Source organism: Vibrio pectenicida (genome assembly GCA_024347015.1).
Lineage (GTDB): Bacteria > Pseudomonadota > Gammaproteobacteria > Enterobacterales > Vibrionaceae > Vibrio > Vibrio pectenicida.
The window spans coordinates 403,700-461,370 of sequence record AP024889.1 but is presented as its reverse complement, the minus strand read 5'-3'; the positions used below and the strand labels follow the sequence as shown (position 1 = coordinate 461,370).

51 protein-coding genes, 9 tRNA genes and 1 pseudogene (2 of these 61 running past the window's edge) are annotated in these 57,671 nt (G+C 41.4%); 36 read left to right on the top strand and 25 right to left on the bottom strand.

Features of this window, described 5'->3' with window-relative positions:
- Positions 1–221 carry the final stretch of a hemagglutinin repeat-containing protein gene (locus OCV27_RS02220; RefSeq protein WP_125323039.1) on the top strand. The gene continues 4,948 nt to the left of window position 1, outside the view, so the window shows 221 of its 5,169 coding nt (coding positions 4,949–5,169); the start codon falls outside the window, past its left edge; it ends in the stop codon at positions 219–221.
- A 60-nt stretch (positions 222–281) separates the two neighbouring features.
- Here the strand turns inward: OCV27_RS02220 and OCV27_RS02215 are convergent, their stop codons facing one another.
- Positions 282–1,706 (bottom strand): flavin monoamine oxidase family protein, encoded by a 1,425-nt coding sequence (locus OCV27_RS02215; RefSeq protein ID WP_125323038.1) that lies wholly within the window; start codon positions 1,704–1,706, stop codon positions 282–284.
- Positions 1,707–1,936: 230 nt separating this feature from the next.
- Here OCV27_RS02215 and OCV27_RS02210 point away from each other — a divergent pair, with 230 nt between their 5' ends.
- Complete coding sequence (locus OCV27_RS02210; RefSeq protein WP_125323037.1) at positions 1,937–2,356, top strand: VOC family protein; 420 nt, start codon at positions 1,937–1,939, stop codon at positions 2,354–2,356.
- A gap of 84 nt (positions 2,357–2,440) precedes the next feature.
- On the opposite strand, the gene OCV27_RS02205 is transcribed toward OCV27_RS02210, so the two are convergent.
- Both OCV27_RS02205 and OCV27_RS02200 read right to left on the bottom strand, forming a co-directional pair.
- The gene (locus tag OCV27_RS02205) at positions 2,441–3,229 is read right to left on the bottom strand and encodes a DUF3658 domain-containing protein (protein WP_125323036.1); all 789 of its coding nucleotides are present in this window, start codon (positions 3,227–3,229) and stop codon (positions 2,441–2,443) included.
- 80 nt (positions 3,230–3,309) lie between these two features.
- A complete protein-coding gene (locus OCV27_RS02200; RefSeq protein WP_125323035.1) occupies positions 3,310–3,924 on the bottom strand; it encodes a hypothetical protein in 615 nt (204 codons plus the stop codon).
- Between the two features lie 487 nt (positions 3,925–4,411).
- Between OCV27_RS02200 and OCV27_RS02195 the strand changes: the two genes are divergently transcribed.
- The 4 genes from OCV27_RS02195 to sigZ all read left to right on the top strand — a co-directional run bounded on the left by OCV27_RS02195 (position 4,412) and on the right by sigZ (position 6,877).
- Positions 4,412–5,122, top strand: coding sequence for a glutathione S-transferase family protein (locus OCV27_RS02195; protein WP_125323034.1), 711 nt, complete (start codon positions 4,412–4,414; stop codon positions 5,120–5,122).
- Positions 5,123–5,285: 163 nt separating this feature from the next.
- On the top strand, positions 5,286–5,606 hold the full coding sequence (locus OCV27_RS02190) for a 2Fe-2S iron-sulfur cluster-binding protein (RefSeq protein ID WP_337969364.1): 321 nt from the start codon (positions 5,286–5,288) through the stop codon (positions 5,604–5,606).
- 106 nt (positions 5,607–5,712) lie between these two features.
- Positions 5,713–6,294 (top strand): GNAT family N-acetyltransferase, encoded by a 582-nt coding sequence (locus OCV27_RS02185; RefSeq protein ID WP_125321752.1) that lies wholly within the window; start codon positions 5,713–5,715, stop codon positions 6,292–6,294.
- A 37-nt stretch (positions 6,295–6,331) separates the two neighbouring features.
- Positions 6,332–6,877, top strand: coding sequence for an RNA polymerase sigma factor SigZ (gene sigZ, locus OCV27_RS02180; RefSeq protein WP_125321750.1), 546 nt, complete (start codon positions 6,332–6,334; stop codon positions 6,875–6,877).
- Between the two features lie 207 nt (positions 6,878–7,084).
- Here sigZ and OCV27_RS02175 read toward each other — a convergent pair.
- A pseudogene (locus OCV27_RS02175) lies at positions 7,085–9,604 on the bottom strand (response regulator); the annotation flags it as partial.
- Between the two features lie 632 nt (positions 9,605–10,236).
- Between OCV27_RS02175 and OCV27_RS02170 the strand changes: the two are divergent.
- Positions 10,237–10,857, top strand: a complete 621-nt coding sequence (locus OCV27_RS02170; protein WP_125321777.1) for a DUF2913 family protein — start codon at positions 10,237–10,239, stop codon at positions 10,855–10,857.
- A 105-nt stretch (positions 10,858–10,962) separates the two neighbouring features.
- Here OCV27_RS02170 and OCV27_RS02165 read toward each other — a convergent pair whose 3' ends face one another.
- The 4 genes from OCV27_RS02165 to OCV27_RS02150 form a co-directional block, all read right to left on the bottom strand.
- Positions 10,963–12,276 carry a DUF3644 domain-containing protein gene (locus tag OCV27_RS02165; RefSeq protein ID WP_125321775.1) on the bottom strand — a complete coding sequence of 438 codons (1,314 nt, stop codon included), beginning with the start codon at positions 12,274–12,276 and terminating at the stop codon, positions 10,963–10,965.
- 96 nt (positions 12,277–12,372) lie between these two features.
- A complete protein-coding gene (locus OCV27_RS02160) occupies positions 12,373–13,038 on the bottom strand; it encodes a RipA family octameric membrane protein (RefSeq protein ID WP_125321773.1) in 666 nt (221 codons plus the stop codon).
- Positions 13,039–13,522: 484 nt separating this feature from the next.
- Positions 13,523–15,352, bottom strand: coding sequence for a glutamine--fructose-6-phosphate transaminase (isomerizing) (gene glmS, locus OCV27_RS02155; RefSeq protein WP_125321771.1), 1,830 nt, complete (start codon positions 15,350–15,352; stop codon positions 13,523–13,525).
- A gap of 105 nt (positions 15,353–15,457) precedes the next feature.
- Complete coding sequence (locus OCV27_RS02150; protein ID WP_125321769.1) at positions 15,458–16,219, bottom strand: DeoR/GlpR family DNA-binding transcription regulator; 762 nt, start codon at positions 16,217–16,219, stop codon at positions 15,458–15,460.
- 432 nt (positions 16,220–16,651) lie between these two features.
- On the opposite strand from OCV27_RS02150, the gene pykF reads away from it, so the two are divergent.
- Positions 16,652–18,064, top strand: coding sequence for a pyruvate kinase PykF (gene pykF / locus OCV27_RS02145; protein ID WP_125321767.1), 1,413 nt, complete (start codon positions 16,652–16,654; stop codon positions 18,062–18,064).
- A gap of 128 nt (positions 18,065–18,192) precedes the next feature.
- On the opposite strand, the gene OCV27_RS02140 is transcribed toward pykF, so the two are convergent.
- The 6 genes from OCV27_RS02140 to tkt all read right to left on the bottom strand — a co-directional run bounded on the left by OCV27_RS02140 (position 18,193) and on the right by tkt (position 26,015).
- A complete protein-coding gene (locus tag OCV27_RS02140) occupies positions 18,193–18,885 on the bottom strand; it encodes an oxidative stress defense protein (protein WP_125321765.1) in 693 nt (230 codons plus the stop codon).
- A 243-nt stretch (positions 18,886–19,128) separates the two neighbouring features.
- Complete coding sequence (gene mscS, locus OCV27_RS02135) at positions 19,129–19,995, bottom strand: small-conductance mechanosensitive channel MscS (protein ID WP_125321763.1); 867 nt, start codon at positions 19,993–19,995, stop codon at positions 19,129–19,131.
- A 293-nt stretch (positions 19,996–20,288) separates the two neighbouring features.
- On the bottom strand, positions 20,289–21,365 hold the full coding sequence (gene fbaA / locus OCV27_RS02130) for a class II fructose-bisphosphate aldolase (RefSeq protein ID WP_125321761.1): 1,077 nt from the start codon (positions 21,363–21,365) through the stop codon (positions 20,289–20,291).
- 145 nt (positions 21,366–21,510) lie between these two features.
- Entirely contained in the window at positions 21,511–22,671 is a 1,161-nt protein-coding gene (locus OCV27_RS02125) for a phosphoglycerate kinase (protein ID WP_125321758.1), read from the bottom strand.
- 147 nt (positions 22,672–22,818) lie between these two features.
- Entirely contained in the window at positions 22,819–23,859 is a 1,041-nt protein-coding gene (gene epd / locus OCV27_RS02120) for an erythrose-4-phosphate dehydrogenase (RefSeq protein ID WP_125321756.1), read from the bottom strand.
- 161 nt (positions 23,860–24,020) lie between these two features.
- Positions 24,021–26,015, bottom strand: coding sequence for a transketolase (gene tkt, locus OCV27_RS02115; protein ID WP_337969362.1), 1,995 nt, complete (start codon positions 26,013–26,015; stop codon positions 24,021–24,023).
- Positions 26,016–26,323: 308 nt separating this feature from the next.
- On the opposite strand from tkt, the gene metK reads away from it, so the two are divergent.
- The 7 genes from metK to ruvX all read left to right on the top strand — a co-directional run bounded on the left by metK (position 26,324) and on the right by ruvX (position 32,016).
- A complete protein-coding gene (gene metK / locus OCV27_RS02110) occupies positions 26,324–27,478 on the top strand; it encodes a methionine adenosyltransferase (protein ID WP_125322937.1) in 1,155 nt (384 codons plus the stop codon).
- Between the two features lie 267 nt (positions 27,479–27,745).
- Positions 27,746–28,543, top strand: coding sequence for a DUF2189 domain-containing protein (locus tag OCV27_RS02105; protein ID WP_125322938.1), 798 nt, complete (start codon positions 27,746–27,748; stop codon positions 28,541–28,543).
- A 64-nt stretch (positions 28,544–28,607) separates the two neighbouring features.
- On the top strand, positions 28,608–29,096 hold the full coding sequence (locus OCV27_RS02100; protein ID WP_125322939.1) for a SprT family zinc-dependent metalloprotease: 489 nt from the start codon (positions 28,608–28,610) through the stop codon (positions 29,094–29,096).
- 165 nt (positions 29,097–29,261) lie between these two features.
- Positions 29,262–29,993 carry a 16S rRNA (uracil(1498)-N(3))-methyltransferase gene (gene rsmE / locus OCV27_RS02095; protein ID WP_125322940.1) on the top strand — a complete coding sequence of 244 codons (732 nt, stop codon included), beginning with the start codon at positions 29,262–29,264 and terminating at the stop codon, positions 29,991–29,993.
- Positions 29,994–30,005: 12 nt separating this feature from the next.
- Entirely contained in the window at positions 30,006–30,956 is a 951-nt protein-coding gene (gene gshB / locus OCV27_RS02090; RefSeq protein WP_125322941.1) for a glutathione synthase, read from the top strand.
- Between the two features lie 56 nt (positions 30,957–31,012).
- Positions 31,013–31,576 carry a YqgE/AlgH family protein gene (locus OCV27_RS02085; protein WP_125322942.1) on the top strand — a complete coding sequence of 188 codons (564 nt, stop codon included), beginning with the start codon at positions 31,013–31,015 and terminating at the stop codon, positions 31,574–31,576.
- Between the two features lie 17 nt (positions 31,577–31,593).
- A complete protein-coding gene (gene ruvX, locus OCV27_RS02080; RefSeq protein WP_125322943.1) occupies positions 31,594–32,016 on the top strand; it encodes a Holliday junction resolvase RuvX in 423 nt (140 codons plus the stop codon).
- 19 nt (positions 32,017–32,035) lie between these two features.
- Here the strand turns inward: ruvX and OCV27_RS02075 are convergent, their stop codons facing one another.
- Complete coding sequence (locus OCV27_RS02075; RefSeq protein ID WP_125322944.1) at positions 32,036–33,142, bottom strand: PilT/PilU family type 4a pilus ATPase; 1,107 nt, start codon at positions 33,140–33,142, stop codon at positions 32,036–32,038.
- 11 nt (positions 33,143–33,153) lie between these two features.
- Positions 33,154–34,191: a type IV pilus twitching motility protein PilT gene (locus tag OCV27_RS02070; protein WP_125322945.1), complete on the bottom strand. Its 1,038-nt coding sequence runs from the start codon at positions 34,189–34,191 to the stop codon at positions 33,154–33,156.
- 24 nt (positions 34,192–34,215) lie between these two features.
- Between OCV27_RS02070 and OCV27_RS02065 the strand changes: the two genes are divergently transcribed.
- The 9 genes from OCV27_RS02065 (at position 34,216) to OCV27_RS02025 (ending at position 42,858) form a co-directional block, all read left to right on the top strand.
- Complete coding sequence (locus OCV27_RS02065; protein ID WP_125322946.1) at positions 34,216–34,935, top strand: YggS family pyridoxal phosphate-dependent enzyme; 720 nt, start codon at positions 34,216–34,218, stop codon at positions 34,933–34,935.
- 24 nt (positions 34,936–34,959) lie between these two features.
- Positions 34,960–35,778, top strand: a complete 819-nt coding sequence (gene proC, locus OCV27_RS02060) for a pyrroline-5-carboxylate reductase (protein ID WP_125322947.1) — start codon at positions 34,960–34,962, stop codon at positions 35,776–35,778.
- A 39-nt stretch (positions 35,779–35,817) separates the two neighbouring features.
- Positions 35,818–36,375 carry a YggT family protein gene (locus OCV27_RS02055; RefSeq protein ID WP_125322948.1) on the top strand — a complete coding sequence of 186 codons (558 nt, stop codon included), beginning with the start codon at positions 35,818–35,820 and terminating at the stop codon, positions 36,373–36,375.
- Positions 36,376–36,559: 184 nt separating this feature from the next.
- Positions 36,560–36,991 carry a DUF4426 domain-containing protein gene (locus OCV27_RS02050; protein WP_125322949.1) on the top strand — a complete coding sequence of 144 codons (432 nt, stop codon included), beginning with the start codon at positions 36,560–36,562 and terminating at the stop codon, positions 36,989–36,991.
- Between the two features lie 28 nt (positions 36,992–37,019).
- Entirely contained in the window at positions 37,020–37,625 is a 606-nt protein-coding gene (locus OCV27_RS02045) for an XTP/dITP diphosphatase (protein WP_125322950.1), read from the top strand.
- Between the two features lie 12 nt (positions 37,626–37,637).
- Entirely contained in the window at positions 37,638–38,816 is a 1,179-nt protein-coding gene (hemW, locus tag OCV27_RS02040) for a radical SAM family heme chaperone HemW (RefSeq protein WP_125322951.1), read from the top strand.
- 748 nt (positions 38,817–39,564) lie between these two features.
- Positions 39,565–40,479, top strand: a complete 915-nt coding sequence (locus OCV27_RS02035) for a DUF1015 family protein (protein ID WP_337969361.1) — start codon at positions 39,565–39,567, stop codon at positions 40,477–40,479.
- Positions 40,476–41,579: a cysteine synthase family protein gene (locus OCV27_RS02030; RefSeq protein WP_125323248.1), complete on the top strand. Its 1,104-nt coding sequence runs from the start codon at positions 40,476–40,478 to the stop codon at positions 41,577–41,579. The genes OCV27_RS02035 and OCV27_RS02030 overlap by 4 nt, the downstream gene beginning before the upstream one ends.
- Positions 41,566–42,858: a hypothetical protein gene (locus OCV27_RS02025; RefSeq protein ID WP_125323247.1), complete on the top strand. Its 1,293-nt coding sequence runs from the start codon at positions 41,566–41,568 to the stop codon at positions 42,856–42,858. Before OCV27_RS02030 ends, OCV27_RS02025 begins: the two co-directional genes overlap by 14 nt.
- Before the next feature lie 76 nt (positions 42,859–42,934).
- On the opposite strand, the gene glsB is transcribed toward OCV27_RS02025, so the two are convergent.
- Positions 42,935–43,855 (bottom strand): glutaminase B, encoded by a 921-nt coding sequence (gene glsB / locus OCV27_RS02020; RefSeq protein ID WP_125323246.1) that lies wholly within the window; start codon positions 43,853–43,855, stop codon positions 42,935–42,937.
- A gap of 99 nt (positions 43,856–43,954) precedes the next feature.
- Positions 43,955–44,674, bottom strand: coding sequence for a tRNA (guanosine(46)-N7)-methyltransferase TrmB (trmB, locus tag OCV27_RS02015; protein ID WP_125323245.1), 720 nt, complete (start codon positions 44,672–44,674; stop codon positions 43,955–43,957).
- Positions 44,675–44,855: 181 nt separating this feature from the next.
- Between trmB and mutY the strand changes: the two genes are divergently transcribed.
- From mutY to OCV27_RS01955, 12 genes are all read left to right on the top strand, one after another.
- Positions 44,856–45,911, top strand: coding sequence for an A/G-specific adenine glycosylase (gene mutY, locus OCV27_RS02010; RefSeq protein ID WP_125323244.1), 1,056 nt, complete (start codon positions 44,856–44,858; stop codon positions 45,909–45,911).
- A 19-nt stretch (positions 45,912–45,930) separates the two neighbouring features.
- Entirely contained in the window at positions 45,931–46,203 is a 273-nt protein-coding gene (locus OCV27_RS02005; RefSeq protein ID WP_125323243.1) for an oxidative damage protection protein, read from the top strand.
- Positions 46,204–46,274: 71 nt separating this feature from the next.
- Entirely contained in the window at positions 46,275–47,411 is a 1,137-nt protein-coding gene (gene mltC, locus OCV27_RS02000) for a membrane-bound lytic murein transglycosylase MltC (RefSeq protein ID WP_125323242.1), read from the top strand.
- Positions 47,412–47,514: 103 nt separating this feature from the next.
- Positions 47,515–47,590 (top strand) — tRNA-Phe (locus OCV27_RS01995).
- 51 nt (positions 47,591–47,641) lie between these two features.
- A tRNA-Thr gene (locus tag OCV27_RS01990) sits at positions 47,642–47,717 on the top strand.
- Between the two features lie 7 nt (positions 47,718–47,724).
- Positions 47,725–47,800: transfer RNA gene (locus OCV27_RS01985), tRNA-Phe, on the top strand.
- Between the two features lie 35 nt (positions 47,801–47,835).
- Positions 47,836–47,911, top strand: a tRNA-Asn gene (locus OCV27_RS01980).
- Between the two features lie 333 nt (positions 47,912–48,244).
- Positions 48,245–48,320 (top strand) — tRNA-Phe (locus tag OCV27_RS01975).
- A gap of 50 nt (positions 48,321–48,370) precedes the next feature.
- Positions 48,371–48,446: transfer RNA gene (locus tag OCV27_RS01970), tRNA-Thr, on the top strand.
- Positions 48,447–48,451: 5 nt separating this feature from the next.
- Positions 48,452–48,527, top strand: a tRNA-Asn gene (locus OCV27_RS01965).
- 35 nt (positions 48,528–48,562) lie between these two features.
- A tRNA-Thr gene (locus OCV27_RS01960) sits at positions 48,563–48,638 on the top strand.
- 6 nt (positions 48,639–48,644) lie between these two features.
- Positions 48,645–48,720, top strand: a tRNA-Asn gene (locus OCV27_RS01955).
- 87 nt (positions 48,721–48,807) lie between these two features.
- Here the strand turns inward: OCV27_RS01955 and tldD are convergent.
- The 7 genes in view from tldD to mreC are tightly spaced (at most 23 nt apart) and all read right to left on the bottom strand, a layout consistent with a single transcriptional unit that may run on beyond the window.
- Positions 48,808–50,253 (bottom strand): metalloprotease TldD, encoded by a 1,446-nt coding sequence (gene tldD, locus OCV27_RS01950; protein ID WP_125319614.1) that lies wholly within the window; start codon positions 50,251–50,253, stop codon positions 48,808–48,810.
- Positions 50,254–50,262: 9 nt separating this feature from the next.
- The gene (locus OCV27_RS01945) at positions 50,263–51,081 is read right to left on the bottom strand and encodes a carbon-nitrogen hydrolase family protein (protein WP_125319667.1); all 819 of its coding nucleotides are present in this window, start codon (positions 51,079–51,081) and stop codon (positions 50,263–50,265) included.
- Positions 51,082–51,093: 12 nt separating this feature from the next.
- The gene (locus tag OCV27_RS01940; protein WP_420919473.1) at positions 51,094–54,969 is read right to left on the bottom strand and encodes a YhdP family protein; all 3,876 of its coding nucleotides are present in this window, start codon (positions 54,967–54,969) and stop codon (positions 51,094–51,096) included.
- A gap of 7 nt (positions 54,970–54,976) precedes the next feature.
- Positions 54,977–56,446, bottom strand: coding sequence for a ribonuclease G (rng, locus tag OCV27_RS01935; protein ID WP_125319615.1), 1,470 nt, complete (start codon positions 56,444–56,446; stop codon positions 54,977–54,979).
- Positions 56,447–56,469: 23 nt separating this feature from the next.
- Entirely contained in the window at positions 56,470–57,030 is a 561-nt protein-coding gene (locus tag OCV27_RS01930) for a Maf family protein (RefSeq protein ID WP_125319616.1), read from the bottom strand.
- 3 nt (positions 57,031–57,033) lie between these two features.
- Positions 57,034–57,522: a rod shape-determining protein MreD gene (mreD, locus tag OCV27_RS01925; RefSeq protein ID WP_125319617.1), complete on the bottom strand. Its 489-nt coding sequence runs from the start codon at positions 57,520–57,522 to the stop codon at positions 57,034–57,036.
- Positions 57,512–57,671: the end of a rod shape-determining protein MreC gene (gene mreC, locus OCV27_RS01920; protein ID WP_125319618.1), read on the bottom strand. The gene runs 728 nt beyond the window's last position; the window shows 160 of its 888 coding nt (coding positions 729–888); its start codon lies beyond the right edge, outside the window; it ends in the stop codon at positions 57,512–57,514. Before mreC ends, mreD begins: the two co-directional genes overlap by 11 nt.

The window sequence follows — 57,671 nt, the reverse complement described above, 5'->3', positions numbered from 1 at the left end:
CTGGCACTGTTGATACTGGACCCCAGCCTGTAATAACAGAAACAATTTCCGATAAAAATGTATCGGTAAGAACAAACCTAAACACCGATATTAAAGAACTTGGTAAGCAAGCGTTCAGTGATATTAAAGAGGGACAAACACCCTTAATCGGAGTCAAGGTTGAACCTAGCACCTCAGAAGGTAAAGTCGTTCAGCCTACAAGAGGTGAAGCGTCAAATTAAAACTCAAAGCGTGCTGGAAACAGCGCGCTTTTTTATATTATTGATCGTTAAACTTACAATTTAGTTTGCCTTAAAGGATTGGTTCGCAATCTGATTGGCAACACGAATACCACTTCTCACCGCACCTTCAAGATACCCAACATACTCAATAGCAGTGTGCTCACCAGCAAAATAGACTTTTCCATCAGGAGTTAAAAAAGTGTTCCAATGACGAGTCATCTGCTCTGGCCCATAAGCGGCAAAACCTCCCATAATATAAGGATCTTGGTGCCAAGCATGAACGGAGCCATACTCAAAATACTTATTTGAACCCGGGTACATAGCCTCCATCTGTTCAAGGCGATTATCGATAATCGCTTTATCAGACCAACCCTTTTGTTGATGAGCAAAGTCACCCGAGGTAAATGCTACTAGTACTCCCCCCTCACCTTTTTGACGTTCAGAACCTTCCCAAAGCCACCCAATTGGTAACTCAGAGATCACATCCCCTCCCAGCCCTTGCTCTAGCCAAAAACGTTTACTGTATTTCATTAGCACTTTGACATGAGAACCATAGTTTATCTCTTGTGCGGCAGCTCGTTTATCACTGGCTAATTCAGGTTCAAATTCAATTTTATTCAAAACTGGCAGTGGAACCGTGACGACCACAACATCGGCAATAAATTCTTTATCAGTAGCAATAACCGTTACACCTGCTTTATTTTGGCTAACTTTTGTCACCGGATGGTTTAGTAATACAGGTCCGTTAATATGCTCAACAAAAGCGTTTGCGAATTCACGGGTGCCAGCCAAAAATCGCTTAATTTCTACTTTGTCATCGTCGACATCTTCATAAACTTTCGCCTGATGAGATAGCCACAGCAAGGACACATTTCTCGGCTCATCGTATTCACCTCGTATTGCATGTTCTGCAAGAGTTTTGGCAAAAGGCAACAGCTCTAAGCTATCAATCCACTCTTGAGCTGTAATTTTATCTAGGCGTATAGCATTGGGAGCGAGAGTAGGATTGGAAGAATCAGGAACGTTTTCGGCCAGATTATCAAAAGCTGCGTTAAAACGCTCTAGGTCATTTTTAACCTCAGGTGAATATTCTTTCTTAAAATCACTATAGTGAGTCAACTTTTTGTCTAGGTAGTAGGCTCCCTTTTCAAGCTCGTCACTGTAGCCAACATCAACGATCTTTACGTCAAACATCTTTGCATAACGAAATAATTCAGTGTGTACACTCTTATCATCAAGCAATTCACCACCAGACTCAGCATGTTGATCGCCCATAGAAATAGTATTCATCCGGCCGCCGACATGGCCTTTCGCTTCCAAAACCGTGACTTGATAGCCTTTGCTTTCAAGCTCATAAGCCGCGGTTAATCCTGATAAGCCCGCGCCTACAACAATGGCTTTTTTCTCTTCGGCACTGATGCTTTGGGAAAAAAACAAACCACACACACTCACAAAAATAAGTTTTTTACATAAAGATACAATCATAATGATACTCAAACAGATTCATATTATTGGCAACATAATATGCAGTTAAAGCCAACTATCAAATCAAAACAGCTTCGCTTGTGATCGCATCACTCTTAAAGGAGTCAAAACAAGTTCGAACTTGGGTTTTCATTGATTCTTATCGATAAGAAATAAATTAGTTCTTTACCTAAACCTAACTTTAGGTTTTAACCTCTCTGTGTTGGCAGGAAAAAGGAAAGGAGAAAACAATGATCCAGCTAGAACATATTAATTTAGTAGTTAGGGATATTCCTGAAATGTTAAAATTTTACCAAGCTGCATTTCCCCATTGGTCTATTCGTGATGAAGGGCAAGCAACATGGAGCGGAAAACCAAGAAATTGGCTACATTTTGGCGATAATTACCAATATCTTGCCTTCAGCGATAATGGAGAAGATGACAACCGTCACTTAGCAGGTCACCAAGTAGGCTTAGCGCATTTTGCTTACGTGACAAATAACATTGATGCTGTGATTAACCGCCTACTTCGTGCTGGTTACTCAATAGAAAAACAGGGGGCAGAAGAGCCTTACCGAAAAAATGTTTACTTTCTTGATCCGGCAGGCTTTGAGGTAGAGTTCGTTGAGTATTTAAGTGATGAACCTAAGCTGCGTAATTTATCAAGCTAAGCACTAATCTAGATTCAAACAAGCAGCTTAGAGATCACATCTCTGCGCTGTATAAAGTATCTAACAGCCTTGTAGGAGAACAGTTTAGTTCATTGATACTAGGGGTGGTTGAGGTTCTGCCCCTCGATTCTCAAAGAAACGAACCTTGCCTTGACTGCGCAGCGTATCTAAGCGCCAGCAAAGGAAGTTGTCTGGCATAAAACCTTGATGCTCCCCCATTACTTCACCGACAACTCGAGCGGTAGGCTCTTTGCCAAGCTGCTCGACTTTAGCTAATAAATGATGATCCCAATATGCTTCCGGATATTGGACAAGCTGCCCCTCCCTATTGAGATCTCTAACTCCCGTATCTTGCATGCGCCAATAGCGCCATTGAGAAGTTAATTCACTTCGCTCAGCCTGACTAAGCTCTTTAGGCTTAAGCGAAATAAGCTCTTGTGGATCACACATAGCCACCGCATACTGGCCTAAATATTCACTGTTCACTTTATTCGTTATATCAAGCACAAATAAAGGTGTGTTTGGGTCAGCGTAATAGGCCAACATAGCTAACATCAGCCTGTCTTGAGCGGTATTGCCTACCCAAACCACAATAGGTGTTTGCTGTTTTAAAACCTCAAGGATAGCGCTCTGGTAAGTTAAGCCTGACTCAGCAATCGCATCATCATCCCCTTGCTCATACCACCACTGAGCTTTCCAAACTTTTTTCCACCAATTAAGGCGTTGCTGTTCTCCATCTTTAATACCTTCCATCGGACCAAAACGTAAGTCATCAAAAAATGGATAAATTTCATGATGTTGTGCAGTCATCTTGTTGAGTTGTTTAAGACAACCAGCAGCGCTGTCTCCCCAACAGATATAACGATATACCATTGTTTACCTCACACACCAATCAGACAACTAAAGAATAACAAGAGCAACCAATAATAAGTTATAAAAATGACAAAACTCGCCTAAGTTTTCCCTTGCTCATAACTCGCAAGGCTTTCTTTTTGGTACTTTTCAAGCCGCTCTGCAATATCATTCTGCTGCAAAGAGATAGAATCGAGCGCACTCGCGGTCGTTTTAATCGCCCCAGCCATCGACGCCATATTCTGGCTCGCCTTAACCAAAGAGGATTGCATTGGCCGTAAAATACACCAGCCAATAGCGGCAATGATGAGTATTACTACCAGCCCAATAACGCTGATAGTCAGTAACACTTTAAACTGTAAATCATCTAAAAACAGGCGACTTTGCGCAGCAATCGCTTGTTTTGATTGTTGAAATGCACTAGGAAGTGATTCTACTGATTGCTTAGATACATCAACAAGCTGGTTAAGACTCTCCACCGTTTGTTTAAGAACGCCTTGCTGCTCTGGCGTCAAATTCTCACTGTGAGCTATCTTATCAAGCGCATCACCAATATTTTCAAGAGACTGATTGGTCTTATCCAGCGCTTTCTCAATCCCGTCCAGCTCTAACGTCATATTGACATTGATAAACGCATCGGCTTTATCATCGTCAACCGGCTGCGCGGCCGCAAAGCAACTTACAAGAGCAAAGATGAAAACCAGTTTCAATTTCATAGAGATTCCTTCAAGCGATAATACCGATTTAACATCAGGTTCAGACAACACAACATATCAGCCGACCTAACTGATACACCCCTATACGATAATACCTTAATGTATTCCTGTTGGTTGACTATAAAGTTTAATTGCATACAAGTTTGTGTAGGGAGGAACAACTGTTTTCGACGTACTTATAGATTGATTTTGGACAATTCTGAGTCAGTGACTTTGCTAAATTAGCTATTCACGGATAACTTTTGATATTACAAAAGACTGAGTGGCACCGCTTGATACGGTGCCGTCTGTGAAAGGAAATGTACAAAAGTGTACATGGAGATTTTGAGCCATTAATGTGTTCCATGCAGTTATAGCGACAGTCTATGCACCAGTACTGTTAGTAATATCAATTTTTTTAAAAAAAGTAATAATCTATCGTCTTTTTTAAACGTTGCTCGTCTTAATAGGTGTAAGTAGAAACAATGAACCGATTTGGAGCAACATAATGATTAAGCTGATTAGCTTTAAAAACTGCCCATTTGTGCAACGTGTAATGGGTGCGCTTGTAACAAAGAATGTACCATTTGAAATCGAATACATAGAGTTGAGTAACAAACTGCAATGGTTTTTAGATATATCTCCGAATGGTCAGGTACCCGTATTGGTTACCGAAAATGACACCGTGTTGTTTGAGTCAGATGCCATTGTCGAATATCTAGATGATAAATATGCGCCGATAGAAGAGGTTTCACCAGAGCAAAAAGCGTTAGACCGTGCATGGTCATATCAAGCAAGTAAACATTACATGCCACAATGTGGAACAATGGGAAGTAAGGATAAAGAGACATTTGAAGCGCGTTTCGCAAACCTATCCAAGGCATTCATAAAAGCAGAAAATAAGCTCGGTGATTCGTTATTTTTCAAAGGGGATTACATCTCTAATGTCGATATTGCATGGCTTCCATTGCTACACCGTGCGGCAGTAATCAAAGAGCAATCTGGCTTTGACATGTTAAATCAGTTTCCAAAAGTTCAAAAGTGGCAAGCTGCTCTCATAGAATCAGGCCTTACCGACAAAACTGTACCACAAGATTTTGTCTCTACCTTCAGCGGTTTTTACTTAAAAAACACATACCTTGCAAGTTTAATGAATGGTAAGGAATCAGAGTGCGCAACCAGTAATTGCTCAACATCATCCAGCTCATGTTGTGATTAACACAAAACGCTATAGTTGGAAATAATTGCATTATCTAAATGATGTACAGCTATTCAGGGCCTGCTCTGTATTCTATTCAAGAGCAGGCCCTGAGTAACTGCATATTAGCCTAAAGAAGTACCTGAGCATTTTCCTTGTTTCAAAGTTGTTCAATGAGTAAAGCATGTTTAACTTAAAACTATTACATATAGAAATTGACAATAAAAAAATACTAATAACACCAGATGATAATAATTTGGTGGATATAGCGCGAAAACTAAAAATCAACATCCCTGCACCATGCCTGAAAAATCAACGCAAGGAGGGTTGCTGCAAAGCTTGCCTAGTCTTGGTAAACGGCAAAGCAACTTATGCTTGTTCCACTCGACCCAAAAGTGGAATAATTGTAGTGGTTCGCAGAGATGACCTAGATAAAATAAGAAAAGACTCTATCAAAAAATTCAAAAAGCATGTGAAATCAGGCAGTCGCTCGCAATTCAGTTGATCTTGAGAGCAACCAAATTTAGAAAGCTCACAATAGCAGCATATTGAAGATGGAAATGCTCCTCTATGTTGTATGATAAGACCCAAAATAATAAAGGGAAGTATATATGTGGTTGAACGAAATAGAACTGGAGTCCAAATCAATAAAACTTATGCCACTTCGTACAGAGCATGCAACAGCTCTGATTGAAGCTGCGTCAGATGGTAAATTGTGGGATTTGTGGTTCACACAAGTACCAAGCACGGAAACAATCGATGCCTATATCTCTCACGCACTATCTGAACAACAAAAAGGAACTTCGTTGCCTTTTACTATTGTCAACAAAGCAAATGATAAAATCATCGGCTCTACTCGTTTTTGTCATGCGGATGTATTGAATAAAAGGATAGAAATCGGCTACACATGGTATGCTAAAAGCTATCAACGTTCGTCTTCAAATACAGAATGCAAACAGCTACTCTTAAGTCATGCATTTGAAACTCTTGATGCGATTGCTGTTGAGTTTCGTACCCATTGGCATAATCATCAATCGCGAGCAGCTATTAGGCGTTTAGGCGCAAAGCAAGATGGTGTACTCCGCAATCATCAAAAGGAAAATGGTGCTTATAGGGATACGGTTGTCTTCTCTATCATTGATAGTGAATGGCCAGCGGTAAAAATGAGTTTGGCACATAAGTTAGCTTGGTAGTTTAGTTAAGCCATTTTATAAGGGGTAAATGAATCACATGAAATTTGAATCTATCTGGCCAGCATATCAATCCAGCTTGAAGGCTTTTTTACACAGCAGAATTGCCAACCCTGAGGATGCTGAAGATCTACTTCAAGAGATTTTGATTAAAACTTATAATGGCTTTCAAACTGTTACAGATGGTAGCAAGATCAAACCATGGCTATTCCAGATCGCGAACAACACAATTATCGATTTCTACCGTAAAAACAATAAACAGAATAATTTAACAACGGATGATTTGTGGCACGACGAGCAGAATGAAGAGCAAGTTGTCAAAGCCCTTTCTCAATGCCTTTTGCCATTTATTAAGCAACTACCTGAGGAAGACGCAAAATTGTTGATCGCCGTTGAAATCGAAGAAGTTTCGCAAAAAGATTACGCGGAGAACAATGGCATCAATTACTCAACCCTAAAATCTAGGGTTAAGAAAAGCCGTAAGAAACTCTACAATTTGTTTAATAGCTGCTGCGATTTTTCCATAGATACGCGGGGAAACATCATGGAATACAAGCCCAAGTCTGGAAATTGCGATCGCTGTTGACCTGAAATCGCATAAATATGCCCTTACAGGTTGCTTGTAAAAATTCGATTTTTGCTCACTTCTGGGAGTTTCCTTGCAGTGCTGTTCTGACACCTGCCATAACTGCAAGTATCACAAACTCAACAACGTAATCCGCTACTGAGTAATCGGACTAAGTAGGAAAGGGGCAAAAACGTGTCAGGTTTTGGTCTAACACGCCTTTAATCACTAGACAATATTCTCAATTTGCTGGAGTAAGGTGTCAGTTTTGAGCGGCTTAGGTAGATACGCGTCCATGCCCGCATCGAAGCAACGTTGGATATCATCATCTACAACACTGGCTGTCAGCGCAATAATCGGAGTTTTAGGAAGCTCTAAAAAGCATTCGTAAGCACGTATCTTTTGGGTCGCCTCAAAGCCGTCCATAACTGGCATCATACAATCCATTAAAATGAGATCAAAACTGCTGTCTTGCTTATATTTATCCACTGCAACTTGGCCATTCTCTGCAATGTCAAATTGATACCCTGCTTTGTCAAGCATGAGTGACGCCACTTTCTGATTTACATTATTATCTTCAACCAACAAAATACGACCAGCTTTGTCACATTCAACTGAAGTCGTAAATGACTTGGGCGTTAACTCCATAAGAGGTTTCACATCAGTAGAAGCGCCAGAAATGATTTCTTCATTTAATGCTATAAGGGCTGTGATTTTTTCTTTCAACACATCAGCCTTGAAAGGTTTGGGCATATAGTCATCCATACCTACTTCAAAACATTCTTGAATATCATCATCTACGACGCTAGCCGTCAACGCAATGATAGGAACACGGTTTTTTTGTGGATTTTCTTGCTCAACTTGTCGAATACGCTTAGTGGCTTCAAAACCATTCATGATCGGCATCATGCAATCCATTAGGATGAGCCCATAATGATGGTTTTTAAACATTTCTAGTGCTTCCTGACCATTTTCGGCCACATCAAAACTAAAGCCCAACTTTTCTATATGCAGGCCCGCTACCTTTATATTGACTCTGTTATCATCGACCACTAATATTTTTTTCGGGTGAGTGTTATCTCTTGCATAGGTGAATGCTTGAGAAGACAATATCTTACAGTCTTGTTCGAATCGCTCAATAATTTTAATTAAGCGCTGTCCAAGAAGCGGCTGGGTGATAATCGCACTGACGCTGTCACCAAAATTGCTTGGATTACTGTGTAGGTGTTTCATCACGCAGACGGGTATTTCTTTAGATTTCAAACGCTGGAAGTATTCTTCGTGTTGTACTGCTTTATCGGGTTGCGTTTCCACATAAATGATCATCACATTGCCTTTGTTCTGGCTCCATATAGGTAATTCTTCCAAATGGTTGACAGATTGGTGCAGAGGAATGTGATAGAAATTTAGTGCGTCACAAATCTTACTTTCCTGATCCTTATCATCACAAACTAAGTACAGTAAGCTATGCCCATTAATGCTCTTAACCTCAAAGCTCTGTTGAGAAATAGGGAGAGGTAAAGCGAAGTAAAAACGACTTCCTTGACCTTTTTTTGATTCTAATTGGATATGCCCTCCCATTAATTCAACCAGCTGTGTACTAATCGCGAGACCAAGACCTGTGCCTCCAAATTGTCTCGTTGTGGAATCGTCTTCTTGGGCAAATGGCTCAAAGATTTTTTTCTGTTGTTGCTCATCAATACCAATGCCTGAATCTAGTACTGAAAATTCTATGACGGCTTCGGAGCCTTTGATATGTTGTGTGATGATGGCAAGCTCTACACGGCCTGCCTCCGTAAACTTCACAGCATTGGACATAAAGTTCATCATGATCTGACGAAGTCGATGATCATCAATCTTCACACAATAAGGCGTATTGGAGCTAATAGAAACATGAAGGTCAATGTGTTTTTCCTTCGCTTTCGGGGAGACAATAGATGCAATATCGTAAATAGACTCCCGAATATTAGTTGAATGCGGACTGATAACCAACATCCCTGACTCTATTTTGGAAAAGTCTAAGATATCATTAATCAAATTGAGAAGAAGCTGTGATGAGGTTTCTATCGTGTCCACATAGTCACGTTGAGTGGCAGTTAATGAGGTATCAGAAAGAATTTCAGAAATACCAATCACACCATTTAACGGCGTACGGATTTCGTGTGACATATTCGCCAGAAAGCTACTTTTAGCTTTATTGGCATTGATGGCGAGCTCTGTTGCTTGCTCTGACTCATCTTTTGCTTGGCTAAGTTCAACGCAGTGCGCTTCAATAATGTCACTGGACTGATTAAAATTATCCGCTAAGTGATCGAGTTCATCGCGAAACCAAGGGGATGGCAAGTGAATTCTATTCGGCGATGAGTTGCTATTTTCACTGACCGCTTTTGCCATCAAATCAATACGTTTAATGATGAATAACCAAGTGAAGGCGAAAACAGTGGTCAGTAGCAAGACGATACGAACACTTTCTGCAAACAAAATATGAAGGAATTGAGCCCAAAGGTTGTGATGAATACGAGATAAATCAGACTGGATGGTTAAGTCACCGAGCGCGTAACTCTTTCCACCGAACTCATAGGCTAAAGGCCACGTTTGAGTGACAGCATTATCATACAGCCGCTCACCTCGTTCAATGATTGACTCTGTACCTGATGATATATGCGCATAGTCAACCCCTGGCAGGGTTAACAAGCCTTCCACCTGAGAGTTGAGTATCTCTCTATCTTCAACCCATAAGCTACCTGTAATACTCGATAGTTGACTGGTTTTAATGCTGGATAATTTTTCATTGATGTACTGAATATCGATCTGTAGTCGGTGGTGAAGATTGTAACTGGTTGTCGCTAAAGCAAGGAGGACACTTATCAGTGTCACCGTAAACAGTATTTTTTTATTAATACTCATATATCTATGTGTATTTTTCATAGAGAAGCTAGCCATTGTTGTTTTTAGTCTTCCATAAAGATAGCTGGTCATATTGAAGTGGCGAGTTTGTTTTACTTTAGAGGGTTGAATTTTTGAATATGGGGGTTAAAGTGTGGGGGCTAAATATTTATTCGTTGTTTTGGGCCATAAAATAGTGATGAATATTATTCTATTTATTGTTGATTAAGTGGCTTTTTGTTTTGGTGTGACAGCCAAATAGATACCTTATTTTCATTATCTAAGTGTCACAGTTGCTTGGCTATACCTATATGTCACTAGTCATATACACAGTATAGTGCCTTGTGGTTTATATTTAGCTATACACTTTGATTCGACCTTTTGCATTTCAGATTGAGGTTCGATACGATCACATTTTCTGAATGAAAGCTAAATGAATAAGCGTAAAGAAGTGGGTTAGGTAATCTGTGCGTTCATTGGGGTGACAAAACGTTATGAGTTTGAAGTTGAAGTATCATCAGGCTTTTTCTGAAGTGGTGTTGCACGCTTTACTACATATCTTGATGCAAAAGGCTCAGAGTACGCGATTTATTCCATCAAAGCGAAGCAATGACATCTTCGTCAAATATCTCAAAGCTCAGCTGAACCGTTCAAGGTATTCTGTGTGCAAAAAGGACATCAAGACCATGATTGGTATTGCGCGAAAGGGCGGTAATCTGCTGGTGAGGCTGTTCGAGCTTCATCAGATGAACCTGGACTATCGAGCTAAATTCTCTCAGGCTGATGAGCTGTACATTCTGCTCAATAACCTGTGTGAGCAGCATGGTTATTCGTCAATGCTAGCCCTTGATGGCCAGCTGGCCGATGAAGTGAGTAATGACACTATTTATATGACACAGAAAGAAATTGAAATGGGATTTGACGAGGAAAATCGGCAAACTAAAGCGTTAAATTTTTGGATAAAAACGCCTCATCCTCCTCGTGTAGTGGAGTGTGTGGGCTTAACCTCTCCGTATACCGCTACCATTAAGGTTACAGACGAGCAGGGGATAACACATTTTATTCTGACTCGAAAAGACGTGGTGAAGTCAGCTCTCGTTTCACTGGCGCCTTAATGAGGGGAATAGCAGGGGCGAAAATTGGACAGAACCTTGTTAGACCCGATGCTCTAAAAGGGTTTTGTAATATTAGGAAAAGTATGTTGATTCCTTGATTGTTTGTTAAGTTCCTTTTCTCACAAGTTTATAACTATCTTTGGCATTTTTTATAAAGTTTTGTCCAGCGATAACTTTTTTAACTACGAGATTTATAAATGAATCTGAGTAATAGTGAAGCTCTGGGTTACAGTTTTTGTGATGATATTCGTTGTTTGCGTTTTTTACTTTTAGTTTGTCGACTATTGCCCGAAAACAATGTTGGTTAATAATTGGCTCACCTGATTTCTTACACCTCGCAACTAAGAATGTAATCAGTGCTTCCTCGGAACATTGTTCCTTAAGCTCATCATTAAGCTTCTTGATTGCTGAACTTTCTAGGTAAGGATGAGATTTTTCTCGATCGATTGGCTTATGTACAATTAAAGCTTTCTTCAAACCTTCCATACCATCTTCTGCTTTGGCTAACGTTATAGGATGCCCTTCGATATCACCATCTTTAGCAAACACCAACTTCACATTTAGGGGTATGGCAAACTCAATGTCATCTGTATTTTGAACGTCTTTGGTCAGACTTTCAGCCAGAGTTAAGATTTCTGTTGCAACATCACCATAGTTTGTTTTAAGAACCGAAACTGGAGGGTATTTAAAGTCACCAACCAAAGAAATCATGCCAGTATGTGATGAATTTAAAAATGATTGTTCTGAGAATTCTTCAAACTTCGCGGAATAGTTTAAAACCCCAGATTGAAATAACCTAGAAGCGATTCCCTGAATTTCAGGCATTAGTAGATGTACGGCTTGATCTCTAAAGAACACTATTTTCTCTAAGTTTGCTTTTACCTTATTTCCGCTAGGAAATACCAAGTTAATGGCTTCTCGCAATGAAATAGTTTCTTTGATCCCATTTTTTTTGAGACTCTTGAATATCGCGCTTTCACCATGTCCTTCAATGATCATAGCTTTCAAAAGCTGCTCCCAAGCAGTGCAAAAACACATTACAAAACCGTCCATACGGTTTTCAAGTGACGGTCTATTATATAACTCCAGTGCAAGAAGCATGTTGTCTCGGGACTTACGAAGCAGAGCTTTAGCTAGCTTAAATTTGCAATTATGCCCTAATCCACGGCGGTGTTTACTTTGTGATAATTTCTTAGAAAACTCGATTAAAGACAAGTTAAGTGAGTTAGATGCTGCGTACGAACCTGAAGCAACCTCACTTAAAAAGTCAGCAAGCTGCCCCTTGTTGAAATATGTCTTAAATGTTGATTCTTTCCAACCAGTTGCACTTATCAGCTCTTCTTTCGTAAAACTTTTATTCGTTCTCTCTTTTTCTTGAAGAAAGCAAAGAAATCGCTCGTGGCTTTTATTAACTTTCATAATTATTTTGCCTATAAGTCAACAAACAATACTCTATAATGCCCGTGTAATTGGCGCGAGCTTGGGAGCGTCCTGATTAACATGATTGTTATATGCTTACTCAATTTCTGTTTCTCTCTCAATCACGGTGGGGGAATGTTTCTTTCTATGAGTTTTACCAAAGTTAAGCATCATAAAACAAACAACAAATGCAACTACTATGACCAATGTGTGCGCACCTATAACTAACCATTGGTCTTTTGATACGCCGATAAGAATTAGGGATTTATATGCGGAAAAAATGACTAGAGATCCCCATGAAAATACGACGAAGACACTAACCCATTGATTGATTTTAGAAACAGACATACTAAGAGGGCCTGTAACTAGCTTCTCAGCCAAGTTTATATGACTAGGACGTTCTAGCAGTGTTTTATAGAGAGGGCCTGTCACATTATTTTCTAGTAGATCAAGATGGTTTTCCCAGTTCTCTTGCCAGTATTTACTCCCCCTACTAGCAAGGAACCAAGCAAAGGTAAACACAAACCCAACACAAGAGATTATTAGGCCCAAGAAAAATTTATTTGGCATGTGTTCAGAAGCCAGAATTGAAAAGTAACCAGCAAAGGCAACTGCTATTAATGCCCAGAAATAGGTTGCTCTTTTCCAGTAAAGCTCGATCTCGAATTTCCTGATGTCAGAGACTTGAGCAAACGCGGCCTTTAATAGCTTCGACTCCCTATCATTAACCTCAAACTTTTTGTCGTACTCTTCCTGATTCATACAATGAACTCGATTTACATATAACATTTTCAATTACAGGTCAGTTCGTTTTTCTGCTTGCCTAACTTTCATTCAAGCTATCACAAGTAAATGAAACATATGGTATATTTTCACATTTAGCATTATGTCTTTACATAAAAATGAGCGAGCGTGTTATCACTTTTTAACAATGCACGTTACCTTATGAAGAATAGCTCTAATCCTATGACTAACAATAACTTATTAAATCTTCTATCTGCTAAACGAGACTGGACTCTCGGAAAAACAAGCTATTTTTCATAAAAATTACGGGGGCAGGTATTGTCCTTTGTTTCTTATTACTTTTTGTATATCAAAGTTGTCTGAGCATCATTTTGTGATTTGGAGGCGCAACTCACTTTGGGGCATTTTCAATTTAGAAATGGCAGCGTATCGATATGAACGCTGCCATTTAATATGATTATTTATTCCCCTCTCACTCAAACATCAGGAGAGAATTAACGGCCTACTCCACTGTTACAGATTTGGCTAAGTTACGTGGCTGGTCGACATCCGTACCTTTAATTAAGGCAACGTAGTATGACAATAGCTGTAGCGGCAGCGTATAAACGATAGGGGCAATAAACTCATCACAATGAGGCACGTTGAGGACTTTCATGGTGTCATCACTTTCAAATGACGCCTTATCATCCGCAAATACGTACATCAGGCCGCCACGCGCGCGCACTTCTTCTACGTTAGACTTTAGCTTCTCTAATAATTCATTGTTCGGCGCGACAACAATAACCGGCATTTCAGAATCAATTAGTGCTAATGGGCCGTGTTTTAGCTCACCGGCTGCATAAGCTTCTGCGTGAATATATGAAATTTCTTTTAGCTTTAAAGCGCCTTCCATTGCAATGGCAGATTGTTCACCACGCCCCAAGAATAACGAGTGATTTTTATCAGCAAAATCTTCAGCAAGTGCCTCGATAGATTCTGCCATTGCCAATGTTTGCTCAAGTTTGGCAGGCAGTGATTGAAGTGCTGAAACCAGCTGCGCTTCTTTTTCTGCTCCGAGTGCATTATGGTGGCCAATAGCGCCCGCAAGCATGAGTAAACCTGCAAGTTGCACGGTAAAGGCTTTGGTAGACGCGACACCGATTTCTGCGCCCGCTTTCATCATATATGACATATCAGATTCACGGACTAGCGAAGAACCCGGAACGTTACAAATCGTCAAGCTCGCCATGTAGCCCATCTCTTTAGCAAGGCGCAGCGCTGCCAGTGTATCTGCTGTCTCACCTGACTGAGAAATAGTCACAAGCAGGGAGTTCTCAAATACATGGGATTTTCGATAACGAAACTCAGAGGCGATTTCAACATTGCAGGAGACGCCTGCCCATTCTTCGAGCCAGTAACGTGCGACCATTCCAGCATGGTAACTGGTTCCACATGCGATAATTTGAACATGTTTCACTTGGCTTAAGAGTTGCTGCGCGTTTTCACCAAACGCCGAAGCAACCACCTGACCATTAGCCAAACGCCCCTCTAAAGTACGTTGAAGTGCCACGGGTTGTTCATGTATTTCTTTTAACATGTAGTGGCGGTATTCACCTTTATCACCTGCATCATGAGAAACTTCTGTCTCTTTGACTTCACGTTTAACACTCTCACCATTGGCGTTAAATACAGTAACCTCGCGGCGAGTAATCTCAGCCACATCCCCTTCTTCTAGGAACATGAAACGACGTGTAACGTTTAATAACGCCAACTGATCAGAGGCTAGGAAGTTTTCACCCACACCAAAACCAATCACAATAGGGCTACCAGAGCGAGCTACCACAATACGGGCGGGATCTTTGCGGTCCATTGCTACTGTTCCGTATGCACCTTCAAGCTGCTTTGCTGTATTTTGTACCGCTTCAACTAGAGTCTTTGCTGTACGCAATTCCCACTCAACCATGTGAGCAATCACTTCGGTATCCGTTTGTGATTCAAATACGTAACCACGAGACTTTAGCAGCTCACGCAGCTCTTCATGATTTTCAATAATGCCATTATGCACCACGGTAATATCACCAGACATATGTGGGTGAGCATTAATTTCCGAAGGTTCACCATGAGTTGCCCAGCGCGTATGTGCGATACCCGTTCCACCAACAACTTTAGCTTGATCGACTGCATCTGCTAGCTCTTGGACTTTACCCAATCGTCTAAGACGCACAAGATTAGACTCTGCATCTACAATTGCCACACCCGCTGAATCATATCCTCGGTATTCTAGACGGCGAAGACCTTCGACTAAAATTTCTGCTACATCTCGTTGTGCCACTGCACCGACGATTCCACACATATCCAACTCCAATTCATTCTGATAGCTAGCAATTATAGCCAGCTGTAATTTATAAGTTTTAGGGGCTTAGCTAACATGAGTTCAGCCCATTAATTGCCTCACATATTATGCACAAAGCACTTTGACACCATGAGACTCAATATTTGCCTTTAATTCAGGCTCTATGTCTTTGTTTGTAACTAAAACATCAATGGCAGCCCAAGACAGCTCCAAATTAGGAATTTTTCGACCAATCTTTTCAGATTCAACCATAACAATCACTTCACGCGAAACCTCTGCCATCACTTTACTCAGGCCAACCAATTCATTAAATGTCGTCGTACCACGTTCTATATCCACACCATCTGCACCAATAAACAATTGGTCAAAGTCATATGATCGTAGTACTGACTCAGCGACTTGTCCTTGAAAAGACTCAGAATGTGCATCCCAAGTACCGCCCGTCATTAATAATGTTGGCTCACTTTCCAATTCACTTAGAGCATTAGCAACGTGCAATGAGTTAGTCATAACAACCAAACTACGCATTCCATTAAGTTGCTCTATTAATGACGCCGTAGTATTGCCACTATCAATGACTATCCGATTATGTTCTCGGATCAGCTTAACAGCTGCCTGCGCCAACTCAGACTTACGAATCGAAACTTTATTACTTAACTCATCATTGACCACTTCTTTAGGTAAAGCGATGGCTCCACCATAGCGACGTAAAAGCTGGCCATTTTTTTCCAAAGAGGCAAGATCCTTTCTAATCGTGACTTCGGATGTCTCAAATTGAATAGAAAGTGATTCAACACTGACTTCACCTTGTTCATTAACTAAATGAGAGATTGCATGCCTTCTTAATTGGGTATTTCGCTTTGACATTTAATTTACGCCATTAAGTTTCAAATCGAAACATATTATAATCAACCCGAAAGGTTGCAGTCTATTTATTTCTAGCTAAAAAATAAAAAATAGCGCCAAAAGCTTGTCCTAAGACAATTGTTAAGCAGTGATATTGAAATAAATCAGTGGTAGAATTTGCCACCGAAAAGAAAAAAAATTACAGAATTGAAGGTTAGTTTTGTATGCCTAGTAGCATATATTATGGGGTAGTTACGATTTAAACGCGTATTGCCACACAAGTTTGGTCATAAAATGACTAAATGCATTGAAAGACTTTCAGTTCTGAAGTCGACGATAACATTGATGTTCTCTTAATATATAAAAGGCTCCAACGCCAAGTAGGCACCCTCGACTTCAACCAGATAAATGAAATTTCAAATTTTAACTATTATCGACCGGAGAATATCTTCCATGAAAAAGACCAAAATCGTATGTACGATTGGCCCTAAAACTGAATCAGTTGAAAAGCTCACTGAACTAGTCAATGCGGGTATGAATGTCATGCGCCTGAATTTCTCTCACGGAGATTATCAAGAGCACGGCAATCGTATTGCAAACTTCCGCAAAGTAATGGAAACATCTGGTAAGCAACTGGCTATCTTGCTGGATACTAAAGGACCAGAAATTCGCACCATAAAACTAGCAGAAGGCAAAGATGTTAATTTAGTCGCTGGTCAGGAATTTACTTTCACTACAGATACTTCAATCGTCGGAAACAAAGATAAGGTTGCGGTTACATACTCTGGTTTTGCGGCAGACCTTAATGTTGGCAATACTATTCTAGTCGACGATGGCTTAATCGAAATGAACGTTGTTGCCACGACTGAAACTGAGGTTAAATGTAAAGTCCTTAACAATGGCGCTTTAGGTGAAAACAAAGGCGTTAACTTACCTGGTGTTTCTGTCAATCTACCAGCACTGTCTGAAAAAGATAAAAATGACCTTAAATTTGGTTGCGAGCAAGGTGTTGACTTCGTTGCAGCCTCATTTATACGTAAAGCATCTGACGTTAAAGAGATTCGCGCTGTATTAGCAGAGCATGGTGGTCAAGATATTCACATTATCTCTAAGATTGAGAACCAAGAAGGTGTCGACAACTTTGATGATATCCTTGAACAATCTGACGGCATTATGGTTGCCCGTGGCGATTTAGGCGTTGAGATCCCTGCTGAAGAAGTCATTTTTGCACAGAAGATGATGATCGAAAAATGTAACCGTGCACGTAAAATGGTCATTACAGCGACTCAAATGCTTGATTCTATGATCCACAATCCACGCCCAACTCGTGCAGAAGCTGGTGACGTAGCGAATGCGGTAATGGATGGTACAGACGCAGTCATGCTATCGGGTGAAACTGCAAAAGGAAAATACCCTGTTGAAGCAGTAACCATCATGGCTCAAATCGCCAATCGCACAGATACTGCGCTAAAAGCAGAGCTTGGTTCTCGTTTAGATAGCCCTCGCTTGCGTATCACTGAAGCGGTATGTAAAGGAGCTGTAGACACAGCAGAAAAACTCGCAGCGCCACTTATCGTTGTCGCAACAAAGGGAGGCAAGTCAGCACGCTCAGTGCGTAAATACTTCCCAACAGCTAATATCTTGGCATTAACCAATAACCCAAAAACAGCGGCTCAATTAGTACTCACTAAAGGTGTTCGACCTGTTTTAGTCGACTCAATTAATAATACAGACGCTTTCTATATCTTAGGTAAAGAGCTAGCCCTTGAATCTGGTTTGGGTAACAAAGGCGATATTGTAGTTATGGTATCAGGTGCTCTCGTTGCATCAGGCACCACGAACACTGCCTCAGTGCACGTTTTGTAACACTAGCGTCAACATGATTTATGCCAAAGAGGGTTCTGCACCCTCTTTTTTATCGACTCTTGTACGGCTAATTAATACGCTATATTGCATGATATTCAGAATATCTCTATAAGCTAGTTTAAGACGCTTTAATCTAGCTTATATATCACATCAACACGATCACGAATCACAATCGTAGAGTCTTGGTAAGTGTTGGATTCTGCTCTAGTATCCATCGCCATTGAACGCGTCAAAACAGGCTGATTATTCGGGGCATTGTAGTCTATACGCCAAACACCACTGATTTCTTTATCGAAACCTGAAGCGAGTGATTTTGCTTTTTCATTTGCATCTTTAATCGCAGCCTGCCTCGCTTGCTCTTGATACTTAGCCTGCTCTTTTACCTTAAGCTGAACATTTTGCACTTGGTTAATACCTGAACTCAAAGCAACATCCAAATATTGATTAAGATTAGCCAGCTGGGTAACGGTTACATTAACAGTACGCGAGGCTCGATAACCAACCAGCTCAGGTTGACCATTTTTCGGGTAATGATACTGAGGGGCAATATAAAGATTTGAGCTACTAATGCTATCATCACTCATTCCCTGCTCTTTCAGCTGAGCCAGAAAATCCGTAACCACTTTATCTACAGTTTGCTTAGCCTGTTCTGCCGTCATGGTTGTTTCCACCACTCGCACAGTAAACTCAGCCATATCCGGCGTTGCAATAACTTCACCATAACCCGTGGTTTGCAAATGGGGAAAATCAGGCGAACCTGCATAAGCACCAATACTGACAAGACATAAAGCGATGAAAAGCAGACGAGACTTCATCTTCATTATTATTTTCCTTAATTAACTTGTTTCATACATGATAACGTGTAGATATAACTTGAGGAGCCCTGTTGTATGTTCTGACACAATTTTAACCCACAGCTTACTCAACTGTCCCTGCAAGCTTTTAATTAACAGTGACAGATTAAATTCTTTGCCCTTTCTTAATAGAGCTGCTGATATAACTCATGAAACATAGATAAACGTTATAGCGAGACAAAAGCCTCGCTTCTCTAGTGTTAACTTGTACTACAGTTCTGCCTTGTTAAGGTGAATATCCATTTGTGGGAATGGAATATCTATATTCTCTTTATCCAACCCTTCTTTGATCGCTTGCATCAGATCAAAATATACATCCCAGTAGTCAGTTGTTGTGACCCAAGGGCGAACCACAAAATTAACCGAAGAGTCAGCAAGAGCATGTACACCAACTTTTACCGCAGGATCTTTTAAAATACGCTCGTCCGCTTGGCAAATATTCATCAGCAATTGCTTAGTTTTTTGCAAATCCGCACGGTAAGAGACGCCTATCACTAAGTCAATCCGTCGAGTCTGATGGCGAGAGTAGTTAGTAATAGGCCCACTGATAACACTACTATTAGGCACAACAACCATTTTATTATCAGGTGTAGTAAGAACCGTTTGGAAAATCTGAATCGATTCTACGCTACCGCCTACTCCGGCAATTTGTACATAGTCTCCCGACTTAAATGGACGAAAAGCAACGATCAAGACACCTGCTGCAAAGTTAGATAAGGAGCCTTGTAAAGCCAATCCAACCGCTAAACCCGCGGCACCAATTACCGCTACCACGGAAGCCGTCTGCACGCCGATTCGGCTCAGTGCAGCAATTAACACAATAGTAAAAAGCAAGTAACGAACCAGCGTATGGATAAAATCAACCACCGCTTTATCCATTCTTTTCCTGTTTAGTATCTTAGTAACACCATTGGCTACCATCTTGACAGCAATGCTACCGATAAAAAATATCAAAATAGCTGAAATTACGTTTACGCCATATTGGATAAGCAAGTCTGAATGCTCATTTATCCACGTCCCAGCTAACTCTAAGCCATTAATAATTGGAGTTTCGATTTTTCCAACATCTCCTGACATAGCCTGTACCCTCTAGTAATAGTCCAAATACATACCTTAAATCCAGCATAAAGGTAACTATGAATTTCTGACCGACCCCGAATTTAGGATATCGATACTTACAGCTAATAACGCTATTTTACAGTTACTTATAAGACCTAACAGATATTAGCTCATTAAAGTTATGTTATGGTGCCATTTTTCGCCATTGTTTTTAGTGCGCCTGACCTCATCGATCACTTTAAAAAGCCAGAAAAAAAGCCTGCTCATGAAGAGCAGGCTTTTAAATTTAACAAAGTACAAAAACCGTCAGGTTATAGTACGTCGACTGCGTTTAGGTCAGCGAAGGCTTTCTCCAAACGTTTAACCATTGATTCTTGTCCTTTACGCAACCAAACACGTGGGTCGTAGTGCTTTTTGTTTGGTGCATCTTCACCGGTAGGGTTGCCGATTTGTCCCTGTAGATAATCATAATTATCTGCAGCATACTGACGAATACCGTCCCAAGTAGCCCACTGAGTATCAGTATCGATGTTCATTTTGATAACACCGTAGCTGATCGACTCTTGAATTTCAGCTTCTGAAGAGCCTGAACCACCATGGAATACAAAGTTTAACGCGTTAGAAGCAAGGCTAAATTTCTCAGCGCAGTAAGCTTGTGAATCACGAAGGATAGTAGGTGTTAAAACAACATTACCTGGTTTATAAACACCATGCACATTACCGAAAGAAGCAGCGATAGTAAAACGGGGACTTACCGCAGTCAATTTCTCATACGCGTAAGCAACATCTTCTGGAGAAGTATATAGCTCAGATGCGTCCATATCTGAGTTATCAACGCCATCTTCTTCACCACCTGTACAGCCTAGTTCGATTTCTAGCGTCATATTCATTTTCGCCATACGCTCTAGATACTTAGCACAGATCTCAATGTTTTCTTCAAGAGGCTCTTCTGATAAGTCAATCATATGAGAAGAGAATAGTGGTTTACCTGTTTGGGCAAAAAACTCTTCACCGGCATCAAGTAGGCCATCAATCCATGGAAGAAGCTTCTTAGCAGCATGATCCGTGTGAAGAATAACAGGTACACCATAAGATTGAGCCACAGCATGAACATACTTTGCACCAGCTACAGCACCAAGAATTTGGCCGCCCTGACCTTCTAGTTTAACACCCTTGCCTGCAAAGAAGGCTGCGCCTCCATTAGAAAACTGAACAACAACGGGTGCTTTCACGTTTGAAGCGGCTTCTAATACTGCATTCACAGAATCAGTACCAACCACATTTACTGCTGGAAGAGCAAAATTGTTCTCTTTTGCTACTTCAAAAACTTTTTGTACGTCATCACCAGAAATCACACCTGGTTTTACGAAATCGAAGATCTTAGACATGGCGTCATCCTATTTATCTATCGTTTTAAAACAAAACTTATTAGTTTAAATTCTTGCAAACGTTTGCTACAACAAAAGCGCATTTAAGCAAAAAAATTCATATGCAGCAAACACGAAAGTGGGAGAATCTCCCACCTTCAGTAAATCATTTAGCGCGTGCTTCCAGCATTTCTACCGCAGGAAGCACCTTACCTTCAACAAACTCGAGGAAAGCACCACCACCAGTAGAGATATAAGACACATCGGCCTTAATACCAAACTTATCGATTGCCGCTAGAGTGTCACCACCACCAGCAACTGAGAAGCCCTCAGACTGAGCAATAGCATCAGAAATGCCTTTGGTGCCAGCTTCAAAGTTCTTAAATTCAAACACACCAACAGGGCCATTCCAAAGAATAGTCTTAGCATTTCTAAGAATTTCTGCCAATTCCGCCGTTGAATCAGGACCTAGATCGAAAATCATATCGTCATCTGTAACATCTGCGACATTTTTAATTTCAGCTTCTGCGTTCTCGTCAAAAGCTTTTGCGCAAGCGACATCAGTTGCAACAGGAATCGCGCACTCATCCATCAATTTCTTTGCAGTATTAACTAGGTCTGCTTCATACAGAGATTTACCAACATTGTGGCCAGCCGCTGCGATAAAAGTATTGGCAATACCTCCACCAACAACAAGTTGGTCTGCCACTTTAGATAAAGACTCAAGCACAGTAAGTTTGGTTGATACTTTTGAACCACCGACAATAGCGACCATTGGTCGAGCTGGCTTATCCATTGCTTTCGCTAGAGCATCTAACTCATTAGCTAGCAGAGGCCCGGCACATGCGATTGGCGCATGCATACCAACACCATGAGTTGATGCTTGTGCACGGTGAGCGGTGCCAAAGGCATCCATTACGAATACATCACAAAGAGCGGCATAAGCTTTAGACAGTGCTTGTTCGTTTTTCTTTTCGCCCTTATTGAAGCGAACGTTTTCAAGGACGACTAGCTCACCTGAATTTAGCTCTAAACCATCGAGGTAATCTTTCGCTAACTTGACTTCACAATCTAACGCATCGTTTAAATAGTTAACAACAGGTTGTAGAGAGAACTCTTGCGCATACTCGCCTTCTGTCGGGCGACCAAGGTGAGATGTCACCATCACTTTTGCACCAGCAGCAAGACAATGCTTGATAGTGGGTAAAGACGCTAAAATACGTGCATCAGAAGTCACTTTGCCTTCTTTTACTGGAACATTAAGGTCAGCACGGATAAATATACGTTTACCTGCTAGGTCCAGGTCAGTCATCTTGATTACAGACATGATGTGTCCTCTCAAATATTAAAAATAAAATTTTGTCGGTTCGGTATTTAGCCCAACCTATTCGTTATTAAAACTCACTTAGATATGGAGATTACCATTATTTATTTCAAGGCGGAAAATAAATACCTCTCCAGATGTATACTATACCTATTTTGCTGTGTGCATCACCATAGCAGTATCTAACATGCGATTGGCGAAACCCCATTCGTTATCACACCAAACCAACATTTTCACCAAATGACCATTGCTGACACGGGTTTGTGTCCCATCAACAATCGCGCTGTGAGGGTCATGGTTGAAGTCAATAGAAACAAGCGGAGCTTCAGTATAGTCAACAATTCCTCGTAATGTACACTGAGAAGCGTTAAGTATGGTTTGATTTACGTCATTAACTTTCACATTTGTATGAACTGTGACACTTAAATCCATCGCAGTCACATTAACAGTCGGCACTCTGACAGAAATTGCTTCAAATTTGTTAGAAAATTTCGGAAAAATCCTTTCAATACCTTTATGCAACTTTGTATCTACAGGTATGATAGATTGGCTTGCAGCACGTGTTCGTCTAAGGTCTGTATGATAAGCGTCTATGACTTGCTGATCATTCATCGAAGAGTGAATAGTTGTGATTGTGCCAGACTCAATTTCAAACGCATCATCTAACGCTTTAATAATTGGCACTATACAATTTGTGGTGCATGACCCATTGGAAACAACCTTATGCTCAGCTTTTAGAGTGTCATGATTAACGCCATAAATAATTGTATTATCAAGATCATGAGAACCTGGATGTGAGAACAACACTTTCTTCGCGCCCGCTTTAATGTGTTCTTGGCCATCAGCTTGTGTTCCAAACACACCAGTACAATCTAAAACCAAATCAACTTCAAGATCACGCCAAGGCAATAAATTTATTTCAGGCAGGTGCAGTATACGAATGGAATCAAATTCACCAGTACCTTCGTAGGGTGCATCATGGTGGATATATATGTGCTCTTGGTCGTGAGTGACTTTTCTACCAAATCGTCCATGGCTAGTATCATATTGCAGAAGGTGAGCCATCGCGTCAGGTTGGGCTAACTCATTAACAGCGACTACTTTAATTTGTTGGTTTTTACCGCTCTCATACACCGCACGCAGTACGTTACGACCGATACGGCCAAATCCATTGATCGCCACTTTTAGCATGATCCATCGCCTTACATCATTTTCGTGTCACAAATATTACCTGATAGATGTATAAATCGCATCTAGATAATAGGATCTGGCACCCATTTGCAGTCAAGTTCCGTTCAAAATAAATACCGAGCCCTTGTAAATAGAGCTCGGCTACTTATATACCAGAGCTATTAATCCAATAACTCTTTTGCCGTGTTAACGACATTTTCCGTGGTAAAGCCAAACATTTTGAATAGCTCACCCGCCGGTGCAGACTCACCGAAGGTGGTCATGCCGATAATGCGGCCGTCAAACCCTACGTACTTGTACCAGAAATCTGCAATACCGGCTTCGATGGCAATACGCGCTGTTACATCGGAGGGTAAAACGGCTTCGCGGTACGCGGCTTCTTGTCTATCAAAGGCATCGGTTGATGGCATGGATACAATGCGCACTTTTTTGCCTTCTGCTGTCAGCTCAGCCGCCGCGTTAACGGCTAACTCAACTTCAGAGCCTGTTGCAATCAGAATAAGCTCAGGCTGACCTTGGCAATCTTTAAGGATGTAACCACCTTTGGCAATGTTGGCAACTTGCTCTGTGGTGCGTTCTTGCTGCGCTAGGTTTTGGCGCGAGAAAATCAGGGCGGTCGGTGCATCTTTACGTTCAATCGCAAGTTTCCAAGCCACTGCCGATTCAACTTGATCGCATGGACGCCATGTATTCATATTTGGCGTCAAACGCAATGAAGCCATTTGCTCAACTGGTTGGTGCGTTGGGCCATCTTCACCCAGACCAATCGAATCATGGGTGTACACTTGAATGTTTTGGATCTTCATCAACGCCGCCATGCGCATGGCATTACGTGCGTACTCCATAAACATCAGGAAGGTTGCACCATAAGGCACAAAACCGCCATGAAGTGCAATACCATTCATGATCGCCGTCATACCAAACTCACGCACACCATAGTGAATGTAGTTACCAGATGCATCGTCAGCCGATACTGATTTTGAGCCAGACCACATGGTCAGGTTAGAAGGCGCTAAATCGGCAGAGCCACCCAAAAACTCTGGCAGCATTTGGCCAAAGGCTTCAAGCGCATTTTGTGACGCTTTACGTGAAGCAATGTTGGCCGGGTTAGCTTGTAAATCGGCAATGATTTGGCTGGTTTTTTGTTCCCACTGGGCAGGCAGTTCGCCATTTATACGCCGCTTAAGCTCAGCCGCTTCTTTAGGAAATGCTGCTGCGTATGCGGCAAATTTGTCATTCCACGCCGCTTCTTTAGCCGCGCCAGCTTCTTTGGCATCCCACTGGGCATAAACGTCAGCAGGGATTTCGAATGGACCGTGCTGCCAACCGAGTTGTTTGCGAGTGGCGGCAATTTCATCTGCGCCAAGAGGGGCGCCATGACAATCGTGAGAGCCAGATTTGTTCGGAGAACCAAAGCCGATGATAGTCTTAGTACAAATCAATGTTGGGCGAGGATCCGATTTTGCTGCATGGATTGCTGCATTGATCGCCTCAGGATCGTGGCCATCTACAGCCGCAATGACATGCCAACCGTAAGATTCAAAACGTTTCGGCGTATCATCAGAGAACCAACCTTCAACATGCCCATCGATTGAAATGCCGTTGTCATCCCAAAAGGCGATCAACTTGCCAAGGCCTAGTGTGCCAGCCAAAGAACACGCTTCGTGCGAAATCCCTTCCATCAGACAACCGTCACCCATAAAGGCATAAGTGAAGTGATCGACAATGTCATGATTTGGCTTATTAAACTGCGCCGCGAGGGTCTTTTCAGCCAGCGCCATACCAACAGCATTGGTAATGCCTTGGCCTAGAGGGCCAGTGGTCGTTTCAATACCTGGCGCATAACCATATTCAGGGTGGCCTGGCGTTTTAGAGTGAAGCTGACGAAAATTTTTCAGCTCATCAATTGACAGCTCATAACCGGAAAGGTGCAGTAGAGAGTAAATCAGCATTGAGCCATGACCATTAGACAACACAAAACGGTCACGGTCAGCCCATTCAGGATTAGCTGGGTTGTGGTTAAGGTGAGAGCGCCAAAGAACTTCAGCGATGTCAGCCATCCCCATAGGGGCGCCTGGGTGACCAGAATTGGCTTGTTGTACGCTGTCCATACTAAGAGCACGGATAGCATTAGCTAGGTGTTTACGGGAAGACATGTTTGCTCCTGAGTGCATTAAGCAAAAACAGATTTGATGGTCTTTTATTCTCTCAAAGCGCCCAAAGCACTGCAAACGTTTTACCTACTGAAAATACGCTTATGACACACTCTTAGCAGATAACATAAAAATCAATAATACTTATACTGACAAATAACAATATTTGAACATGTAATAAATAAAAAAAATGCTTGAAATTGGTATGAGGAAAACTAAAATAGACGTCTAGAAGTAGATACACCTACTATTATTCATACTATTCTAGTGAATAGACATATTCACAACCCCCAAATTAAAGCGGAGCTATCATGGCTAAACACCTGTTTACTTCTGAGTCAGTATCAGAAGGTCACCCTGATAAAATTGCGGACCAGATTTCTGACGCAGTACTTGATGCGATTATAGAGCAAGACCCTAAAGCCCGTGTTGCGTGTGAAACATACGTCAAAACTGGCATGGTGATGGTTGGGGGAGAAATTACCACATCCGCTTGGGTAGATATTGAAGAGCTGACCCGCCAAACCATTCGCGAAGTCGGTTACATTAATTCAGAAATGGGATTCGATGCCGATTCTTGTGCAATCCTAAACACTATTGGTAAGCAGTCTCCTGATATTAACCAAGGTGTTGATAAAACCGACCCGAAAGAACAAGGCGCTGGCGATCAGGGGATCATGTTTGGTTATGCTACCAATGAAACTGATGTGTTGATGCCTGCACCAATTACCTATTCTCACCTGCTGGTAAAAAGACAAGCTGAAGTACGCAAAAATGGGACTCTACCTTGGCTTAGACCCGACGCTAAATCTCAAGTAACTTTCCAATATGATCAAGGTAAGATTGTAGGCATAGATGCTGTTGTACTATCAACCCAGCACAGTGATACAATTTCTACTCCTGAACTGCGTGAAGCCGTGATGGAAGAAATCATTAAACCTGTTCTTCCTTCCGCATGGTTAAATAAAGATACCAATTTCTTCATCAACCCAACAGGCCGCTTTGTTATCGGTGGACCTATGGGAGATTGTGGTTTAACTGGTCGTAAAATTATTGTAGACACCTATGGTGGCGCGGCGCGTCATGGTGGCGGAGCCTTCTCTGGTAAAGATCCATCGAAAGTAGACCGTAGCGCAGCATATGCAGCTCGTTATGTAGCAAAAAATATTGTTGCAGCGGGGCTTGCTGAACGTTGTGAAATTCAGTTGTCGTATGCTATTGGTGTTGCAGATCCAACGTCAATTATGGTTGAAACATTTAGTACAGAAAAAGTCTCCAAAGAGATCATTGTTGAGGCAGTTCGTCAACACTTTGATCTACGTCCATATGGCCTTCAAGAGATGCTTAACCTTCTTCAACCAATTTATAAGAAGACGGCGGCATACGGTCACTTTGGTCGTGAAGAATTCCCATGGGAAGCAACAGATAAAGCCGTTCTATTACGTGAATTCGCTGGTTTAAACTAGTTTAATTTCGCCAAATTATGTTCAAAGGGCTTCTGGTTATCCAGAAGCCCTTTGTTTTATGCCGCAAAAAGCAGTCAGTAAATTTGTATTTTTTTGTTATGGGGTCAATAGTTAACAAAACGTTAAGAGATGCTTGAGCGTTTCTAACTGCACAAATAAAATACAGATGCACAGCTTAACAAGCAGTAGTAAAGCCGAGCATCTCATTCGCACACGTCACTTTCACAGTAAAGTGCCCTAAGACTGAGAATCGATCAAGGAGGATGTATGCCTCGTACGGTGAACGAACAAGAAGATTTGGACCAAAAACAAAAGCCCGTGCCGGACAGTGAATATGCACGCACTATTCCATGTAATGAGCTCAGTATATCGTCGCCCTTTCATTGGCTGTCACTCGGCTTGCAAGACTTTATACGTATTCCCTTAATTAGCGGATTCTATGGCTTATGTTTCATGGCATCAGCAGTAGGAATAGTTCTACTGGTGCAGTGGCAAGGTACCCACTTGGTTGTTATGCCTAGTTTGATTGTATTTGGACTAATAGGGCCATTCCTTGCTTTAGGTCTATATGACGCTAGCTGGGAACTGGAGAAAGGTCATAAACCCCGTTTATTACACTCGATGAAAGCAATTGGACGTAATTCTTCTTCACAATGGGCATTTGCAGTACTGCTCGCTGTATGTATGATTTTCTGGATGAGAATAGCAGCGCTGCTACATGCGCTATACCCTTCCGTGCAAGGGGCACCTATCACTGAGTTTCTACCTTTTCTTGTGATTGGGTCTCTCGTCGGTTGCGTGTTGGCTGCTATTGTATTTAGCATCTCAGCCTTTTCTATTCCACTAATGATGGAACGTAGAGTAGACATGATGACTGCTGTTTTTACTAGCTTCAACGCCGTAAAATCGAACATACCGGCCATGATAGTTTGGGCTGCAATAATCTGTGGTGGCATCTTAATTGGATTCGCTACTTACGGAATTGGTATGTTTTTCACCATACCCATCCTCGGTTACGGCACATGGCACGCCTATCATGATGCAATAAGGAAAAAGCATCATTAGCGCTAAACCTTAATCCATTATATGATTCGCCTCATAAGCAGGGGCGAATTTATTGGGAGTCGGGTTGGATAAGGAACTGATATACCGCGCACAAAAAGTTGCAGCACATTATGTAATCAAAGCTCAAAAAAATTTTAAGCAATCATTTCCCATACCACAATTGAACTACAAACTAAGAGGGAAAGCTGCCGGTAAAGCCTACTTACAACTCAATGAGATTCGCCTTAACCCCATTCTTTTCATCGAAAACCAGCAAGCTTTCCTAAATGACGTCATTCCACACGAAGTGGCTCACTTAATCACATACCAAGTGTATGGAAAAGTAAAACCTCATGGTAAGGAATGGCAACTTGTGATGGAGTCAGTGTTTGGAGTCGCCGCTAAAACCACTCATGATTTCGCCCTAACTTCAGTACAAGGGCAAGTCTTTGACTACCAGTGTGGATGTCAGCGCCATCCACTCTCCATCAGACGTCACAACAAGATCCAGCGCAGTCAAAGTCATTACCGCTGCAAACTTTGTCAGCAAACTTTAATATACATCGAGCCGTAATTTCATTACTGGAGTATTAGTATTTGTTTATTTACTCGCTGAAGCTAAACCAACAGTAAAACCAGTAAAATACCACCACTAACTTTGTTCTATCTCCCCTTGTTTTTTCAACGCAATGCATCCATGTTAGGGGTTCAGTTACCCTTCTATGGCCGGATATATCTGATGAGAATCCCACGAATTTATCACCCTCAAGCAATCACTCAACTTGGCAGTTTAACTCTCAGCGAAGATGCAGCAGGCCACGTGGGGCGTGTTCTGAGAATGAAAGCTGGACATGATATTCTACTCTTTGATGGCCTAGGTGCAGAATTTCCTGCCGTGATCAATCAAATAACAAAAAAATCCATAACAGTCGAAGTGAGTGAGCGTGTTGAACGAAGTAGCGAATCACCACTTGATCTCCATTTAGGGCAAGTGATCTCTCGCGGAGATAAAATGGAGTTCACAATCCAAAAGTCGGTTGAACTCGGTGTTAACACTATAACGCCTCTGATTTCTGAAAGGTGTGGCGTAAAACTGGATCAAAAACGTTTTGACAAAAAATTGTCTCAATGGCAAAAAGTAGCAATTAGTGCTTGTGAGCAAACAGGTAGAAATACCATCCCTGAGATCCGGCCTATTATGTCATTGGAACAATGGTGCAGCGAAAAGTATGATGGTTTAAAACTCAATTTACACCCAAGAGCAACATACTCAATAAACACCCTACCCACACCAGTTGAAAAAGTACGACTTCTCATTGGTCCAGAAGGTGGATTGTCTAGCCAAGAAATTGAAAAGACGAGAAGTTATCAATTTGAAGAAATCCTGCTTGGTCCTCGAGTACTACGCACAGAAACGGCCTCCCTAACCGCAATTACAGCCCTACAAGTTCGCTTTGGTGATCTTGGCTAACTGGAGAATAAAATGATCAAATTAGGTATTGTGATGGACCCAATAGAGGCCATTAACATCAAGAAAGATTCAAGCTTTGCTATGATGCTAGAAGCCCAGCGTCGCGGTTATGAAATTCACTATATTGAGATGGCCGATCTTCACCTTGATCAAGGAGTAGCAATCGCTGACACTAAGGTCGTCACACTAAAAGAAGATCCAAATTCTTGGTTTGAGTTTAAATCGCAACAAACTATTGAACTTGGCGATCTTGACGTAATTTTGATGCGCAAAGATCCTCCATTTGATACAGAATACATCTATGCTACTTACATTCTTGAGCGAGCAGAACTGCAAGGTAGTTTGATAGTCAATAAGCCTCAAAGCCTACGTGATTGTAATGAAAAGCTATTTACTGCATGGTTCCCTGAGTTGACACCAACCACTATAGTCACACGCAAAGCAGAAAAAATTAAACAATTTCGTCAACAACATGGCGATGTGATCCTAAAGCCATTAGATGGCATGGGAGGTGCATCAATATTCCGTGTCAAAGCAGAAGACCCAAATGTGTCTGTGATTATCGAAACCTTGACCAACCATGGCCAGAGTTACGCGATGGCGCAAACCTTTGTTCCAGACATAAGTAATGGTGACAAACGAATTCTGATCGTTGACGGTGAAGTTATGCCGTATTGTCTCGCTCGTATTCCGGCAAAAGGTGAAACTCGTGGTAACCTTGCCGCTGGTGGAAAAGGTGAAGCGAGGCCACTTACTGATACAGATAAAAAGATCGCTGCGGCAGTAGCGCCTACACTTAAAGAAAAGGGTTTGATATTTGTAGGTCTGGACGTCATAGGGGACAAGCTGACTGAGATAAATGTAACCAGCCCAACCTGTATTCGTGAAATTGAGGCTGCGTTTGATATCTCAATCACAGGCAAGTTAATGGATGCGATAGAGTGCCGCATAAACAAACAATAACTGCCTAAAAAAGACTATGGGTGCGCAATATGCACCTAATTTACTCTGGAGTAACTATGAATTTAACCAACCACTTTTTAGTTGCGATGCCGGGAATGAAAGATCCCTACTTCCAACGCAGTGTCATTTATGTGTGTGAACACAATGATGACGGAGCTATGGGTTTAATGATTAATGCTCCTATCGATATCACTGTGGGTAAAATGCTTAAACAAGTCGATGTCGAAACAACGCAACCTCAACTCAAAGTTGGTAGCCTTGAGAAACCCGTTCTTAATGGTGGGCCCGTATCAGGCGACAGAGGGTTTATTCTCCACCAGCCAAAAGATCACTATGAATCTAGTATAAAAATGACCGACTACATATCGGTTACAACTTCAAAAGATATCCTCGCTGTTCTCGGTACAGAAGAAGAGCCCACTGAATATATTGTCGCTTTAGGCTATTCAGGTTGGGAACCCGGTCAATTGGAAATAGAGCTTTCTGAGAATTCTTGGTTGACTATTGAGGCTGACCCTGATGTGATGTTCAATACTCCCATCAACGAGCGTTGGCAGAAAGCAGTACAGATGCTTGGTATTGATGCCTCTCAACTATCAAGTGATATTGGCCACGCTTAAACTAATTATTTATCATTATGTCTAGAACAATTATGGCTTTTGACTTTGGCACTACAAGTATTGGTAGTGCCATCGGACAAGAAATAACAGGTACCGCCTCTCCACTTAAAGCATTTAAAGCTAAAGACGGCATTCCAAATTGGGATGACATCGAAAAACAGATTAAAGAATGGCAGCCGAAGTTACTGGTAGTCGGTTTACCGACGGATCTTCACGGAAAAGATCTTGACAGCATTGCTCCAAGGGCAAAGAAGTTCGCCAATAGATTACATGGCCGTTTTGGTCTGCTTGTTGAGCTTCATGATGAGCGTCTATCAACCACAGAGGCTCGTGCGGATCTCTTTGACCTCGGTGGCTACAAAGCCCTTACGAAGGGCAATGTAGACTGCCAATCGGCAGTCATAATTCTTGAAAGCTGGTTTGAAGCTCAATATGGTTAATTAGGACATTTTGAACTAGTTAATCCATATCAATTTTGACGTCAGCTAAAGCCCCACCCCCAAAACTCTCGCCACGCTGAGTTTTGAGCATGATGCGCAAGTCATTCGCTGAGTCGGCACTGTGAAGCGCATCATCTTCTGCGATCTTATCGTCTATAAGTAATTGATATAGAGCTTGATCGAAAGTCTGCATACCCGATTGCTGCGATTTTCCCATGGTGTTTTTGAGTTCATGCAGATCGCCACGACGTATTAGATCCGAAACCCTAGGGCTGTTTAGCAAAATCTCAAAGACGCCGTGGCGACCATTACCATGTTTATCGCGCAGTAGTTGCTGAGCAACCACGCCTCTTAAGTTCATAGAAAGATCAAATAAAAACTGCTCTTTTTGCTCTTTAGGGACAAGATGAAGAATACGCTCAAGTGCTTGATTAGCATTATTCGCGTGTAAGGTTGCCATGCAAAGATGGCCTGTTTCTGCAAACGTCATCGCAAACTCCATCGTCTCCCGAGACCGAATTTCACCAATCAAGATCATATCAGGAGCCTGTCGCAAGGAGTTTTTCAAAGCGACTTCATAGCTGTTTGTATCAAGACCAACTTCCCTCTGAGTAACGATACATTTACCATGCTCATGGACAAATTCTATTGGATCTTCAACCGTTAAAATATGCCCACTTTTATGATTATTTCGGTGCCCAGTCATTGCAGCCATAGTGGTTGATTTACCCGAACCAGTCGCACCAACAACCAAGACTAAACCACGCTTAGCTATAGATAAATCTTTTAATATTTCAGGTAATTTAAGCTCATCAAAGGTGGGAATAGTTGTTTCAATACGACGAATTACTGCTCCCGGTAACTCACGCTGGTAAAAAGCTGAAATTCGAAAACGACCAAAGTCTTTTACAATCGCAAAATTAGCTTCTCTGCTCTGAGCAAATTCACTCTGGCGACTCTCATCCATTACATTATGTAATAATGCTGATACTGCTTGCTGTGACAAACTATCACCAAGCGGTTTTAAATCACCATTAACTCGATATAGAAGAGGAGCGCCGACAGTAATATATAAGTCCGATGCCTTCTCACTCAACATACCTTGCAGGCAAGCATTGATATCCATCACATCCTCTCTCATATCATCCCAGACTCAGCTTCAATTTTTTTCGCCACCTCTTCTGCATCAACCAGTCCCTGAGCAATCAATTGCTTCGAGTGTTGCTCCATAGTCTGCATGCCGTGAGCTGCACCCGTCTGAATAACAGATTGCATCTGGGCGACTTTATCTTCACGAATCAAGTTTCTGATAGCAGGTGTCGCCATCATGATTTCATGACAAGCCACTCGACCCCCACCAATTTTTTTCAGTAGTTTCTGCGCAATGACAGCTCTAAGTGACTCCGAAAGCATGGAGCGAACCATACCTTTATCACTGCCGGGGAATACATCAATGATACGATCGATAGTTTTAGCTGCAGAACTGGTATGTAAAGTACCAAACACCAAATGCCCAGTTTCTGCTGCGGTAAGGGCAAGGCTTATAGTTTCTTGATCTCGCAACTCACCAACCAAAATTACGTCAGGATCTTCTCGCAAAGCACTGCGCAAAGCATTGTTAAAACTATGCGTGTCTTTGTGGACTTCACGCTGATTTAGCAAGCATTTATTGTTGGTATGCACAAATTCGATCGGATCCTCAATCGTCAGAATATGCTTGTTATGGTTACGATTAATATAATCCACCATAGCGGCCAGTGTTGTGGATTTACCCGAACCAGTAGGCCCAGTAACAAGGATTAAACCTTTCTCCATATTGGCGATATTTTCAAAAGTTGCCGGAGCCTCTAGCTGCTCCAAGGTCGGAATGACGGTCGGGATCGTACGAAATACCGCACCACATCCTCTCGATTGATTAAATGCATTGACCCGAAAACGTCCAACATCTGGCAGCTCAAAAGAAAAATCAATTTCTAAATGTTCCTCAAATTCACTACGTTGAGAGTCGTTCATGATTTCAGTCACTAAGCGATGGACCTCAGAGTGATTAAAAGCGGGCACACCTAACTTTCTTACATCACCATCAATACGTATCATCGGAGATACTCCAGCAGAAAGATGTAGATCTGACGCATTATGCTTTACACTAAAGTCCAGTAATTCAGCGATATCCATTTCAAATCCTTACTAAAGTTAACTATGAGTAATATTCAACAAAATATTGAACAGATCACCTCACAGATTACAGCGGCACAACAAAAGTGTGGACGCCCTACGGGCTCAGTGCAACTTCTGGCGGTAAGTAAAACCAAACCCAAGCAAGCTATTTTAGACGCAGCTCACGCTGGCCAAATAGCCTTTGGTGAAAACTATGTTCAGGAAGGCATTGATAAAATTGCCTATTTTTCTGAAAATCATCCTGATTTAGCACTAGAGTGGCACTTTATCGGCCCGATACAATCTAACAAAACTCGTCTGGTGGCTGAAAGCTTTGCTTGGGTACATACCATAGACCGCGCTAAGATAGCTCAACGTCTCAATGACCAACGTCCAGAAGGTATGCAACCTATTCAGGTACTGATTCAAGTCAATACCAGTAGTGAGAGTTCAAAATCAGGAGCAAGTGAATATGACGAAATCTTTGCCTTAGCAGAGTTGATTTCTTCACTTCCAAACCTCACTTTAAGAGGGTTGATGTCGATTCCTGCTAATGTTTCTAACTATCAGTCGCAATTGGCCGCATTTAGCCAATTAGCTGAGTTAAAAAACAAGCTTGTGAAGCGCTTCCCAACCCTTCCCCTTGATACGCTTTCTATGGGGATGAGTGGTGATATGGAACCAGCGATTGAAGCTGGAAGCACTATGGTACGGATTGGAACAGCGATTTTTGGTACTCGTGACTATAACAATAAGGCTTAAGCCAAAATAAAAAGAACTGAATAAATGGAAGATAAGAAAATTGCCTTTATCGGCGCAGGCAACATGGTGAAAGCTATTGTATCTGGCTTGGTATCAGGGGGCTACAATGCTTCATATATCACAGCTACAGCGCCTTCAGATACAAGACGCCTACTACTAGAGCAAGAATTTTCAATTCGCACCACCAGCGACAACATTAGCGCTGCTAAGCAAGCAGATGTAGTGATTTTGGCGGTTAAACCACAGATGATGCAAGAGGTATGCGCTACTCTACAATCTGTCGATTGGTCTGATAAACTAGTGATTTCAATTGCGGCCGGAGTTGGCTGCCAACGTTTATGTGAGATGCTTGATCACAACTTAAATATTATTCGTGTCATGCCAAATACGCCATCGCAACTCGGTTTTGGCATGAGTGGTATGTTTGCGCCTGTGCGAGTATGTGAGGCCGATAAATCTTTTGCCACTTCTTTGATGAGCGCGGTCGGAAAAACTTGCTGGATAGAGAAAGAAAGTAATATCAATAATATCATTGCAGCCGCTGGAAGTGCACCTGCCTATTTTTTTCTGTTTATGGAAGCTATGCAAGCCGAAGCTATCGCTCAAGGTTTTGATAGGCAAACCGCTCGTGAGCTGGTTCAACAATCTGCATTGGGTGCTGCGCAGATGGTGGTAACGAATCAAGAAATAGAGTTATCGACATTGCGCGAGCAAGTAACTTCTAAAGGTGGTACCACAGCAGAAGCACTGCGCACATTTAACCAACATCAACTTTCGGATATAGTAGCAAAAGCGATGCAAGCCGCTGTTACACGTGCCGAAGAAATGGAAAAACTGTATTAATCAGATTGAGCTTTGGCTCTATGAAATTAAGGGTAATCTATGAATTCAATGAGTTTTCTAATTTCCACCCTGTTTGATCTCTACATTATGGTAGTGATCTTACGTATTTGGTTGCAGGCTGCTCGTGCAGACTTCTACAATCCATTCTCACAATTTGTTATCAAAGCGACTCAACCTGTGGTGGCTCCACTTCGTCGAGTCATCCCCTCATTGGGCAACCTTGACCTAGCAACCGTCTTATTTGCTTATGTGCTCTGCATTCTCAAATTTGTCACGCTGATTTTCATTGCCTCTAATGGTTCGGTCTCTTTCAGTGCTGAGTTCTTATACCTAGGTCTACTCTCTCTTATTAAAGCCGCTGGTGGCTTATTATTTTGGGTGCTGCTTATTCGTGCTATTTTAAGCTGGGTGAGCCAAGGCCGCAGTCCAGTTGAGTATGTATTCCATCAGTTAACCGAACCTATGTTGGCACCAATAAGACGCATCATTCCCGCTATGGGCGGATTTGATTTAAGCGTACTAGTGCTTTTTATTGGCTTACAGTTCGCTAACTTTTTAATGGGCGATCTTATTGGACCAATTTGGTATCAGTTGTAACGGCTAGGTACCGTACACTAAACAATGATTACATTAGTAAAAGCCATCTTATCGATGGCTTTTATTTTATTTTTTGTACCACAGTAAATCATAATATGCAGGTGAGGAACCATCTTCTTCTGTGTATCATTAGAGAGTGGAGCTACCTTTCCAATCTATATAACTCAGTTGTTTAGGATAAATAATGAAAACATGGATCACTGTTATACTCGCTTTTTTGTTCTCTTTCCCAAGCTCGGCAGAGCAGTTTAAAACCATCAAAGAAATTGAAGTTCATTACTCAGCGTTTAATTCAACTTTTCTTACCTCGCAAGTCGCCAGCAACTACCAGCTTAAACGTAATGGTTACTCCGCAATTTTGAATATTAGTGTGCTAGATACCTATCAAGCTGGAAAACCCGCTATGACTGCCAAGATTACAGGTGATGCTAAAAACCTAATTGGTCAAATAAAAACGCTTGAGTTTACGGAAGTCAAAGAAGGGAACGCTATTTACTACTTGGCAGAATTTTCCATTTCTGATGAAGAGAATCTTACTTTTAATATTGATATCAATGCTGGTAATAAAGGCACTGGAAGGTTAAAGTTCTCTCAAAAATTTTATGTAGAAGAGTAAGAGCTACACTTACTGTTAAGGCAATATCATGAATACAAAAAAAATTGTTCTCGCGACAGGTAATCAAGGAAAAGTTCGGGAGATGGCTGGGTTTATTGAAAATTTTGGTTTTGATGTCCTTGCCCAAAGTGAATTCAAGGTCTCAGAAGTAGCAGAAACAGGCACAACATTTATTGAAAACGCAATTATTAAAGCTCGACATGCTGCCAAAGAAACTGGACTACCAGCGATCGCTGATGACTCTGGCTTGGAAGTCGACTTTCTTCAAGGTGCGCCAGGCGTCTATTCTGCTCGTTACGCTGGCGAAGACGCGACAGATAAACAGAATATAGAAAAATTGCTTGCTGCCATGCAAAATGTTCCAGAAAATCAACGAAGCGCTCGTTTTCACTGCGTGTTAGTTATGATGCGCCACGAATTCGATCCTACTCCAATTGTTTGTCACGGGATTTGGGAAGGCAAAATCCTAACCAATGCTCATGGTCAAAATGGTTTTGGCTACGATCCTATTTTCTTTGTCCCCGAAGAAAATTGCGCATCGGCAGAACTTGAACCACAGCGTAAAAAACAATTATCACATCGCGGCAAAGCTCTGCAAAAGCTCTTTAGCCAATTATCTTTCCAACCTCTGTAAACCTAGTTTGAAATGAGTCAACTGATACCACCACCGTTAAGCCTTTATGTACACATTCCGTGGTGCGTACAAAAGTGTCCCTATTGCGACTTTAACTCTCATGCCCTAAAAACAGAGATCCCAGAGCAAGCGTATATTGCGGCATTATTGCAAGATTTAGATACCGATATTGAGCGGTATCAGATAAAAAATAACTCACGCCCTCTGCATTCGATTTTTATAGGTGGTGGCACCCCAAGTTTATTTTCAGCCCAAGCAATTGCAGATTTACTACAAGCTATTGAAGCCAGAATTCCATTTAAAGCTGAGATTGAGATTACCATGGAAGCCAACCCTGGTACGATTGAATCAGAACGCTTCATGGGCTATAAAAAAGCGGGAATTACGCGAATATCTGTCGGTGTACAGAGCTTTGAGCAGTCCAAGCTCATCAAGCTGGGGAGAATTCACGGCCAAGAAGAAGCAGTCAATGCAGCAAATCTTGCTCATCAAATCGACTTAAATAGTTTTAATCTCGACTTGATGCACGGTTTACCTAATCAATCTGTTAATCAAGCTTTAAACGACCTTGAAAAAGCGATTGAACTCGACCCTCCGCACTTATCTTGGTATCAATTAACGATTGAGCCCAACACTCTATTTCACTACAAACGTCCCACTTTGCCCGATGATGATGACTTATGGAAAATATTCGAACAAGGGCACAAAAAGCTTAATCATGCGGGTTATGTACAATATGAAATATCAGGTTACAGCAAACCTAATCATCAATGTCAGCATAACCTCAACTATTGGCGTTTTGGTGATTACTTAGGGATTGGCTGCGGCTCTCACGGCAAAGTAAGCTTTGCTGATGGTCGGATAATACGCACGACAAAGATAAAGCACCCTAAAGGCTATCTTGCGGCCTACAACAATATGATCAAACCCTATCTTTACAGCGAAGATGAGGTTGCGCTAGCAGATCGCCCGTTTGAATTTTTTATGAATCGCTTTCGCCTCATCGAAGCCTGCCCTAAACAAGACTTCCTCGACACCACGGGTCTTGGTTTTGAAACCATAAAAACCACTATAGATTGGGCAATTAATATGGGTTACATCAACGAAAGTGAAACACACTGGCAAATCACAGAGAAAGGCAAACTCTTCCTTAATGACTTGCTAGAAGCCTTTATGGTGGACTCTGACTAAATCAAAGCAAAACAAAATTAAGCTAAATCACTTATTTTGATCTAGAACTACTGTCACTTTCTAATGCTCTCTACACTTCAGTTGGCTATTAACTTCAGTTAAATATTAATAGAAATGAAAATTATTATAGGGATAACTGTAACGAGAGGCTCACATTATACTTATAACTTGTAAAAATTATAATTTACCTAGGAACTTTCCTCTCAATCTTCCATCAAACGTATAGTCCTTGTTTTTAAGTCTATATTTAGAGAGAAGTAAGGAACATACTTCTCTCTATAAAAGCTAAGATAGATTTATCCGACTAATTGGTTTTAGATGAATAAGTGGTTTTTAGATGAATGAAATATCAAGAAAACTATTTCTAATCATATTTATCATGGTGATATCTATCTCATCTACGACGTTTGAGTTAGTTATTGACAGTTTAAACACCGAAAATAATATCACACACCTCTTTCATGTTGACTCTGACAATTCTGATTTAGAAATTAGTAAGATAGTAGATAGCCATGATGAGGGTCAATGCAATATTCATCATTGTCACTCTAATCAAAACTTAACAACAAACACTTTTTTAATTTCAACAGATTTCAAATCAATACTGTTCATATTTGATAATTTAAATATTTACATTTCACCATTATATTCATTTTTCCGACCACCAATTTCCTTTTAACTTTAGCAATAAAAATTAGTTAAAAAATGCGATATATCGTAGGTATCACTATAGTTAAAGGAAATTTTCATGACAAATTCAAACTCATATTTCATTTACAGAATTGAAGGAAAATGGAATAACAAGCACCATCAGGTTACGGGTATATTATATCATCATGAGTATAACTCAGAATTTACCAAACCTATTATTCCCCATGAACAGACTAACCCTACAAGAGTAAAGTCATTAGAAGAGTTATCACCAAGCGCTTACCCACCTAGCTTTTGGATTACTGATAGCAATAACTTTCCCTTAGAGATCATTAATCATTGGTTTAATCAAGCAGATAATAAAATCTTTGTTCCAAGCAATGATGGCATGCAACATACCGTTTCTAAATTAGAGAGCTATTATCAAACTGAGACAATAAGAAAATCTTTAGAAAAGATCCCAAACTTCTTAATTGCAGATGGTCACCATCGTTATGAAGTGATTAAAAAAAATCAGTATCAAATAAGCCTACCTGTGTTTTTGATATCATCCTCTCAAGCTTCTTTTGAGTTTAATGAAATATATTGCCATTTAAAAAACAAAAAAAATATCACGAGTATAATTGATAACATAGCTAAAAACTGGCTAACTCCATGCCAATTAGATGAAGCTGACTTCAAAATTTATTTCAATGAAAAAGAATGGGGATATCGACATAAAGAAAAAAATACACAATATATCAACAGCTTCAATCTAATTTACCAAAAGCTAAAAACTCTTCATGAAATATCATCAATAAAAACATCTCCAGAGACTTCTACTATTTTTAAAGATTGCATTTCGGTTAAAGTCATACATTCAGACGTATCTTATGTTATCGACGAGGGAATATCCGGAAGAAAAATGCCAATTAAATCGACATGTTTTAGACATAAACCTGATGAAAAAATCCTACAACATATTGCTAAAGCCTATTCAAATGAATTTATGTTAGAAGGAGCTTCACTATGAATATGACTAATACAAGGTCAAAAAATGAGTATACTCACAAGCTTGTTGCAAACTCTATATCGGAAGCTGTCGGTAATGTGCCTTTTATAAAATTGAATAGGCTCCACTCATTATGTTTAATTAACGATTTCTACGTAAAAATGGATTCATGTAACCCAACCGGAAGTATAAAAGATAAAAATGCGGCTTTCCTAATTGACCAAGCTGAGAAACAAGGCCTATTAAAACAGGGCGGTACTATTATTGAGTCCAGCTCTGGTAATTTTGGGATGTCACTTGCAAGCATTGGTGCATCAAAAGGGTATCAAGTAACCATAGTCATTGATGCTAAAACGCCACCTCCAGTCATCAAGATGCTAAATGCTTATGGCGCAAAACTTGAAGAAGTGCCATTAAGCTTGGCAGATAGCGCAGGCTCGATGCAAAAAGCACGCATGGCTCATGCAAAAAAGCTCGCTGAAACAATGCCAAATTCCTTTTATCCCTGTCAGCACCTTAACCCTGACAACCCTCTTGCACACTATTATTACACTGCGTTTGAGATTGCTAACGCTTTCCCAAAATTACCAGATACGGTAGTGATTGGTATTAGCACCGCTGGACAACTGTCAGGGATCGCTCGGTATTTTCGAAGCCACAGTCCTACAACAAAAATTATTGCTGTCGATGTGGCAGGTTCTGGGATATTCGGCAAGCCAAGGCACCCTTACAAACTGACTGGGCTCGGGCTCTCTTTTGTGCCACCAGCTTTTCAACCAAGCGATATTGACTATGCCTATAATATCACTGATCAGATGGCGTTTTCTATGTGCCACCATTTAGGAAAAAGGGAAGGTTTGTTATTAGGTGCTTCTACTGGTGCCATTGTCAGCGCTGGTCTTGCTTATGCAATGCGGACAAAAGCAAAACACGAAAAAATCATACTTATCAATCCAGACAGAGCAGATCGCTATCTAGATACTGTCTACAACCCAGATTGGTTAACCCATTCAAAGATTTCTTTATATAACGATCAACAACTGGATACACACATTAAACAGTTAGAACCAGTATATGAGCCGCATATTCATGAGGAGGGTATAATTGATGCAATCTCATAATCGACGTTACCTTAAAGAACTCGCGCCAATGTCTTTAAGTGATATGGTAATGGCACTTGGCGATCCTATTATCATTTTTGTTCTAGCATCACTACCAAATAGCACTCTAAACCTAGCTGCATTTGCACTAGGAAAAGCAATTGCGGTGTTTTTTGAGAGCCCCATCATTTCTGTTTTGCCTGTATCTAACATGATGTCAGCTGCAAAGAAAAGTCGCGAAGTTTTGTTTATCTTTGTGGTGACATTAGGAGCAATCCTAACGATAAGTATGTCCATACTCGCGTTACTTCCACAGGTTAGTAGCCTAGTTTTCATTCAATCTGAAGTTTGGCAACAAGCTTCATTGATGGTTTTGTTACTCTGCCCTTGGCCTTTAATGATTGCAGTAAGGCGCTATTGGCAAGGTCAAATGATACATGCTGGGCAATCGACACAAATAGCCAAAGGTGCCATTTTAAGGTGCTTGGTGTTAATTAGTATTGCCTTTTCCGTGTCACTCATAACCAATTCAGGTCCATTGATTGTCGCTGGAGCATTATTATGCGGCGTATTAGCAGAACTTATTTATGTCCGTTACCGCGTGAGCCAGATAAAAGTCATTGAAACAGAGACACAGCATGCTCTACCTACTGATATGATCTCCATGGGGCGCTACTACTGGCCATTAGCCCAATCAATGATCACATTATGGGGGGCGCGCCTGATGCTACCTATTCTAATTACTTTCATGGGAGAACAACAACTTGCGGCATGGGCGGCCATCTGGGTGCTAGTGATCAGTATTAGTAATGGGGTGCGTATGCTACAACAACTCGTCATTCGTCACCTACAAGCTATACCTGCTAGTGAACATGTAGCTGAGAGAAACCATTTGCGCCAATTTGTATTTCTGGTTGGAATAGGATTCAGTTTCATTCTTGGTTTACTGGCTTTTTCACCACTAGGTAGTTCATTACTATTACTTTATGTCAGCGGCGATGAACAACTTGCAAATACAATGCGTCCAGTGCTGTTAGTATTGTTCACAATGCCTATGCTTATGGCAATTCAACATTACTTGATGGGGCTACTAATGCTAAGAAATGCGACCCATTCAATAGGTAAAGCAGCTTTAGCTGCGAACCTATATATGGTGATTGGAGTAGCCACGTCGGTGTGGTTTAACTTACCCTTATATATAATTGCAATTCAAATAATACTGGCCATGTGCCTTGAAATAGCATTACTTGGAGGAGCAATGAAAACTCGTAAGTTAGAAGCTATACAGACAAAAAGCTAGAGACAAGCCTCAATCAATGCAACTATCCCTTAATAAAACGGGATAGTTGTATATTAATTAGCCCAAAGATTCAGTACTAAAAAATCGAACGACCAATACGCTCAGATAGAAGCTCTAAAGCCCGCGTTCCAGCTAAGGAGTTACCAGAAGGATCTAGTTCAGGAGACCAAACAGCAATTGTCATCTCTCCTGGCACAATAGCAATGATGCCACCACCCACTCCAGATTTACCTGGCATTCCAACTCGATAGGCAAATTCTCCTGCTCCATCGTAGAGCCCACATGTGGCGAGCAATGCATTAAGCTGCTTAGTTTGAGTTGGCGTTACCACAAGTTTACCTGTCTGAACTGAGGTACCTTTGTTTGCGAGATAACTAAAGGTTTTAGCCAAATCTACACAACTCATTTTTAATGCACATGCGTGGAAATAGTTACTCAATACCGGGATAACATCATTGTCAAAATTACCAAGAGACCGCATTAAATAGGCAATAGCAGCATTGCGATCACTGTGCATCATTTCTGATGCTGCTACAACTTTGTCGTAACAAATATGAGTATCACCCGATAGCTGACGGACGAATTCGAGTAAGCGCTGCCTAGGTGCTGATAACCGGCTTTGCAGTAAGTCAGCAACAATAATCGCCCCGGCATTGATAAAAGGGTTACGGGGAATACCTTGTTCCATCTCGAGCTGAATAAGGGAATTAAAAGCCTGCCCAGAAGGCTCTTTACCTACTCGAGCCCATATTTCGCCAGGCGTATATATCCCCATTGCTAAAGTTAGGCTTAGCGCTTTAGATATAGACTGAACGGAAAAAGCTTCATCAGCATCTCCTGCTTTAATCACCTCACCTTGATTGGTAAAAACAGCAATCGCCAGCTTTCTCGCCGGTATTTTCGCCAGTGCAGGGATATAATCAGCCACCTTACCTTGGCCAATTAACGGCCGAACCTCTTGTAAAACATCGGCTAATATCTCTTTTGTTGGTTTCATTGCTTACCTATTTTGTAAAGGCTTATTATTTTTCTTGTAGGGTAAAAAAAGCCAACAATATGATGTTGGCTTCCTCATTCGCATTAATTTGCTGGCGATTTAGCTAACACGTTTGAATTTAATGTCCCATACACCATGCCCAAGACGATGACCACGAGCTTCAAATTTGGTTAAAGGACGATCTTCAGGACGAGAAACAAAATCACCATCCGCAGCGATATTCTCATATCCGTGCGCTTGATTCATCACTTCAATCATATGCTGGGCATAATTTTCCCAATCTGTCGCCATATGGAAGATGCCTTCATCGATAATCAACTTTTGACGAACCATCTCAGCAAAGTCTAGCTGAACAATACGCCGCTTGTGATGACGCTTTTTGTGCCACGGATCTGGAAAGAATAGCTGTAATGTCGCAAGGCTGCTATCTGGAATCATGTTAGCAAATACTTCTACAGCATCATGACACATAACTCTTAGATTGGTAATACCTGCCGCATTTGCATCAGCAAGGCATGCGCCAACTCCAGGGCTATGTACCTCAATACCTAAGAAATTCTTTTCTGGTGTGTTTTTTGCCATCTCAACCAGAGATGCCCCCATACCAAAACCAACTTCCAGAACTACCGGGTTGTCATTACCAAATACTTCTTTCCAATTAAGAAATTGTGACTGATAATCAATCCCCATAGTCGGCCAGCATTCATTCATTGCGTTTTCTTGACCTTTGGTTAACCGGCCTTCACGGCGCACAAAGCTGCGTACTTTCCGTATCAGTTTACCGTCTTGATTGTATTCGTTAGTGGTCACTTCACTCATGATTTTGCCTGTTTAAAAATTGCTCTCGACCTAAAGGGATTGTGATTATCCAAAGAATCGGCACTGGTGCAAGTTTTTTAATGTATTTGACATGGAATAAACCCTTACTCTTTATCGGTTGAACTTTACCCATAATCTGTGATGCAATTTTACTTAATTACACAATAATATTGAGCAAGTCGTGACTCCTTTTGCTAATGCAATCCTAACTTGGTACGAAAGCTATGGAAGAAAAAACCTGCCATGGCAACAAAACAAAACAGCTTATAGCGTATGGCTATCTGAAATTATGCTTCAACAAACTCAGGTAACCACTGTTATTCCATATTACCAACGCTTTTTAGAACGTTTTCCAAATGTCATTGAGCTAGCTAACGCCGCACAAGATGAAGTACTACACTTGTGGACAGGCCTTGGTTATTATGCGCGAGCAAGAAACCTACACCAAGCAGCTCAAATCGTTGCCAACAAATACCAAGGAGAGTTCCCTCTTAATATCGAGGAGATGAACGCACTACCGGGAATTGGCCGCTCCACTGCGGCTGCTATCTTATCATCTGTCCATAAACAACCTCACGCCATATTGGATGGCAATGTAAAGCGTACATTAGCTCGAAACTTTGCAGTCGAAGGCTGGCCGGGACAAAAGCAAGTAGAAAATCAACTTTGGCAACATGCACAACAGCATACACCACATATTGATACCGATAAATATAACCAAGCAATGATGGATATGGGGGCTATGGTTTGCACTCGTAGTAAACCTAAGTGCTCATTATGCCCTGTTTTAACATTTTGTTTGGCATATAAGCAGGGTAATATACTTGATTACCCTGGTAAGAAACCTAAAAAAGAAAAACCAATAAAATCAACTTGGTTCATTATATTACACTGCCAAGGTAAAGTGTGGTTAGAACGACGCCCACCATCAGGCATATGGGGAGGACTATTTTGTTTTCCAGAACATACGCACTCAGAACTTAGCAACCCTCTAATCATGCTTGGTGTAAATGATGATGATATTGAACGCCACGAACAAATGATCGCTTTTCGCCATACCTTTAGCCATTACCACCTCGACATTACTCCAATTTTGGTAGACCTATCAAAGCAACCCAACATCGTGATGGAAGGAAATAACGGTCTTTGGTATAACTTATCGCAACCTGAAGAGGTAGGCTTAGCCGCTCCAGTAAAACAATTATTGGATAGCTTGCCTGCGGAACTTCAATACTAAACCATTCAGAGGAATCATTATGAGCCGCACCATATTTTGTGCTCGACTACAAAAAGACGCAGAAGGGCTAGACTTTCAGCTTTATCCTGGAGAACTTGGCAAACGGATTTTTGATAATATTTCTAAGCAAGCATGGGCTGAGTGGCAACACAAACAGACTATGCTCATCAATGAAAAAAAACTCAATATGATGGACTCTGAGCACAGGAAATTAATCGAAACTGAAATGGTTAATTTCTTGTTCGAAGGAAAAGACGTCCATATTGAAGGCTATACTCCACCCAGCGACTAGAGCGCCACATTTAGATTTGAAATAAAAAAGTGACATCAATACTTCTTATTGATGTCACTTTCAGGATATATATGAATAAGTTAGCTTACTTTTTGTTGGCAATGGTACTTGCTGGGTGTAGCCGTGAATTTATTGAGAACATCTACGATGTTAACTATGAACCAACAAACCGCTTTGTGAAAAACCTTGCCGCATTGCCAGGCCAATTTCAAAAGGACACAACGGCCTTAGATGCATTAATCAGCAGTTTTTCTGGCAACATCGAAAAACGATGGGGTCAAAAAGAAATTAAATTTGCAGGTAAAAGTAACTACGTCAAATATATAGATAACTATCTCAGTCGTTCAGAAGTCAATTTTGACAAAGGCACCATTATAATCGAGACAGTATCGCCAACCGATCCCAAAGGGCATCTGAGAAGTGCGATTATCACCACCCTACTCACCCCCGATGATCCAGCCAACGTCGATTTATTTTCTTCCAAGGGCATTAAACTTGAAGGACAGCCATTTTTATACCGCCAAGTAGTCGATCAAGACAATAAACCAATTCAATGGTCATGGCGCGCCAATCGCTTTGCTGACTATTTGATAGCCAATAAACTCAAAGTTAAAGATGTCGACTTCAAAAAAGCTTACTACGTTGAAATTCCTATGGTTGAAGACCAAGTAGAAATTCGTAGCTACAAATATGCCGATATCGTCCAACGTGCTTCAAATCGCTATGGTATTCCTGAAGATTTAATTTATGCCATTATCAAAACCGAAAGTAGCTTTAACCCTTACGCAGTTAGCTGGGCTAATGCATACGGATTAATGCAAGTCGTCCCTAAAACCGCAGGACGTGATGTCTTTAAACTGGTAAAGAAAACTTCAGGGCAACCCTCTCCTGAATACCTATTCAACCCAGAAAAGAACATAGATACGGGTACTGCCTACTTCTACATTCTAAAAAATCGTTATCTAAAAGATGTACAGCACCCTGTGTCTCTAGAGTACAGTATGATTTCAGCCTACAACGGAGGTACTGGGGGTGTATTAAATACTTTTAATCGTAACGACAGAAAGCGGGCAATGCGTGATCTCAACTCATTACAACCCAATCAGGTATACTGGGCCTTGACCCAAAAACACCCAAATGCAGAAGCACGCAGATACTTGGAGAAAGTCACAAAATATAAAAAGGATTTTAACACTGGCAAGCCTTAAAAGCGTAAAGTGTCTAAATTATCGGCACTCAACTCGTTTTTTACATTTTTTTCTAAAAACAAGTTGACGTTACGGCGGAAAATCCGTTTAATAGCGCTCCGTTGCCCGGATAGCTCAGTCGGTAGAGCAGAGGATTGAAAATCCTCGTGTCGGTGGTTCGATTCCGCCTCCGGGCACCACAATTTATCCGTTGTTAGTGTAATATCACAAGCAACAAAAAATAAAAATGTGCCGACTTAGCTCAGTAGGTAGAGCAACTGACTTGTAATCAGTAGGTCACCAGTTCGACTCCGGTAGTCGGCACCATTTATTTGCCTCGATAGCTCAGTCGGTAGAGCAGAGGATTGAAAATCCTCGTGTCGGTGGTTCGATTCCGCCTCGAGGCACCATTATTTGGTGCTTTACCCTTGGTAACACAAATAATTCCCCCTTAGTTCAGTTGGTAGAACGGCGGACTGTTAATCCGTATGTCGCAGGTTCGAGTCCCGCAGGGGGAGCCATTTTTAGAAAAGCCTCATCATTTGATGAGGCTTTTTTTTTGCACTACTATCACAAAGGCACTATTTACTTCAAACTCATTGACAATGAGTGAAAGACGTTCCCATAGCACAATCCCCAACCAGAGCTAAGAAAGTAGAGTTCGAAAGAGCATTTATTGCCTATATTGTTCTAATATTCCCTACAGTTTGAAAGTTAACTTCTATTACAGTCTATACACTTCTAGCCCTAAATGAGTAAAAACAGCCCATTAAGTATAGAAAAACAGCAAACAATATTTTTTTTGCATTTTAATATTGACCTTAAAGACGAAAAACCGTTTAATACATCTCGTTGCCCGGATAGCTCAGTCGGTAGAGCAGAGGATTGAAAATCCTCGTGTCGGTGGTTCGATTCCGCCTCCGGGCACCACAATTTATTCGTTGTTGGTGTAATATCACAAGCAACAAAAAATAAAATGTGCCGACTTAGCTCAGTAGGTAGAGCAACTGACTTGTAATCAGTAGGTCACCAGTTCGACTCCGGTAGTCGGCACCATTTATTCCCCCTTAGTTCAGTTGGTAGAACGGCGGACTGTTAATCCGTATGTCGCAGGTTCGAGTCCCGCAGGGGGAGCCATTTTCAATCGACGAGTACCACTTGTTGATAAAGATGCCGACTTAGCTCAGTAGGTAGAGCAACTGACTTGTAATCAGTAGGTCACCAGTTCGATTCCGGTAGTCGGCACCATATTATTCCCCCTTAGTTCAGTTGGTAGAACGGCGGACTGTTAATCCGTATGTCGCAGGTTCGAGTCCCGCAGGGGGAGCCACTTTAAAAAAGCCTCATCATTTGATGAGGCTTTTTTATGTCTACAATCAAATAGGACTGGCAATATCTACCAATCTATTAACCGCTCTTAATCGGTACCACCGACTGTCAAAGAGTCGAGTTTTAAGGTAGGCTGCCCTACTCCAACCGGCACACTTTGTCCCGCTTTACCGCATATCCCGACACCACGGTCAATGCTAAGATCGTTACCTACCATAGATACCTGCTGCATAGCTTCAATACCTGAGCCTATTAAGGTAGCACCTTTAACTGGCCGCGTGATTTTTCCATTTTCAATTAAGTAGGCTTCTGATGTTGAAAATACAAACTTACCAGAGGTAATATCAACTTGACCACCGCCAAAGTTTGGTGCGTAAAGACCTTTTTCTACTGTTGAAATAATTTCTTCGGGAGTATGCTTCCCTGGCAACATATAAGTATTGGTCATACGAGGCATTGGCAGATGAGCATATGATTCTCGGCGCCCATTACCTGTAGGCTCAACGCCCATCAAACGAGCATTATGCTTGTCTTGCATATACCCTTTGAGTACACCATTTTCAATTAAGGTGTTGTATTGGCCTACAACCCCCTCATCATCAATATTGAGTGAGCCACGTAAATCCTTAAGCGTTCCATCATCAACTATGGTGCACAATTCAGAAGTCACTTTTTCGCCAATTTTCCCACTAAACACCGATGATTCTTTACGGTTAAAATCCCCTTCTAACCCATGACCAATCGCCTCATGCAATAAAACACCTGGCCAGCCAGAGCCCAATACAACTGGCATAGTGCCCGCTGGGGCTGCATCTGCCTCTAAGTTAACCAGAGCCATACGTATTGCTTCATCGGCATATTGATAAGCTATTTTTCTGCCTTGCTCTTCTCCAAGAAAGAAATCATAGTTAAAGCGACCACCACCACCAGAGCTACCACGTTCACGACGCTCACCACGTTGAGCAAGCACACTAATTGATAGGCGAACTAGTGGGCGAATATCACCCGCATAAGTACCATCTGTTGCAGCAACAAGTATCTGTTCATGCACACCGCTCAGGCTTATCGATGCTTCTTTGATTAAAGGCTCTTTAGTTCTAATATAAGCGTCTAACTCTTTCAGTAACTGAGTTTTTTGCAGCTTTTGCCAACTTTCGAGTGGGTTAACTGCACTATAAACCTGTTGGTTATCACTACGTTTAAAAGCTTTTACCTGAGCACTCTGGCCTTGCTGAGCGATACCACGAGCAGCATGAGCACTTTGCTTAAGAGCGTCTAATTGAATTTGATCCGAATAGGCAAAACCTGTTTTTTCACCCGCGACAACTCGCACACCAACCCCGCGATCGATATTAAAAGAGCCATCTTTAATGATACTGTCTTCGAGAACTAGGGACTCGTGCCAACTCGACTGAAAATAGATATCAGCATAATCAATCTGACGGGTGGCTATACTGGCTAAAGTTTGCTCGATATCCTGCTCAGTTAGATTCGCAGAATTTAGTAATACATCTTCTACTTGGTTTATTGTCATATATAGCTCTTAAACGTTTAATTGAGTTTGAAAGCGGATGTGCTTGAGAGTTGGCATTGCCGCTCGAACTACATCAACTCTATCTAAATCTAAAATGGCGACTAGATTGCCTGGGAGGTTACTTAAACTGGCAACCACTTCCCCCCAAGGAGACACTACCATTGAATGCCCCCAAGTCTCTCGACCACACGGGTGAGTGCCAGTTTGATTTGCCGCTACCACCCAGCTTTGGGTTTCGATAGCACGAGATCGTAATAATGGTTCCCAGTGAGCCGCACCTGTTACCGCTGTAAATGCTGCTGGGACAAGCAACACATTCGCACCTTGCTGCACGAGTTCACTATATAAATGCGGGAAACGCACGTCATAACATATCGTGAGACCAAGGTGCGCAATTGGTGTATTGACGGTGACAATTTGGTTGCCTGGTGTGAAGGTTTCCGACTCACGATAGTGCTGGTAAGTATCCTCCACATCAACATCAAACATATGCAGCTTATCATAATGTGCAATTAACTGACCTTTAGGATCGTATACCAATGATGTCGTCGTCACTCCCTCAGCTCGCCGAATCGGCATACTACCAACAACAAGAAAAACACCTTCAGTCTTTGCTACACTTGCTAACTGAGATTGAATTTTGCCTTCCCCCAAAGGTTCTGCAACTTGATGGTAGTTTTCACGACAGCCAAAAACCAGACTATTTTCCGGAGTAATTACGAGCTCAGTCCCTTGATTGGCTAACAATCTAACCTGATGCTTGATATCAGCCAGATTAGATTGAGGATCTGGCCCAGAAGTCATTTGAATGAGTCCTATTTTGGGCATCATTTATGTTCCCTATTTAATTGTCTCACGTAGAGTCTCAGGTAACTCAAATTCACCTTTACTGCGTGATAGCTCTTTCACCTCTGGGTTATCAAGAGGCCCCTTAACTTGGTAGTTGACTTGAGTAAACACTTCAACCACAGGAGAAATTACTGTTGTTATTGCTAAAACATATAAAGCCGTCGTTGGTGTGACCGCAAATGCCGTAAGAACAGGAATTCCCGATGTAATATCTGGCACAAAATTAACTTCAGCATCGACTGTCTTAGAGTTTAAATTGGCGAGCCCTTTTATTGCCATCTCACCAGCCAAGGCATCCATTTTGATATCATTTGTTAAGAAGATACCATTCTTAATATCACCGCTACCGGTGATAGAGTTAAAAGCCATACCACCATCAAATACATCACTGAAATCAAGCTGCATCTTACGAATAATCGAATCAAGACTAAACAAGCCCAAGAGCCTTGCTGCTCCACTCGCTCCAGTGACTTGGCCTTTGCCAAGTTTCATAGCGACATGCCCTTCCAAAGTACTAACTTTCATTGACCATGGAGAACCATCCCATTCCACTTGGGAGTCAAGATCAAACGGCGCTTGTTGGATTCCCGATGTAATACCAAAGCGTTCCATCACATCACTATTATTCTCACCGGACATAGTAATATTGAATTGAGTATGGCTCTGCTGCTCGCCAAGACGCCAAGAACCACTCATATCGACCTTGCTACTACCACTTTCAAAGTTAAGTTTTTTCCACTCTAGTGTTTCCCCATGGCGTTCTAAATCTAAGAGTACCTTACCGACCTTATATCCTTGCAACCAGAAATCGTCGATTGCTAGAGTTATATTTGGAATATGCTCATGAAAGGAACGTTCAAAATCACTAATCAGTTCCTTTTGGTCCCGGCCTGCTTTAAACAATGTTGTCTCTTTATATTCCTTATCCAAAGCTGGAACATAGACATGCAGCCTATCTAGTGAAACAGAAAGATCATAGGGCTCAATATAGTTCGCTTCGCCTGATGCCTCCTGACTTTCTAAATTCATATGCCACCCCAAACTCTTACGTTTGGCTCTGAAATCAACATCATTCCACCAAATACTACCTAATGTCAGCTCTTCAACATTTAGATCGATGCGATTAGGCATAGGGATTTGAGGAGTATTCATATCATCTAGTGCAGCTTTATCATCATTGGTAGGGTTAGAGATCAAATCTGCCCATTTATCTAGGTTAAGTTTATCAATGCGAACCTGTGCCTGATGGCCTGAAATTGGGCTAATTTTAAAGCTACCTTTACCCAAAATAAGATTAGTAGCCTTTAATACTGGTGTCTCTGAGCGAATATCAATTTCTGTTTGATATTTAAGGTTAGGAAGTTGCAAACGAGCACTAATACTTTCTTGATTTCCTGATGCTTGCATACTTGCTTTCCAAGGCTTATCAAGCGTTTTATTAAGAGGATAAGGGTAGTTACTGCTTACCATCTTAAGATCAGCATTAGTATCAATTTGGTAAGAAAAGCCAACATCGTTGAGTTGAATAGCGATGCCCATTTGCCAAGGTGCATGTCCATTAACTGGATTTGTCCATCGTTTACCAAGATATGGCGTCAACGGTTTGAGTTCCCAGTCACCAACCACATCGATATTTACATCGTATCCCTGCTTTGCATTTTCACCTCTAAAATCAAGTGCAATTGACTGCTTAAGAAGTTTGCCAGTTAACCCAGCAGCGCGTACGACGTCATTATCAAATTCAATCTGCCCGGATACATGCTCTAAATTCATTTGTGGGGTTTTAATAGTAACTTGAGCATTATCCAGATTTGCATCCCCCCAAGCACGGACTTCGGCCTCAGAGTCAAAAGGAATATTGAGCTTAAAGTTTGACTTAACTTCTCCTTTAACTTGCACTGTAGTTAAAGCTGCTCCAACCGAATCCACAAGTGGTGAAGCCATCATATAGTCTCTAACTGAATTACCTTGTGCGGTTGCACTCGCTTCGATTTCAATATGCCCACCCGGTCCAAGTTGTGGTATCTGGCCAGTAATACGAGTCGCTTTTATATCAGTTAAAGTCGCACTATGTGAGTCAAGGTATAGCTCATCATTTTGAAACAACAAATCTAGTTGCAAATCAGTAATCGTCGGCCAAGCAGTATCAAAGCTAAACTTGGCGTCCTTTAGCCCAACCCACGCCTGAAATACGCCATCATTGTTGATGTATGGAAAATCTCCTAATTCTCCATACCATAACAATTTTGCCGCTTTAACTTTACCAGCTTGAATTCCACTCGATAAATAATCAGTTAAGTCTCGCCCTAAAGCTAAGGTGGGTAAATAACGCCATATTTCTCCGGCATTGTAGAGGTCAGCCTCAGTATAAAAGGATAAAAATGGACTTCGACCTTTAGGAAAATCTAGGCGAAACTCCCCTAAAGCTTGAAGATCAGGAGTTGCCACCGTGACTTTGTCAGCCCACAAAGTCCAACCATTACTATCACTTTGCCAAACAATATCTACTTGGCCTCGTTTAATATTGAGTGGTGCCTGAAAAACATCCCCATAAGGCAAAATATCATCAATAAGGCTTAGCCTTGATTTAGCCTGATAACGATCACCTGAAATATTAGCAGATAGATGCTGAACACTAGGCAGCAGCTCCCACTGTTGCATCGCCCCGTCTTTGAGTTGCAATGAATATTTTAGCGAATCAATATTTTCACCACTCATTGAGACACGAACATCTTCAACTGTGCCATCAAGTTTTAATCTCTCAAGTAATCGTGATGCTTGTGCTGAGTGTGGAAACAATTTGACTAAGGGAGAGATAGCTTTCAGATCAAGTTGCGATACGTTAAGAAGCCAGTGTTCAGCTTGCCACTTAAATGCAATATCAAGCTCTGGCCAAGGCTCATGATCGGTACGCAATTTAAGCGAATGGGCATTGACTTGCCAACCATTTCCAGTCGGCTCTAACTGCAAAATACCAGATTCGATCATCAACTCATGTTGTTGACCTTCTTGCCAAATTAGTTCTGAAGGCTCTAACTCAACATAAGCACTAATTGGTTGGCTGTGGTCAAGAGCAACCCAGCTATTGAGGCTTACTTGACCTTTCTTAATGCCTGTTTCTATTTGAAGGTACTGAGTCAACCAAGGCGTAATTAAAATATTATCTACAGCCAAATAAAACTCACCACTGACCTCGGCTAAAGAACCATGATCAACAAAATCAGCCTTGACCTGCGCAGAATTGAGATTAGTATCTGCAATACTGACCTCACCATCAGCGATATGACGTCGCCCCTTGTTCTGCCAAAAAAGTTGACTGATTTCTAGCTCTCGAATAGAACCATCAATGCCTTGAAGGCGAATTTTTGAGTTTTGCAGTAAGAAGCTATCTAGTTGGCGCAATAATAATTGATCTAGCTTCTGAACAACGTTCTGCTGTTCTGTTTTTGGCTGCAAAGCCTTTTTTCCTCCAGATTGAGCCCATGCTATTGAGCTAAGATCAAGATTAAGGTTGTGCATACTCAAATCAGCAATTACAGGTTTCATATCCAGCAGTGACTGAATCAAGTCAAACTCAACTTCAACCGTTTGTATCGAAAAATGAATACCACTCGCTTCCAGTGTATTCGCGCGAACATTTTTCAATGATATTGAAGGATGAGTATTACGCCAAAAACCACTTATTTGATCAATTTCAAAATCCAGATCTGACCCTTTGTTAACCCAAAGTTGGATTTCACTTTTGAAATGATTAAGCTGCGGTAAAGCAATCCTAAGGGTCGTCACCATCACAGCTAAGGCGACAAAAAACACCACCAACAACCAGCCCAGTCCACGAAGAATATATTGCGTCGTTAATTTATTCACAAACAGCCTACATCATAACAACATCAAATTGCTCTTGTACGTATAGAGGCTCAGCTTGCACTTTAACCTGCTTACCAATAAAAACTTCCAATTCTGCCAATGCGTGTGACTCTTCTCCATGTAGATTTTCTGCTACCGCTGGAGATGCATAAACAACGAATTTGTCCGCATCATATGCTCGATTTACTCTGGTGACCTCGCGCAAAATTTCATAGCAAACAGTATCTACAGTTTTAACACTTCCGCGACCTTCACAAGTTGGACATGTGGAACATAAAACATGTTCAATGCTTTCTCTGGTTCGCTTACGCGTCATTTCAACTAAGCCGAGTTGAGTAAAACCATTGATGCTAGTTTTGACCCTATCTTTACTTAAAGCAACCTCAAGAGAAGTAAGTACACGCTTACGGTGCTCATCCGACATCATATCAATAAAGTCGATAATGATTATTCCACCTAGATTACGTAATCGTAATTGACGAGCTATCGCCTGAGTGGCTTCAATATTAGTATTAAATATAGTTTCTTCTAGATTGCGGCGACCAACAAAAGCACCGGTGTTAATATCAACCGTCGTCATAGCTTCTGTCTGATCTATGATGAGATAGCCTCCCGATTTTAACTCCACTTTTCGGTCCAAAGAGCGCTGAACCTCGTTTTCAGTATCGTACAAATCGAAGATAGGTTTATCACCAGCATACAATTCAAGTTTATTGGTAAGTTCAGGTACATACTCTGAAGTGAATTCTTTAAGATTTTCGGTTTCCAATCGAGAATCAACCATTATTTTGGTTAACTCTGTACCGACAAAATCTCGTAAGATTCGCTGTGAAAGCCCTAACTCAGCATAAAGTGTAGAGCGCGTTTTGTACTTAGTACGCCGCTCATTCACCTTAGACCATAGGCGCTTTAGAAAAGCTGCATCTTGAGATAGCTCTTTATCATCAGCCCCTTCCGCGGCCGTACGGATAATAAAACCTCCCTCTTCATCGCAGTAACAACCGACAACTTTTTTAAGTCGATTACGCTCTTGTTCACTCTCAATGCGTTGGGAAACACCAACATGACTAGCACCCGGCATAAAAACTAAATAGCGAGAAGGAATAGTGATATCGGTAGTCAGGCGTGCGCCTTTAGTACCAAGGGGGTCTTTGACGACTTGAACAACAATATCTTGGCCCTGACGGACCAATTCAGAAATGTCCCGAACCTGAAACTGCTGCTTCTCATTTTCAGCCACGCATTCTGTATGGGGAACAATGTCAGAGGCATGAAGGAAAGCAGCTTTATCAAGGCCAATATCAACAAAAGCGGCCTGCATACCTGGTAATACACGACTAACTTTACCCTTATAGATATTACCAACAATACCTCGTTTTGCTTCACGCTCAACATGGATTTCTTGAAGAGTTCCCCCTTCAATCATAGCCACTCGAGTTTCACTTGGGGTCACGTTGATTAACAACTCTACACTCATGAGCACACCTCAATATTTAAAATCTATAAGAATTTGAGCAAGAGCTGGTCTGTTTCGAATAATGGCAGGCCTACCACAGCATGATAACTACCTTCAATACGTGTTACAAAACGTCCTCCAATTCCCTGGATTCCATAACTACCAGCTTTATCGCATGGTTCACCCGTTTGCCAATATTGTTCTATTTCTTGCTCTGACAATGGTTTGAACCAAACATCTGTAGTCACTACTACAGTTTGTTGTTGTTCTTTACTTGCTATAGTCACAGCGGTCATGACTTGATGAGCTCGGTTAGACAATGACATCAACATCTGTTTAGCATCTTCCAGGCTGTGGGGCTTTTCCAGTACAGCATTGTCACAAACTACAATCGTATCTGATCCAATTACAATCGCTTCATTTTCTGCATCCAGACCTGCTAATGCTTTATCTTGAGAAAGGCGCTCAACGTATTGAAACGGCGTTTCAACTCGGTGCTGGCGTTCCTCAACATCTGTTCGAATCACGCTAAATTGATAACCAAGTTTTGAAAGCAGCTCCTTACGTCGCGGAGAACCGGACGCCAACACCAATTTCTTTTCCACTTCCTACCTCACATGCCAATGTCTTCTGACTCTGCGCATCAATAAAAACAACCACGGCCAGAGAATAGTGTTAATCAGTCCACTCCATAACAATAGTGGGTTGAAAGCAATATCCTGCACTAAATATTCACCGGAAAAAATTAGCACATCCAATATCATGGAAAGCAAGCCAATCAATATTGCTTGTTGCCAAAGCGCCATATTTCTTAACAACAAGAAGTTTAGCGCCACTAGGTAAACAACAATTGACATCATCATGCCACGAATACCGAGTGTAGAGCCCAATAAAAGATCCCATAACAACCCCAGTATCAAGGCCGTACCGACATTGACTCTATGTGGTAAAGCTAATACCCAATAACAGGCTACTAAAAGCAGCCAAGAAGGGCGTAATAAGTCCAAAACACCCGGCCAAGGAATGGTCTGTAATGTTAAGGCAATTAAAAATGACAAGGCAATAACCGTCTTGCCTTTCAAAACACTATTCGCCACCAACCGCTACCTCTTGGTTATTTTTCGGCAATGCCTGCTGAATTTTGTTTTGTCTAGAATCGTTGGGCCAGATGAGTAGTAAGTAGCGCAAGCGTTCAAAGTCGACGACAGGCTCAGCCTCAATCGCGGCAAACTCACGTGCGGTATCA

What these genes read in the sequence shown, in the direction of transcription:
- OCV27_RS02215 (WP_125323038.1), bottom strand. Translation starts at nt 1,706, where the DNA reads ATGATTGTATCTTTATGTAAAAAACTTATTTTTGTGAGTGTGTGTGGT.
- OCV27_RS02210 (WP_125323037.1), top strand. Translation starts at nt 1,937, where the DNA reads ATGATCCAGCTAGAACATATTAATTTAGTAGTTAGGGATATTCCTGAA.
- OCV27_RS02205 (WP_125323036.1), bottom strand. Translation starts at nt 3,229, where the DNA reads ATGGTATATCGTTATATCTGTTGGGGAGACAGCGCTGCTGGTTGTCTT.
- OCV27_RS02200 (WP_125323035.1), bottom strand. Translation starts at nt 3,924, where the DNA reads ATGAAATTGAAACTGGTTTTCATCTTTGCTCTTGTAAGTTGCTTTGCG.
- OCV27_RS02195 (WP_125323034.1), top strand. Translation starts at nt 4,412, where the DNA reads ATGATTAAGCTGATTAGCTTTAAAAACTGCCCATTTGTGCAACGTGTA.
- OCV27_RS02190 (WP_337969364.1), top strand. Translation starts at nt 5,286, where the DNA reads ATGTTTAACTTAAAACTATTACATATAGAAATTGACAATAAAAAAATA.
- OCV27_RS02185 (WP_125321752.1), top strand. Translation starts at nt 5,713, where the DNA reads ATGTGGTTGAACGAAATAGAACTGGAGTCCAAATCAATAAAACTTATG.
- sigZ (WP_125321750.1), top strand. Translation starts at nt 6,332, where the DNA reads ATGAAATTTGAATCTATCTGGCCAGCATATCAATCCAGCTTGAAGGCT.
- OCV27_RS02170 (WP_125321777.1), top strand. Translation starts at nt 10,237, where the DNA reads ATGAGTTTGAAGTTGAAGTATCATCAGGCTTTTTCTGAAGTGGTGTTG.
- OCV27_RS02165 (WP_125321775.1), bottom strand. Translation starts at nt 12,276, where the DNA reads ATGAAAGTTAATAAAAGCCACGAGCGATTTCTTTGCTTTCTTCAAGAA.
- OCV27_RS02160 (WP_125321773.1), bottom strand. Translation starts at nt 13,038, where the DNA reads ATGAATCAGGAAGAGTACGACAAAAAGTTTGAGGTTAATGATAGGGAG.
- glmS (WP_125321771.1), bottom strand. Translation starts at nt 15,352, where the DNA reads ATGTGTGGAATCGTCGGTGCAGTGGCACAACGAGATGTAGCAGAAATT.
- OCV27_RS02150 (WP_125321769.1), bottom strand. Translation starts at nt 16,219, where the DNA reads ATGTCAAAGCGAAATACCCAATTAAGAAGGCATGCAATCTCTCATTTA.
- pykF (WP_125321767.1), top strand. Translation starts at nt 16,652, where the DNA reads ATGAAAAAGACCAAAATCGTATGTACGATTGGCCCTAAAACTGAATCA.
- OCV27_RS02140 (WP_125321765.1), bottom strand. Translation starts at nt 18,885, where the DNA reads ATGAAGATGAAGTCTCGTCTGCTTTTCATCGCTTTATGTCTTGTCAGT.
- mscS (WP_125321763.1), bottom strand. Translation starts at nt 19,995, where the DNA reads ATGTCAGGAGATGTTGGAAAAATCGAAACTCCAATTATTAATGGCTTA.
- fbaA (WP_125321761.1), bottom strand. Translation starts at nt 21,365, where the DNA reads ATGTCTAAGATCTTCGATTTCGTAAAACCAGGTGTGATTTCTGGTGAT.
- OCV27_RS02125 (WP_125321758.1), bottom strand. Translation starts at nt 22,671, where the DNA reads ATGTCTGTAATCAAGATGACTGACCTGGACCTAGCAGGTAAACGTATA.
- epd (WP_125321756.1), bottom strand. Translation starts at nt 23,859, where the DNA reads ATGCTAAAAGTGGCGATCAATGGATTTGGCCGTATCGGTCGTAACGTA.
- tkt (WP_337969362.1), bottom strand. Translation starts at nt 26,015, where the DNA reads ATGTCTTCCCGTAAACACCTAGCTAATGCTATCCGTGCTCTTAGTATG.
- metK (WP_125322937.1), top strand. Translation starts at nt 26,324, where the DNA reads ATGGCTAAACACCTGTTTACTTCTGAGTCAGTATCAGAAGGTCACCCT.
- OCV27_RS02105 (WP_125322938.1), top strand. Translation starts at nt 27,746, where the DNA reads ATGCCTCGTACGGTGAACGAACAAGAAGATTTGGACCAAAAACAAAAG.
- rsmE (WP_125322940.1), top strand. Translation starts at nt 29,262, where the DNA reads ATGAGAATCCCACGAATTTATCACCCTCAAGCAATCACTCAACTTGGC.
- gshB (WP_125322941.1), top strand. Translation starts at nt 30,006, where the DNA reads ATGATCAAATTAGGTATTGTGATGGACCCAATAGAGGCCATTAACATC.
- OCV27_RS02085 (WP_125322942.1), top strand. Translation starts at nt 31,013, where the DNA reads ATGAATTTAACCAACCACTTTTTAGTTGCGATGCCGGGAATGAAAGAT.
- ruvX (WP_125322943.1), top strand. Translation starts at nt 31,594, where the DNA reads ATGTCTAGAACAATTATGGCTTTTGACTTTGGCACTACAAGTATTGGT.
- OCV27_RS02075 (WP_125322944.1), bottom strand. Translation starts at nt 33,142, where the DNA reads ATGGATATCAATGCTTGCCTGCAAGGTATGTTGAGTGAGAAGGCATCG.
- OCV27_RS02070 (WP_125322945.1), bottom strand. Translation starts at nt 34,191, where the DNA reads ATGGATATCGCTGAATTACTGGACTTTAGTGTAAAGCATAATGCGTCA.
- OCV27_RS02065 (WP_125322946.1), top strand. Translation starts at nt 34,216, where the DNA reads ATGAGTAATATTCAACAAAATATTGAACAGATCACCTCACAGATTACA.
- proC (WP_125322947.1), top strand. Translation starts at nt 34,960, where the DNA reads ATGGAAGATAAGAAAATTGCCTTTATCGGCGCAGGCAACATGGTGAAA.
- OCV27_RS02055 (WP_125322948.1), top strand. Translation starts at nt 35,818, where the DNA reads ATGAATTCAATGAGTTTTCTAATTTCCACCCTGTTTGATCTCTACATT.
- OCV27_RS02050 (WP_125322949.1), top strand. Translation starts at nt 36,560, where the DNA reads ATGAAAACATGGATCACTGTTATACTCGCTTTTTTGTTCTCTTTCCCA.
- OCV27_RS02045 (WP_125322950.1), top strand. Translation starts at nt 37,020, where the DNA reads ATGAATACAAAAAAAATTGTTCTCGCGACAGGTAATCAAGGAAAAGTT.
- hemW (WP_125322951.1), top strand. Translation starts at nt 37,638, where the DNA reads ATGAGTCAACTGATACCACCACCGTTAAGCCTTTATGTACACATTCCG.
- OCV27_RS02035 (WP_337969361.1), top strand. Translation starts at nt 39,565, where the DNA reads ATGACAAATTCAAACTCATATTTCATTTACAGAATTGAAGGAAAATGG.
- OCV27_RS02030 (WP_125323248.1), top strand. Translation starts at nt 40,476, where the DNA reads ATGAATATGACTAATACAAGGTCAAAAAATGAGTATACTCACAAGCTT.
- OCV27_RS02025 (WP_125323247.1), top strand. Translation starts at nt 41,566, where the DNA reads ATGCAATCTCATAATCGACGTTACCTTAAAGAACTCGCGCCAATGTCT.
- glsB (WP_125323246.1), bottom strand. Translation starts at nt 43,855, where the DNA reads ATGAAACCAACAAAAGAGATATTAGCCGATGTTTTACAAGAGGTTCGG.
- trmB (WP_125323245.1), bottom strand. Translation starts at nt 44,674, where the DNA reads ATGAGTGAAGTGACCACTAACGAATACAATCAAGACGGTAAACTGATA.
- OCV27_RS02005 (WP_125323243.1), top strand. Translation starts at nt 45,931, where the DNA reads ATGAGCCGCACCATATTTTGTGCTCGACTACAAAAAGACGCAGAAGGG.
- mltC (WP_125323242.1), top strand. Translation starts at nt 46,275, where the DNA reads ATGAATAAGTTAGCTTACTTTTTGTTGGCAATGGTACTTGCTGGGTGT.
- tldD (WP_125319614.1), bottom strand. Translation starts at nt 50,253, where the DNA reads ATGACAATAAACCAAGTAGAAGATGTATTACTAAATTCTGCGAATCTA.
- OCV27_RS01945 (WP_125319667.1), bottom strand. Translation starts at nt 51,081, where the DNA reads ATGCCCAAAATAGGACTCATTCAAATGACTTCTGGGCCAGATCCTCAA.
- rng (WP_125319615.1), bottom strand. Translation starts at nt 56,446, where the DNA reads ATGAGTGTAGAGTTGTTAATCAACGTGACCCCAAGTGAAACTCGAGTG.